Here is a 52,733-nt window from a genome sequence, read left to right as displayed (position 1 = left end):
CAACTCGAGAGGTGGATCGCTGGCCTTCCTAGTTATATCAAGGCTTATTTGCCGATCTCACTCTGCGAAAGTTGAGTTAATAAGAATTGATAAAACTAATCCGATAATCGGTAAAAAAATAGCTAATATTTGAATAGTGATATTGACAAAATCGTGTACCACCCAAGGACTAACATTCACTATCCCATTACTAAATAAAAAAATTGCTGATAAAATCCAAATTATTAAAGTAATAATTATATAAGCTAAATTTTTCACCTAATCTCCCCTTAAAAATTTAAATTCACTATAATTGAATCAATTTCATAAATCTCAGCCCAATAGTCACAAGGCTTTCAAGAACTAAAAAAAGGAGTACCTCCCCAAAATCTCGAATGTTTTAGTTACCACAACAAAAACCAGAGATTGGAGGATGACTCCCTATGTCTATTATACGACAAGAAAGTCTGTTTGACCTGCAAGATTTGTTTGATTTAGAACCTACCCAACGTTTTGAAGCTATTTTTTCAGCAATTAACATCGAGCCCATTTTGACTGTGGTTTCAAAAAAATCACGTTTTGGCCCACCTGTAAAATTGAATTATGCAGCAATGATCTACTCGTTGATTGCGAGAATTACAGAGCGGATTCCATATATTAACGATTTGGTTGATCGACTAAAATTTGACTTTATCTTTCGACTCGAATGTGGCTTTTTAGTATCTGATGATGTTCCGTCTGAAGCTTCTTATTCAAGAATGATTACTCAAATCAGCGAATCCAATGTACTAGAATGTGTTCAAGAAAATCTTCTTCTTCAAGCAATATCTGAAGGTTTTGTATCAGATGATACCGTTGCGATTGATGCCACACATATTGAAGCTCGTGATCAAGCTCCAGCAAAGAAAGAAAAGCCTGAGCCTGAACCGAAAAAGCGTGGCCGTAAATCAAAAGAAGAACGTGAAAAATGGCTTCAAGAAAAAGCTGAGAAAGAAGCAAACCTTCCTCTTTACGAAAAGTCTATCGAAGCACAATTAGATGTTTCTCTTGATGATCTTCGTACCCTAATCCCCATTGATCCAAAGTGGGGAATTAAGAAGAATAGTGAAGGAAAAAATGTGTATTGGTTCGGTTATAAAGGGCATTTAGCTGTAGGAACAAAAAGTCAGTATATTCTACAATCCTTGTTTTCTTCAGGCAATTTAAACGACGGGAAAGTTGCGATACCTCTTTTAAAGGGTATCCAAGAACGATTGCCATCACTCGCTATTCGGTTTGGAACATTAGACGCTGGCTATGATTATGTTCCGATTTATGAACAAATCTATCGGATGAATGCACAATCTGCGATTGCTTATAACAAAAAGAATGAGTCAGATCCTATTGGATATGATAAGCATTTCGCTCCGACTTGTGTACGGGAACATTCTTATCGATACGATAGTTTTGACGCAAAGTACGAAACATTAAAGTACACACGTCCGAAAGAATGTAGTTATTGCCCATTGGCAAAGGATTCCCTTTGTCAAAAGGTGTATAAAGTAAAAATCACTACTGACTTACGACGTTATACTGCACCAGCCCGTGGTTCGCAGAAATGGAAACACATCTATAAACAAAGGACTGCAGTTGAACGAGTCATAGCCTATTTAAAGGAGTATTTCCAATTGAACCAAGTACGTTATCGAACAGGGAAACGAGCAAAAGTACACTTTGATTTAGTTCATCTTGTTTATAATGCATCAAAGTTAGCGTGTGATCGACTATCAGTTCAGGAAAAATTACAATATCAAGCAGGATAAATATCAAAAAAATAGTAAGGCTAAAATTCTGTTGGTCTAACAATTTTTAAAAATTCACATTATGAAATTGATTCATTACTTATAAAAAATAGATTAGGTAACAATATTAATTTAAGAATCAACATTTCATATCAAACTCACAACGAACTGAACTATAAAAAAATTAAAGGAGGCATTACACCGGTAACTTTTTTATAGCTACGTGTAGTGCCACCTTCAATTAACAATCTAAATCTTCACCATTGCTTTTTATTACTTTTTTATACCAATCAAAGGATTTTTTCTTACTGCGTTTCAGGGTTCCGTTTCCATTATCATCTTTATCAACATAAATGAATCCATATCTTTTGCTCATTTCTCCAGTACTAGAACTAACTAAGTCAATACAACCCCAGGTAGTATAGCCAAGCAAGTCTACTCCATCCTCTTCAACAGCAGCTTTAAATGCTTTGATATGTTCACGAATGTATTCAATTCTATAATCATCTTCAATAAAACCATTTTCATCTGGTATATCTATAGCGCCCAATCCGTTTTCAACAATAACTAATGGCTTTTGATAGCGGTCATATAAAGCGTTCAATGTTATTCTCAGCCCAAGTGGATCAATTTGCCATCCCCATTCACTTCTTTTTAAATATGGATTTCGTAATGTTGGAAAAAGGTTTGCAGCTGTTTGGGTATTTACTTCTGGATCAGCACTTGTTAATCTTGAGCCATAATAACTAAATGAAACAAAGTCAACTGTATTTTTCTTTAAAAGTTCCTCGTCGCCTTCTTCCATTTTTAAGGATATATTCATTCTTTCCAACATTTTTTTTGCATAATTTGGATATTCTCCCCGGGATTGCACATCAACAAAAAAGTAATGTTCCCTATCCCTTGTCATTGCTTTCCATACATCTTCTGGAGCACATGTATAAGGATAAGTACTTGCGCCTGCCAGCATACAGCCAATCTTAAACTCAGGATTTATCTATGTGCAATTTCAGTAGCTTTTGCACTTGCAATTAACTGATGATGTGCTGCTTGATACTTTACAGCTTCTTCATTTTCACCCTCTTCAAATACTAAACCTGAGCTCCCAAATGGCAAATGTAACAACATATTAATTTCATTAAAAGTAAGCCAATACTTAACTTTATCTTTGTAACGTGTAAAAATGGTTTCACATAATCTTTCATAATAATCCACCATTTTACGGTTTCTCCAAGAACCGATTGTCTTAACCAAATGGATAGGTACATCAAAATGAGTGATGGTTACTAATGGTTCTATACCATGTTTTAAACATTCATCAAAAACATTTTCATAGAATTTTAAACCTTCTTCATTTGGTATTGCATCATCTCCATTAGGGAAGATTCTTGTCCATGCTATAGATAATCGGAAACATTTAAACCCCATTTCTGCTAATAAAGCTATGTTTTCCTTATAATGATGATAAAAGTCTATTGCTTCATGACTTGGGTAAAAGTGCTGATCATCACATTCTAACATTTTCATTTTGCCTTTCATTACAGCTACGCGATCCTTACCAGCCGGTATAACATCAACTGTAGTCAATCCCTTATTCCCTTCAAGATAACCACCTTCACACTGGTTTGCAGCAGTTGCGCCTCCCCATAGAAAGTCTTTTCTTAAGCCCATTTACATACACTCCTGAAATCTATTATTTTTTATTATTATGATTTTAGAACTAACAACTCATAATTGAAATCAATAATATTGTTACTGTTTTTTACTAACACATCAGAATAATTATGAGTATTCGTAACAATAATAGGGGTTTGTGTTACGTAACCTTCCTGTTTAATTTTCTCTAATTCAAACGTTAATAAGGTCTGTCCTTTGGTAACTCTTTGACCTTGCTCAACGTATGATTCAAAATACTTACCTTTCAGTTCAACTTCAAAACTAAAAAAGATTTAAAATCCTGTAAAGCCACCAAATATCCCTGTTAAGAAAATAATAATAGATGTCATTAAATCAAAGAAAAGTAAAATCCCCATTCCTATCATAAGAAAGCCGCCTATTTTCATAATTTTGATATTATGCTTCTTAATCCAGCCAAGTTTTCCTATAAAGAATGATAATACAATAAATGGAACAGCAAATCCCAAAATATAGGAAATCATATAGAGCATAGCTGAGCCAGGATTTGTAGCAGCCATCCAAATAACAGCTGACAGGATCGGTCCTGTACAAGGTGTCCACCCTGCTGCAAATGCTAACCCAATAAGTACAGATCCAAAATAACCAGCAGGACGATTCTTAAATTCAAATCGATGTTCTTTCATCAAAAACTCTGGTGTAAAAACCCCTACAATCATCAGTCCGAAGCACACTATTAGGATAGCTCCAATTTGCCGAATAAGATCCTGGTAATTTTGAAAAATCTCGCCGATAAAAGAAGTACCAAATCCTAAAGCAATAAAAATGGATGAAAATCCGATTAAAAAGCAAATCGTATGTAACAAACTTCGTTTTTGCAATAATGCATTTTCCGTTTTTAATTCACCAACAGAAACCCCTGTTATATAAGATAAAAAGGCTGGATAAAGTGGTAAACAGCATGGAGAGATAAACGATAAGAAACCAGCCCCAAATGCTAAAAAAATGTTTACATCCGTCATCGTACTCCTCCTAAAGAGAATGTCTTCTTTATTCTAGCAAAGATGCCCTTTCTTTATATCTATAATCATGTGACAGTTTTATGTCATTTCATTAACAAATTACATTTTCTTCTTTTCATTCTACACAGGATACCTTTATAATAGATTCAATGCTGTTTCTAGTATCTTCCTTTGAAGTTATTTCAAAAACAGGGTAAAATTTGCTAATAACAAACATGATTAGAAAGGACAGTTCTCGTGTCTAAACAAGAAATGCTTAAGTTAATTGAAAAGAAACGAGCCGAACTAATTGATATTGTCCTAAAAAACGGGATTAATTCAACGATTTCTATTCAATATAGTCAAGAGCTTGATATATTGTTGACTCAATATATAAAAGACGACCATGCACAAAAAAATAGAATTTATTATTCCTAAGCAGCAACTTCATTCAATTATTTCTATATACCTTTGAACTATGATAAAAAGCACGCTTTTGCCGCGTGCTATCGTTTATATTAAATTTGATATTATCTTCTATGTCATTTCCATTCTTACATTTTAGTTTTTGATAGCCCTCTTGTTGTAGCACTTTGGATTAATTAAATAATGAATGAACTATTCCCATCTGTTATCCCCGTTTTTCTTACCCGATTCGTAACAAATTCATTCGTCTGATTGCTTTGAACAAAAAACCACTTTTGCTGCTGAGATTTTCGACAGAAAAAGTGGTTAAATAGTTGGTATATGAAGGTTTACGCAATTTGCATTTAAAAATACAATGAAAGAATCACCAACCTCATTATGAGAAGGAGTTTTCATTGTATAAACTGCCTAAAACTTATATATCAACATTTTTATTATTTCATTTGACCTTGCATTGCTTTCATCATTTGATTGATTTTCTTTTGAGATGGTTTCATACCCATTTGCATCATCATCATTTTTAACATTTGTTCATTAATTGGTGGATTTTTCTTTAGGTAAGTCATCATGTATTTACGCGCAATGAAAAATCCTAGTGCAACTCCAGCAAGTAGTGCTAGAATGCCTACTAGAATAACAACCCATAAGTCCATTATATTTCCTCCTTCATGTTGTCTATCTTACAGTGTACTAAACCCTACGATATTATACAACATTTGAAATATAATTTCTTCATTTTTAGCCAAAATTTCTTTCTTTTATCGGATTTAACCAGCCATATCGTTCACCTTGTAAATCCATCGCTAAAAAACACGGGTCAAATTTTCTTAACACCTCGAAAAAAATCGTTTCTGCCTCAAAACTTCCATCAGAAGAAAGCTCAAGGTAACGGTCTTTTACGATTAAAGTGGCGTTACCTAGATTAGTCTTAAGTTCAATCTTATGTATATGACGAACATTTTGATAATCCGTACGATTCCCCAGATGTGTACGAAGTAGCTGATGTATAAATAAGGTTGGTATAGGCTTTGTAATATAATTTATTTGTTTTTCCAGTGTTACTACATGATTTGAACGGACCGTTGTCCAGTGAAAGTCCTGAAACAGGTGATAAATTTTGGACTCGCGACCGAAGTAATGACTTGCAAATTCCTCTTCTATTAAATAAATATAATAGTGTCTCACCTATTCACTCCTCCTCTTGCATCCCCATTTCTCTTATTATAAAAGAACAAATAAGCAAGAATTGTCTTAAGACGGAGAAAGAAGGCACTATTTTTGTCGAAGAATCATAAAATCAAGGTAAGTCCTACCAAATTTTTAACATGTTGTGATAAATTCTTGCTAGACTCCTTAGTACATTTTTAAAAAAATACTCCTTTTTACATATAAAAAGGAATACATCATCAGATCTATTCCTTTTAATGAAGATTAAATTTCTTCTTTTCATCTTTTAATCTTTGCGGAGTTACATCATTCCCATTTGGATCCACTACTGTAACACCTATTAACGTATTTTTCATTGAAGAACGAAAAGCTGATAAGTATTCTTGACGTAATGATTGTTGTTCCATTTTTTCTTTTTCCGTTAAACCCTCTACTTTAGACTTCTTAGATAATTCATTTATACGATCAATTTTTACTTTTGGTAGCATATCAATCTATTCTCCTTTAGTCTGTTAATCTTCAATAACCAACTTATATAAATAATATAACTGGAAAAATGGCTCTTGCTTAGTTGGCTATTCCTTCATATAAAAAAGATCATTAGTTAATATACATGTCATCATACTAAAAGGAGACCAAAATGACAACCGTTTGACCTTTCAAATTGTTTAAAACATAACTGAATTATTATTCCTTGTTGCTGTTTACACCTTCGATATATTCTTTATACCTTCTATGAACCGTAGCTTTACTTACATGATACCCAACCCCTCTTAGAGTTGCTGCAATCTCATGAAAAGTAAGGTTTTTACTGCGCAGTTTTATGATTTCCTCAATGGGAACATCGATTTTTTCTCTTCCCCCGCCTTGATCTAAATTTGATAAGTTATCCTGAGGTCGATATCCGTTTTCAATTGCCCGATTCATTCCTCTTTTAATTTTATAGTTAACAAGCTTTCGTTGAAATTCTTCCACCGCTGAAAGGATATTTAAAACCATTAAATCGGTTTCAGATAATTCAGGTTCTCCTTGCTCATTTAGGGTAAATACCTTTGCCCCTAATTTTCTTATTTCATGTAAAAGAGCTATTTTAGCATGCCCTCGACCTAGACGGGTATCATCTTGAACCAGAAGAACACTAGCTTGTTTATCCTTTATTAATGCAAGTGCTTCAATGATTCCATCCCGGTCTATGTCATATCCGCTCTGCCGTTCTTCAATAATTTTTACAACTTCTATTTTATGTAATGCTGCCAGTTGTTCCAACTCTTCTCTTTGCCTTTCGATAGAAGTATCCTGAGTTTCTTTGTCTGTACTTACTCTGCAGTATATAATTGCTTTCAATCCCTATCACCCTACTGTTTCCATTCTTTTTCACTTTAACAAATCATGTAATCAAATATTATTCGCTAGCAATCTGTTCAATTTGATAATATTCTTCTTTTTCTACTGGTACAACGACTAAATCCCCTGGCTTAATAGTGCTAGAATAAATATCATTTTTCTCCTGTACCCATTCAACAAATTCTTGTTTTGAAATATTAGCATTCTCATGGAATTGTTCAGCTAAACTCCACAAGCTATCTCCCTCTTCTATTTTAACTTGATGAAAGTTATCCAGTCGATTATTACTACCCGAAAATGATAGAGCTCCAGTAACAGCTATGAAAACAACGAAGAAAGCTAGAATATAAAAGATTGTTTCTTTTTTCATTTTTTCCACCTCATAAGAATATTTGTTCGTATTATTAACTTTAGTATAGTACGAACAATTGTTCCGGTCAACTATTTTTTTCGAACTTACGTTTGTATAAAAAGGTAAATGATGCTATAATAAACATATATTACAGGAATCCGAGGTGTAACAGAGGATGACGAAACTATCAAAAAGACAACAGGATATATTAAGCTTTATAAAAGATGAGGTTCAAAAGAAGGGCTATCCTCCTTCAGTTCGGGAAATAGGTGAAGCAGTCGGTCTTGCTTCAAGCTCAACTGTTCATGGTCACTTAGCTAGATTGGAATCAAAGGGCCTGATTCGCCGTGACCCGACAAAACCTAGGGCTATTGAAATATTGGAAGAGGAAGAAACAATTCATATTCCTAAAAGTAAGGTTGTAAATGTTCCGGTCATCGGTAAGGTAACAGCAGGTTTACCTATAACAGCTATTGAAAATGTTGAAGAATACTTTCCACTCCCTGACCGGTATATAAATGACGATGATTCTGTATTCATGCTTGAAATAATGGGAGAGAGTATGATAGAGGCCGGTATACTTGATGGGGATATGGTAATCGTTAGACAGCAGCAAACCGCTAACAATGGCGATATCGTTGTCGCCATGACCGAGGAAGATGAAGCAACCTGTAAACGATTCTTTAAAGAGAAGGATTACATCCGCTTACAACCCGAAAATTCCACTATGGAGCCTATTATATTACGAAATGTCAGCATATTAGGTAAGGTAATAGGTGTATACCGTACAATTCATTAATAAGCTTTCTGAAATGCTGAATAATGAAAAAAGCGCAAGGCGCCTGCCTATCGGCGACAAGCATAAGCGAACAGGAATAGAAGGTGTTCTTTACCTTCAATTCCTGTTTGACTAGACCCTAGACCCTAGAGCCGATGGCGCCTGGAGCTAGATTCAGAAACGCAAGCTATGTTAAGAAAATATATAAATTCTGATATAATTAAAAAGCGCAAGGCGCTAAGCATTCGGCTCGAGCTAGACACTAAAACTAAGTACAAAATTTTATTTCTTAAACATTAAAAAGATCCAAAAAATGACGTGTGGAAAATTCATACGTTTTTTTTGTCTTTTAAGGAGAACATCAAATCGATTGATCAAAAAATATCCTTGGGAACTTTACTAGATTTAAACTTCTGCTTCACCCCAGCAAAAAACCCTTGCCACAAAAAGTGACAAGGGTTTTTATCATATTAATACATTGACATGTATTGTTCTCTTTCCCATGGGTGAACTTGTGTTCTGAACATATCCCACTCGATTTCTTTTGCTTCGATGAAATGCTCAAATAAGTGCTCACCTAAAGCATGCTTCATCGTGCTGTCTGCTTTTAATAAATCTAATGCTTGAGCAAGAGTTGCTGGTAAATCAACGATTCCATTTTCAATACGCTCTTCTTTAGACATCACATAAATGTTGCGATCGATTGGTTTTGGTGCTTCAAGTTTATTTTTAATACCGTCAAGACCAGCAGCTAAAAGGACGCTCATTGCTAAGTAAGGATTTGCTGCAGGGTCAACACTGCGTACTTCAACACGAGTGCTTAAGCCGCGAGATGCTGGAATACGAATTAATGGACTTCTGTTTTGGGCAGACCATGCTACATAACATGGTGCTTCATAGCCTGGTACTAGACGTTTGTATGAGTTTACAGTTGGATTTGTTACTGCAGTAAATGCTGGTGCATGTTTGATAATACCTGCAATAAACTGTTTAGCTGTTTCACTTAATTGAAGATCTGCACTAGTATCTAAAAACGCATTTTCACCATTACGGAATAATGACAAGTTACAGTGCATACCAGATCCGTTAACACCAAATAATGGTTTTGGCATGAATGTAGCATGTAAACCATGTTTGCGAGCAATCGTTTTAACAACAAGTTTAAATGTTTGAATATCATCACATGCTTTGATTGCGCCAGCATATTTAAAGTCAATTTCATGTTGTCCTGGTGCAACCTCATGGTGAGATGCTTCAATTTCAAAGCCCATTTCTTCAAGCTCGAGCACGATATCACGACGACAGTTTTCACCTAGATCAGTTGGTGCTAAATCGAAGTAACCGCCATTATCGTTTAATTCTAAAGTTGGCTCGCCTTTTTCATCTAATTTAAATAAGAAGAATTCTGGTTCAGGCCCTAAGTTGAAATCAGTAAACCCAAGTTCTTCCATTTCAGAAAGAATGCGTCGTAAGTTATTACGCGGGTCACCAGCAAATGGAGTGCCATCAGGATTGTAAATATCACAAATAAAACGGGCAACCTTTCCTTTTTCCGCTGTCCAAGGAAAAATAACAAATGTATCGAGATCTGGATATAAATACATATCAGATTCTTCAATACGTACAAACCCTTCAATTGAAGAACCGTCAAACATCATTTTGTTGTCTAATGCTTTATCAAGCTGACTTACTGGGATTTCAACGTTTTTAATTGTTCCAAGAATATCAGTGAATTGTAAACGGATATACTTAACATTGTTTTCTTTAACTAAACTCAGAATATCTTCTCTTGAATATTTAGACATTGAAAATCTCCTCTCATACAGACAATATTTATTATAAATAAAAATTACTTATAATTAATGGAAAAATCTTGACATATCACCATGTCTTAACGTAGGTCGATTGAAGCGGCCTGCTTGCATTAGTTCTGACTTTAACAGTTTGCGCAATTCCGCGTCACTGAGGTCAGGCTTCTCAACCGTTTTAGGTTGCTCTTGCTGGACTTCATTATTCGTATTTTCTTTGCGGGAAAATATTTGTTTGATACCAGCTAAATTTACACCTTGTTCAATTAAGTTACGAATCTCTAATAACTTATCTACATCATTAAACGAAAAGAGTCGTCGATTGCTTTCCGTTCTCGCCGGAAAAATCAATTCATTCTCTTCATAGTATCGGATTTGTCTTGCAGATAGGTCTGTCAGCTGCATAACAATTCCAATAGGAAATAGGGGCATTGAGCGTCGTATATTATCACTCATGTTATTCGCTCCTTTTGTTTACTAATCTAATTATAAACCATGTCATATTATATGTCAATATATTGTAAGAAATTCTAACATTAGATACCATTTTGATCATTATTATTCATTTATCGTGATTAAGTCTTGTTCGATTAACGAATCAACGGCCGAGCAGATCGCTATTTTCACATGGGAATATGTAAGTCCGCCTTGAACATATGCAACATATGGTGCCCTTAGTGGTCCATCTGCTGACAATTCAATACTTGCACCTTGAATGAATGTCCCGGCAGCCATAATCACATCATCTTCATAACCAGGCATATAGCTTGGATATGGGGTGACATGCGAATTGATAGGTGATGCATATTGTATAGCTTGGCAGAAAGCAACCATCAGCTTTGGGTCACCGAATTGTACAGACTGAATTAAATCTGTTCGCGAAGTATTCCAGGATGGATTCGTCTTCATCCCAAGTTCTTCTAAAAAGGCAGCTGTGAAAATTGCCCCTTTCAAGGCTTGTCCCACTACATGAGGTGCTAAAAAGAAACCTTGGTACATTTCTTGTAAACTATATAGGGAAGCACCTGCTTCTGCTCCAATTCCCGGAGATGTCATCCTGTATGAGCATGCTTCAACTAATGCTTTTTTCCCGACAATATAACCACCTGTTTTTGCAATTCCTCCACCTGGATTTTTTATTAAGGATCCAGCTATTAAATCGGCACCAACATGACATGGCTCTAATTCTTCTACAAACTCACCATAGCAATTATCAACAAAAATGACAATATCTTCTTTTAAAGATTTAACAAAATCAATCATTTCTTTTATTTCAGCAACGGTAAAAGATGGACGAGTGGCATAACCTTTTGATCGCTGAATACCAATCATTTTCGTTTTATTTGTTATTGCATGTTTCACTGCCTCAAAATCGACACTACCATCCTCGCTCAAATCAACGGTTTGGTAACCAATTCCGAATTCTTTTAATGAACCGACTCCTTTTCCCCTTATCCCAACGATTTCCTCAAGGGTATCATAAGGCTTTCCAGTTATATAAATGAGTTCATCCCCTGGCCTTAGAACCCCAAATAAGGCTATTGATATCGCATGAGTACCGGAAATAATCTGTGGTCTAACAAGCGCTGCTTCCCCGCCAAAAACATCTGCATAAATTTCTTCTAAAGTATCCCTGCCGCTATCGTCATAGCCATAACCTGTAGTTGGAATAAAATGCGAATCACTTACACGGTACTTTTGAAAGCTTTGAAGGATTCTGAATTGATTTGCTTCACTCCTTCTTTCAATATCTTCATGCACGTGCTTAATCTTATTTTCTACAACTTCTACAAGCGGTGCAAGCACTGCTCCATGTTTTAAATAATTAAACATTATTCTTACCCTCTCCATTGTACTTCTCTAGCTGTCCATTAATGGAATGTGTTGGAAAAACATAACCTTCAATTTCGTATAATTCATCATGCTCATTAAAAATAAGCTTGTTAACTAATGACTCTGTTTTTAATTGTGAAATGAATCTGCCTTCACTCGCAGGAATTCTAACATTATAAAAATTCATTCCATCCTTAACAAATTTCTCAACATGTGTCATCAATTTATGTAAATCTTCCTTTAAAAATGCTGTAATTTGAATATAATCCTCTTTCGGTGATGGGACAAACGAATTCAATGAGATATCTTTCTTATTATAAACCGTTAAAACAGGAATATCTGTTATATCTAACTGCTCAAGGAGCTTATAAACCGTTTGCTCGTGATTGGCATAATCTTTATTTGAACTATCAACTACATGCAGGATTAAATTTGCTTCTTTTACTTCTTCAAGCGTTGAACGAAAAGCAGCAACCAATGTTGTAGGAAGGTCCTGAATAAAACCAACCGTATCTGTTAGCAATGCTTGATAATGAGATGGTAATAATACTTTTCGTGTCATGGGATCCAATGTTGCGAACAATAAATTTTCTTCAAAACTCTCAGCTGTTGTTAAGCGATTAAAAATTGTTGATTTCCCTGCATTCGTATAGCCTACAAGCGCAATTTGGAATGCTTGATTTTTTTTGCGGCGCTCACGATATCTGTTTCGATGCCGAACAACTGTAGCAAGCTGTTGTTTGATTTCATGAATCCGATTTCGAATATGCCGACGATCTGTTTCAAGCTGTGTTTCACCAGGTCCTCTTGTTCCGATCCCTCCGCCCTGGCGTGATAAGGCGATCCCTTGCCCCATAAGTCTAGGCAATAAATATTGAAGCTGCGCCAACTCAACTTGAAGCTTACCTTCTTTTGATTTTGCGCGTTGTGCAAATATATCTAAAATTAACTGTGTTCTATCAATGATTCTAACATCCAAAGTTGATGATAAATTTCTAAGTTGACTTGGGGAAAGCTCATCATTAAAAATAACAAGGTCTGGTTCAAGCTCCTTAACAAGATTTAAAAGCTCATCAACCTTTCCTTTTCCTATGTAAGTGGCCGGGTGTGGGCGTTCTCTTTTTTGTAGGATACTTGTAAGCACCTCACCGTTTGCAGTCTTCGTAAGTGAAGCAAGCTCTTCCATGGAATATTGAAAATGATCATCAAGCATTTCTTGAAGCTGACAACCAACTAAAATTACTTTTTCTTTTAAATGATCAACTGTACTATTCAATAATAAACCAGTCCTTTTTTTGCATTTTAGCAATCTAATCATATCAAACATTTGGATATTTCTCTAATCCTTTCTATATTATTATCATTTATCTTTAAGCCATTTCGTAAAACTTCAAGAATTTAAAGAGAAAAACCATTGACCTTTCCAATTTTGAGCTTTAAAATCAAGTTCGACATTAAGCTTGAACTAAACTTGGGGGATATTAAGTAATGACTTGGGAAGTTTTAAGTATTATTGGAACAATTGCGTTTGCAATAAGTGGAGCCATTATTGCGATGGAAGAAGAATATGATATTTTAGGAATTTATATATTAGGGATCGTTACAGCTTTTGGCGGCGGTGCCATTCGGAACTTATTAATAGGGGTTTCTGTCACAGAATTATGGGAACAAAGCACGCTTTTTCATATTGCACTTTTTGCGATGACGATCGTCTTTCTTTTTCCACAACGCTTATTAAAGCATTGGCATATATGGGGGAACCTAACGGATGCGATCGGGCTATCTGCATTTGCGATACAAGGTGCACTCTATGCAGATAACATGGGACATCCTACTAGTGCAGTCGTTGTGGCTGCTGTGTTAACGGGAAGTGGCGGCGGTATTGTCAGGGACTTGCTTGCTGGGAGAAAGCCGCTAGTGCTTCGCTCAGAAATTTATGCGTTTTGGGCAATCATTGCTGGTATTCTTATAGGCTTTGATGTTGTTGAACAACCTGCTGAATTATATGTTTTATTCATTGCTATTGTTATACTTAGAGTTTTATCCTATACGTTTAATTGGCATTTGCCTAATCGTAGCTTGAAGACTCCAGCAAAAGACAAAACATTTAAAGCTTAAAGAAAGAAACACGCATCCTCTATCGTGTTTCTTTCTTTAAGATTAACTAATTTTTCGCAATGAATATCGCGATTGATTTACTTTGCATTTAATATACGTTTGCGTTGTATCAAACAGTTCTGCGACGTACTTGGTAGCTCCATAGTACGTTTTTTCATTTGCCATTTCCTCACTGACAATATAATCATAAATTGTTGCTTCTATATCATTAAAAAATGGTAAGATTTTTTTGTTTTTTGCTAAAATTTGATAAAGCTGTGTGATTAAAAACGGATTTTTTTCAAATCTTTCTTCTAATTGATCAATTACATATTCATTAAGTGACAATTCATTTTCAACAAGATATTTAAGCTCTTCTAAAAATAATTTGTTATCACTCATCCTGATCACTCCTTCTTATACCTTGTATTTTAACATCGTTACGGCCGCATTGAAAGCGTTTTCAGTTTGATTTTCTATAGCTTTTTTCGAATGAAGTTAACAGTTTTCATGCTATTTATATATAACTCTACATCTTTATGCAATTTGATCAATAATCGGTTCACTGTTTTTAGTTATACAGAATATGATAAAGAAAACTCGCCGACTGGCGAGCATGAAAGGCGAAGCGTAATGGGTAGTTGCGCTTATACTTTATACTTTATACTTAAAATTGGCCACTACGTCGAATTCCCTTCTTCGCCGGCAATTTATACTTTCTTAAAGTGTAAAAAAAGATTGATCCTTTTTGAAAGGTGTGAAAGAATCAATGAAATGGAAAAATTACGGATTATGGGTGTCTATTTCATCTGTTTTATATATGGTTTTAGAGGATCTTGGCTATCAAATTGATTTAACTCGCTGGGAAACATATGTTACCGGGATTTTAGGAATATTAGCAGCATTGGGGATTATTTCTAACCCAGAAAATGGAAAAGGTTTCTTTAATGCAAAAACCCCCCCTTCTTCAAAGCTTGAAGATCCTCCTGAAGAAAAAGAAAATGGCGGTCATGTACAACAACAACCAGGTCAAATAACAGATCAAGCTTCAGATCAATCATTTGTGGATACACAACCATATCGCAGATATCCACCAAATGAAAAATAGCTAAGACTCTAATTAGATTGTATCTTTTTTCACATACTTGATTCAATTAAATGAGGCTGTCTTTAAAATTTGGGCCCAATCCCAAATTATTAAGACAGCCTCAATTTTATATTATTGTGAATTTGCCTTTTCATCTGTTAAAACTAAATCTTGACCTTTGATTGTTAAGAGATCGTCACGTTTATATTTGTCTGTAAGTAATAATCGCATCGCTTGCGAGCGGATAGATTTTTCTATAATATTTCGAACATACCGGCCATTACTAAATTTTGCTGGATGTGTGATTGCTTTCACACTCATGAGATGTTCTCTTAGTTTGACAGTTGCATCCTCATTAAATTGATATTCTCTCTCTGCTAGCATTCTTGAGGATATCTCCATTAAATCATCCACAGAATAATCCGGAAAATCAACTACAATTGGAAATCTTGACAGTAAGCCTGGGTTAAGAGATAAAAAGTTTTCCATTTCCCTAGGATATCCGGCAAGAATTAAGACAAAATCATGCTGTTTATCCTCCATATGTTTAACAAGTGTATCAATGGCTTCTTTTCCAAAATCCTTCTCACCGCCTCTGGCGAGTGAGTATGCTTCATCGATAAACAAAATTCCGCCAAGCGATTTTTTAATGAGATCACGCGTCTTTTGAGCAGTATGACCAATGTATTCCCCTACTAAATCTGCTCTTTCAGCCTCGATCAGGTGCCCCTTTGACAAAACGTTCATTTGAAAAAATAATTTTCCAATTAAACGAGCTACTGTTGTTTTTCCTGTGCCTGGATTACCTTTAAACATCATGTGGAGAGCTTGTTTTCCTGCTTTTAATCCCTGTTCTTCGCGCTTTTTATTGATAAAAATCCACGCATATATTTCCTTTATCATTCGTTTCATTTCATTCATACCAACAAGAGAACCCATTTCGTCCTCGATTTCTTTAAGAATCGTATGTTTGCTTTCAACTTTTGGAATTTTCAAATCATAGGAAGATGAGCTGGCTTTGTCAATCGCTTTTTCTTTTGTTTGATTATTTAGGATGATATTAATCTGTCCATTCGTTTTATAAGTGACTGCTCTATCTTGTTCCAAAGATGTTCACCTCACAATCGATAACATTTGACGAAAAACAAAAGAAAATGTTGATTCCTGCGCTTTCCCAAGAAATATTCATTCCTTTATTTATATTTCAATTATTTGTGATTTACCACAATTGAAAAAAGTTTTTTGAGAACATATTTTATATTGGAGATATTTTCAAACCAAAAACAGAGCTGATCTTTATTGATCAGCTCTGTTTTTGGTTTATTCAAGTTCTAATTGGATATTTTTTTGCGGCGAAAAAGTTGAAATAGCATGCTTATAAATAAGCTGTTGTTTCCCCTCTGTTTCTAAAAGAACTGTAAAATTGTCAAAGCCTTTGACAAGACCTCTTAATTGAAATCCATTAAGCAAAAATACAGTTACAAATACACCGTCCTTGCGTAATTGGTTTAGACATTGATCTTGAATGTTTATTGTTTGTTTCATGTTTCGTCCTCCTCTTTTCTCTATACCTTAATTAATTCGATTAAAATTGAAGCTTTCCTGCTATATATGTAAAAATTTCATTTTCCATTTCATCATACTTAATTGGCGGAGTCATATCAAACCACTCGACATCCATCTTGTTTCGAAACCATGTCAACTGACGTTTCGCATATCGTCTTGAGTTTTGCTTTAAGGAATCAATTGCTTGATCAAATGATATTTTACCATCAAAGTAGTCATAAAGCTCTTTATAACCAATTGCTTGAATCGCTTGGGTATCACGGATTCCTTTATCATAAAGACCCTTAACCTCTTCTACTAGCCCCTGTTTAACCATAAGATCAACTCTTTTATTGATACGGTTATACAATACTTCTCGATCCATTGTCAACCCAATTAATGCTGTATGATAGAGAAGCTCCTGTTTTTGGTTCCCGATATAGTCAGACATTTTTTTATTTGTACAGTGGTAAATTTCAAGAGCCCGAATCACTCTTCTGCTATTGTTTGGATGAATTTTACGAGCTGCTTCAGGATCAACCCTTTCAAGCATCTGATGAATAGCAAGTTCTCCCTTTTCTTGGAGCTCTGATTCAAGTTTCATCCTAAAAGCTGGATCTGATGGTGTTTCTGTAAACTGATAATCATATAAAACAGATTGTATGTATAAGCCTGTTCCACCAACAATCATTGGTGTTTTACCCTGATTTGCTATTTCATCAATTAAAGGTCGAACAGTTGCCTGAAATTCTGCTGCTGAATAATCTTCATCAGGATATTTAATATCAAGTAAATGGTGACGTATGCCATTCATTTCCTCTTCCTTTATTTTTGCTGTACCGATATCCATCCCCTTGTAGATTTGCATTGAATCTCCACTGATAATTTCCGCATTTAGCCGATGAGCTAAATCAATGCTTAATTTTGTTTTACCAACTGCTGTTGGACCAATGATGACGACGAGCTTCCTTTTTTCCAATAACAATCACTCTTTCACACCTGACTACATTCTACGTTCATCATCTTAACATGCGAACATCACGAACACCAGAATATTGTTCCCTTTTTAATCTAAATGTAAACATTTAGCATGTATGTATCTGTAGGAGACTTTCTCTATCTTGAAAAAAACGAAGTTCTCCTTAAGTTTACATAACATATTTATTGTTAATTTTATGTATTGCATATTAACATTAATAAGCCCTCTTCTTGAGGGCTTAGATTCTGGTATTATTTCTTTTTACCTTATCAACAAGCCTAATATAATTTAATAGTACATCCAGTGGCCAGAACAAACTTGTCAGGACGATCTCATAACGCTTTAACTCATTGATTTTATAAACAGAATAAAAAACACCAATGATCATATAAATCAGAAGTATAAGCATATTGATCTCCCTTTCGTTTTTTTCCATTGTATTCAACATTTCAAAATTGGTTCAAATGAATGATTTTAGTCAGCAATCATAAGAAAGAGACTGTTTAATCAATAGGAATAAGCCTATTGATAAAACAGTCTCTTATCATTAATTGAATAGTTTACATAACCCGTTTAAACATTTTTTCCATTTCATATGTTGAATAATGAACGATGATCGGCCGACCGTGCGGACAGGTAAAAGGATCTGTTGTCTTCCTTAAGCTTTCAAGAAGGGCAAAGATTTCATCGTTACGCAAATGATGGTTTGCCTTGATCGATGCTTTACAACTCATCATAATCGCAGCTTCTTCACGTAGCTTTTTTATATCGACTTTTTTCTCATCGAGGACTTGTTGAATCATTTCTTCTATCGTTGATGATTCTTCTCCCCTTGGAAACCATTGTGGATGCGATCTGACGATATAGCTGTTACGGCCAAAAGGCTCAAGAAAAATACCAACTTTAGCAAGAATATCAAGGTGTTCCTCAATAATCATCGCCTCATCATTTGAATACTCAAATGTCAAAGGTACTAACAGCTCTTGAACCTCTGATTGAATCTCCCCTACTTTTTCACGGTAAAATTCATATTTAATACGTTCTTGAGCCGCATGCTGATCAATAATATAAAGCCCACGATCGTTTTGCGCTAAAATATACGTTCCGTGCATTTGTCCTATAGGATATAACGGTGGTACACGTTCAGTAACAGAAACCGGCTCTTCCTGTAGATCATCATCCTCTACCTCGTTATTAACCTGTTCCTCTGAATCAATTGGTACTCCACATGTTTCTACTTGGTCAAGCTCTTCAAATGGATTCATCGCTTCAGCTACTTTCCATTCCTTTGTTGAAGGCTCCGGTATGGAAGGTGATTTTATAGGTTCTTCCGGTTTAATAGCCGGTTGGTAATTAGCATTTTCAACTGGTTGTACGTTTGGCTTCGAATCAAAAGAATGATCAAAAGCAAATTGCTGCTGTTCATCGATTGATTTCACTCTTTGTGTTTTAGGAATTTCTACTGATGGAATGAGCTGCTGTTGTCTAAAAACATCCCGAATCCCATTTGTTATAAGCTCATTTAATTCTGTTTCCTTACTTATTCTAACCTCGAGCTTTGATGGATGAACATTGACATCAACTAAAATGGGATCCATTTTTATTTCCAAAAACACGATCGGGAAGCGGCCGATCGGCAGCAAGGTATGATAACCATGTTGAATTGCTTTTACTAATGGGTAATTTTTAATAAAACGTCCATTGATAATAGTTGAGATATAATTTCGCGATGCCCTCGTAATTTCTGGAAGTGCGACATACCCGCTTACTTCAAAGTCTAACGATTCCAGCGAGAGTTTCTTCATTTTTTTAGCAATCCCTATCCCATAGATTGATGCAAGCACTTGGCGAACATCCCCATTCCCATTCGTATGTAATAGCTTTTTACCATTATGAACGAGTCGGATCGACACATTTGGGTGTGCAAGGGCTATGCGATTGACAATATCAGTAATATTCCCTAGCTCAGTATGAACGCTTTTCATATATTTCAAGCGGGCAGGAGTATTAAAAAAGAGATTCGTTACAGTAATATCTGTGCCTTTTCGACTTGATGTTGATTCGTGCTTTTCTATTTTCCCCCCGGTTAAAACAAGGTTTGTCCCTGCGTCTTTTCCTGTGCTGGTTTTCATATCAAGCATTGAAACAGAGGCGATACTAGGCAGTGCCTCACCTCTAAATCCTAATGTTCTGATGCGGAACAGATCATTTTCATCCTTGATTTTACTTGTTGCATGACGATGAAACGCATTTAAGCAGTCATCTTGCTCAATTCCGTCACCATTATCAAGTACACGTATTTTGCCTAAGCCGGCCTCCTCTATGTCAATTTCAACGACCGTGCTATTTGCATCAATCGCATTTTCTAGAAGCTCTTTTACAACAGATGCAGGGCGTTCCACAACCTCACCTGCAGCAATTTTATTTGATAGCTGATCATCTAGGCGAATTATCTTTCCCAAGTCTCTCACCGCCTTTTACAAGATAATAAAGGATAGTAAACACATTTTTTTAAATAAAGTTATTTTAATTTCTTCTGGAGTTTGTATAGTTCGTTCATTGCATCAAGCGGTGTCATTTCTAGTAGATTCATAGATTTTAAACCATCAATTACAGCTTGTTCCTTTTTAGGTACCGCTTGTCCTTTTTTAGGAGCAGGTTGTTCATCAGCAAATAAAGATAGCTGTGAATCAATAAAAACTTCTTCCTTTACGACTGAATTTGTTTCCTTATTGGCTTTTCCTGATTCCAGTTCAGAAAGGATTTCTTTTGCCCGCATTATTAATGACTTTGGAAGGTCTGCTAACTCAGCAACGTGAATACCGTAACTTTTATCTGCTGCACCTTCTTCTATTTTGTGTAAAAATACCACTTTTCCTTTTTCTTCAATAGCCTTTACATGGATATTTTTTAATGAGTTTAATTGCTCCTCTAGTACGGTTAACTCATGATAATGTGTTGAAAATAATGTTTTTGCGCCAATTTGCTCATGGATATGCTCAATGATTGCTTGTGCTAAAGCCATACCATCATAGGTTGAAGTTCCTCTTCCTATTTCATCAAACAGGATTAAGCTTTGTGATGTTGCATGAGCAATTGCGTTTTTTGCCTCAAGCATCTCCACCATAAAGGTACTTTGACCGGAAATCAAATCATCTGCTGCACCAATTCTTGTGAAAATTTGATCAAAAATTGGCAATACCGCTTCTGTTGCAGGGACATAGCAGCCAATTTGCGCTAATATCGTTGTTAAGGCAACTTGGCGCATATAGGTACTCTTACCAGACATATTTGGCCCTGTAATTAGAAGCATTTTGCGTTCATCACTAAAATAACAATCATTTGGTACATATTCTTGTGAGTCCATAACTTTTTCAACGACAGGATGACGTCCATCTTTAATAAAAAGCTCACCAGTTAAAGAAAACTGCGGTTTACAATAATGACGGTGTTCGCTAACTGTTGCAAAGCATTGCAGGACATCCAGCTCGCTAAGTCGCTTCGCCAACTTCTGTAATCTAGGAATATATTGTTTAACTTGTTCTCTTATATCGACAAACAGCTGATATTCAAGCTCAACACTCTTTTCTTCTGCTTCTAGGATGAGCGTTTCTTTTTCCTTTAATTCAGGCGTAATAAATCTTTCCGCATTTGTTAATGTTTGCTTCCGCTCATACATCCCTTCCTGTAATAAATGAAGGTTCGCTCTTGTCACTTCAATATAATAGCCGAACACACGATTATAGCCAATTTTTAACGACTTTATCCCCGTTCTTTGCCGTTCCTGCTGCTCAAGCTGCGCAATCCAAGTTTTCCCGTTACGACTTGCATCACGATATTGATCAAGAACATCATGATATCCATCGTTGATAATATTTCCTTCCTTTACAGAGAGCGGCGGATTTTCAACAATTGCTCTCTCTAAAAGCTTCGTTAAATCTTCACATGGATCAAGACGCTCAGATAAGTAATTCTCATTATTTAACGATTGACATAGCTCATCGATAGCCGGGACTTGCTGCAGTGATTTTTTTAATTGAATTAAATCCCTCGCATTTACATTTCCGAATGCCACTCTGCCCGCGAGTCTTTCTAAGTCGTAAACTTCTTTTAAAAGATTGCGTAAATCCTCTCGTTCAAAGTAATTGACGATAAATGTCTCAACCATAGCCAGACGAGCTTCGATTTTTTGGCGATCAACGAGCGGTTTATCTACCCACTGCTTTAACAACCTTCCTCCCATTGCCGTCTTCGTTTCATCTAATAACCATAGCAGAGAGCCTTTTCTGCCTTTCGAACGAATTGTTTCTGTTAGCTCCAAATTCCGCTTTGAATAAAGATCAATTTTCATCGCGTCTTGCAAGCAATACACTTTTACTGGTTGCAGATGATCAAGACTGCGTTTTTGCGTCCGTTGGAGATAGTTTACTAATCTTCCAAAGGCTTTTGTAAGACGTTCGTCATGTAATTGTTCAATAATAACTTGCAACTCATCAGAAATTGAGTGTTCTTCTTCATATGACAATGTAGCCTGACAACGGTCAATAAGTTGTTTTTTCCATTCATTTGGAAAATCATTTGCGATGACCGCTTCTTTTGCCCCAACTGAATAAAGTTCATTTACTACCTCATCAAAGCTTGAACAGATTGCTACGAGGTTTTCTCCTGTCGTTAAATCACTTAATGCAAGTCCGATTTGTGAATCAAAAATGGTCATTGAAGCGATATAATTATTTTCTTTATCGTGAATGCCTTTCCCATCCATAACTGTTCCTGGTGTAATAAGTTGAACAACCTCACGCCTTACAACACCCTTTGCTTGCTTCGGATCCTCAGTTTGCTCGCAAATTGCCACCTTATACCCTTTTGAAATAAGTTGTTCGATATAGGTTGGAGCAGAATGATAAGGAACCCCGCACATTGGGATTCGTTCCTCACTGCCGCCATCACGACTGGTTAAAGTGATTTCAAGCTCTTGTGACGCTTGTATTGCATCTTGAAAAAACATTTCATAAAAATCACCTAATCGAAAAAATAAAAAGGCATCTTGATAATCTGCCTTAATTTTTAAATATTGCTGTATCATCGGCGTGTATGTAGCCATATTTTTCCTCCAATACCACCTTAACGTTCTTAAAAATCACATTTCATTATATCATAATTCGACAAAATCATGTGATAATTGGGTTAGGTAAAGAAAGGAATCTAATAATATAATTTTAAAAAAAGAAAACTAGGAAGACACGTCCTCCTAGTTACTCTTCTACATCTCCTATTAAAAATTCTGGATTTAAATCCTCAAATTCCTCGTCTAATTCATCTTCCCACTCATCGTCATTTTCACAGCCTTGCGGATTAACTTTTACACATACTTTTGTTTCACCAATAACCTCTGCTAAAAGCTCGCGTTCTGCTTGAACAATTATTTTGTTTCCGTTTGGTGAGATTGTCACTTCTAAACAATTAGGTTGTTGTAATACTTTACAGATAACCTCATGCTCATCATCAATGATATTGTCGTCTTTATATCTTAATTTGATAATATCACAATATTCTATTCTCTCTGTTACAACCTCTGTTTTTGTGTTTTCATTATAAGAATACCAAACGTTGATATCATAAGTACCTTCGACCTCAACTGTTTTCCCTTTCTTTTGAGCATCATAATTATGGTTAATGATCCATCCACCTAAAATGCTCGCAGGTTTTTGCGATGGTGATATCGTATGTGTGCATTGGGAAAACTTACGTCCTTTCGCAACAACTGCTTTAGTAATTATTTCTCTGTATTCAGACATTCGAGCATACCCTCCTCAATGAATCTTCTTTTAATCCTATGCTAGGCTAGTAACGATTGTGCCTAAATAATTTACTGAAATGATGACATGTTACCCCAATTCATGAAACCTATAGTTCATTCTATGCTAATGGTTATAAATATGTGCCTAAAAAAGAAAAAAGGTGCCTGGTTCTCTAAAATTATTTGATAATTTTTTTATTCACAAAATAAAAAGAGGTCTGCCTTTTACAGCAAACCTCTGTTTCGAATCATTATGAACAGCTTCCGCCAGTTGAATGTCGAACCTTTGAACCTGTTTCCCCTGCTAAGAGATCTCCTCCTGTTGAGGTAATAATTTCATTTGTAACCTTGTTAGAAATTGTGTGTGACACGAGTTGCAGCAAATCATTGACTTCAACTTGGGACTCTTGAAATTCTTGAATAATTGGAATTTCATCCAATTCATTTTGAATTTTTTCAATTTTAGCCTCAACCTGTTTTAACGCTTCATGCTTTCCATAATGTTGAAAGTTGACGGCCTGCTTTTGAAGACTTTTAATACTAGCAATCTTTTCACGCACTTTTTGATTTTCATTTAGTTGAGCTTCTGCCCGCTTAAAGAAATCAACTTCCTTAGATTCGGCAATCATTTGAGCAAGTTCACGCGCTTTTGCTACAATTTCGTCTTTCGTATAAATCGTCATCTTATTTCACCTCAATCGCTTCTTCAACCATTTCTCCATCTAGCGTCCATGTTTTTGCTTTTGTAATTTTCACCTTCACGATTTTTCCAATCGCTGTTTTTGGTGCTTTAAAGTTTACAAGTTTGCTTTTCTCTGTATATCCTGCAAGAACTTCTGGATTGTTTTTGCTTTCCCCTTCAACAAGAACATTTACAACCTTGCCTTCGTATTCTTTTAATTTCTTTGCAGAAATTTCATTTACGACAGCGTTTAATCGTTGGAGACGTTCTTTTTTCACTTCCATTGGGACATTGTCTTTCATTTTCGCTGCAGGTGTACCTTCACGAGGTGAATAAATAAACGTATATGCGCTATCAAACTCTACTTCACGATACAGTGAAAGAGTTTCTTCGAATTGTTCTTCTGTTTCATTTGGAAAACCAACGATGATATCTGTTGTTAATGATACATTCGGCATTGCTTCCTTAATTTTGCGGACCAAATCTAAATATTGTTCGCGAGTATATTTACGTGCCATAATTTTTAGAATTTCCGTACTTCCTGATTGAACAGGTAGATGGATATGATCTAAAAGGTTGCCGCCTTTTGCTAACACTTCAATTAAATGATCGTCGAAATCACGAGGATGGCTTGTTGTAAAGCGGATTCTTGGGATATCAATTTTGTGAATCTCATCCATTAAATCACCTAAGCCATAGTCTATGTCTTCAAAATCCTTCCCATAGGCATTTACGTTTTGCCCTAGGAGAGTAATCTCTTTATAGCCTTGAGCTGCTAAGTGACGAACCTCTTGGATAATTTCCTCTGGACGACGGCTGCGTTCTTTACCGCGAGTATAAGGAACAATACAATACGTACAAAATTTATCACAGCCATACATAATATTAACCCAAGCCTTAATATTTCCTTTACGAACCTTAGGAAGATTTTCGATGACATCGCCTTCTTTAGACCATACTTCGATCACCATTTCCTTAGAAAGATAAGCTTCATTTAAAATATAAGGCAGGCGGTGTATATTATGGGTACCAAAGATCATATCAACAAAAGGATGAACCTTTAAAATCCTGTTTACAACTGATTCTTCCTGTGACATACAACCACAGACACCTAATAATAAGTCCGGTCTTTCTTTCTTTAATGCCTTTAGGTGACCAAGCTCACCAAATACCTTATTTTCTGCATTTTCCCGAATCGCACATGTATTTAGCAAAATGACATTGGCATCTTCAACACCATCAGTCGGCTCATAGCCTAACGCCATAAAAATACCTGCCATAACTTCTGTGTCATGCTCATTCATTTGGCAGCCATACGTGCGAATGTAAAACTTCCGGCCTTGTCCCATGCCTTTAAATTCTTCAGGAATGGCAAAGCCTTCATATTTTACTTCTTCTTTTCCTCGCTTTTTAGCATCCTTTAGTGAAGGAGGCATATACACTGCTTGGAAATACTTACTGTAATCCTTATCGGATTTTTTGTCCGAAGGATTTACTTGAGTACTTTCCTTACGTTGCTGTTCATTCATTATGTGATTCTCCTTTCAACCTACCCTTTTAATAGTTGCACGTTATTACTTTTACGATAAATCGGTCATTGTTATAAAGAAAACTTGGCTGGCGCCAAGCCTTTAGGCGCAGTGCGACTGCCTAGTTGCACTTAAACTTCATTCTTATAATTTGCCACTACGTCGAATTCTCTCCTGCGCTGCAAATTTATACTTTCTTAACGTGCAAGAAAAAATGTTGTATGAACTTCCATTTTATAATAAAAACATACAACATAATAGTATATCGATATTTTTGATAGAAAACAATCCTAAAACGTATTTATATGTTGTAAGATAAAGTGAAAGGTGTATACCCGTAATCTCTACACAACAAAATTAAAAGCCTGCAAGTGATATTGCATACTCAAGTGGTGTTGCATCTAATTTATTAATCACTTCATTATCTTCCAGAATCTTCAGGCTCTTTTTCCCATAAAGATGATTCACTTCAAGAATCCACGGCTTGAAATTATGATCGATAATAACGTCTAATGCAACATCCCCAAAATGCCCCAGCTTTTGGTCTAAAACCTCACAAATTTGCCTGCTAACCTCAATTGTACGGTTCATGATTTCCTTTGCTTCCTCGTCCCCGAGTTTAAAAATAATTTTAAGCATTTTTTGACCGTCTGTAAGGTGGGCAACATGTTTTAAGTTTGTTATAATGCTATTCTCTTGTGCAACCCTGCCAATGACTCCTTGACAAATCCATTCCTTTTGTCTGTTTTTCTGCAGGTACAAACGAAAATCAAATTTTTTATTATTATAAATCGTTGAAACACCTTGTTGAATGATATAATCTACTTTTATTATGCGGTGTAAATACTTATCGGCCTCATTTACTGTTCTATAAAATCTTTTTTCTTTACTTCTATTAATAATTAAGAACCCGTTTCCTTCCTTTTTCACAACAAAGATCCCTTTTCCCTGCTGCCCCTTAACAGGCTTCATATATACTGTATCAAATTTTTTTAGCATTTCTTCTAGGTCATTAGATGTTTTATAAAGTTTTGTTTCTGGAAGGAACATTTTAACCTTTTCATCTGCTGAGCAAGCCTCCCATAACTGAAACTTATTAAAAGGATTTGTATTAAAAAGTTTACCGCCAATTACATTCTCCAATGATAATTCAATTTCCTCAGGAATTCTTAATTTTTTAAAAATCGAGTCTGGAAATGGAAAGTCTTCTTTCCTCCATTTCCCCGTTTTTGGCTGATAATAATACCCCGTTATTGTTTTTTTTGTAGGATTAATGCTCTCACTGGAACAAATAATTAAAAAGGGAACTTTTGCATTATCCAATTTAAAACGGTTTTTGCATTTTTCCAGCAAATTCGGCGTTAATTGTTTAAATTTGTTTTTTGCTATATAGGCAATAAACGGACCAATATGAATAACATTTCCATCAACCTTAATATCATAAACAAGCTCGTCAGGTATAGTAAAAGGTATTGTACCTCTTGTAAGCCCAATTTCATTTTCTGATAAATCATTTGATTTTTTTACAGAAAATGCTTGTGACCAATGACCAAACTTAATAATGACTTCTCTTGATCTAATTAGGTAATGCTTAAGAAATGACCTTGATAATAGTATTTTTGGCAGCCTGCTTTGAAGCTCAATAGATCCCAAACGCGTATTATTTTTTTTATCCGTTAGATAGATGATCTTTATCATTTAGTTGCACTCCAATATTTAGAAATAGATGCTCATTTATTCTATGAAGTTGGGATAGGTTGTGATATTTATCCTGTCATAAATGGGTGAATGTAGCATATAAAAAAAACATTACCGTCATTGGACAGTAATGTTTTAATTAAGCATTAAAAAACAAGCAACTATTTAGTTAACAGCTGAATATCTTTAATGATCCTTTCTTTTTCAATTGATTTATTTTGATTAGCCATATCATAAAGAGCCCTTATTTGGTTCTGCTTGTCAATTAAGAACATCGTTGTTGAATGGGCAAAAAAATCCCCTTCTAATTTTTGGTACTGCATTTGCAAATTAGCAGCAATTTCCTTCGTTTTCTTTGGGTTTCCCCTTAGCCATTTCCATCCAGCAGGATCCGCACCAAATGAATCAGCATAATTTTTAATGATTTGCGCTGTATCATGTTCAGGATCTATTGTAATAGCGATAAGCTCAACTTTTTTTCCGAATAAACCCTGACTTTTTAACTGTTCCTGCAGCACTTTAAAATCTGCCATAGTTAATGGACAAATATCCGGGCAATTGGTATAAAAAAAGGCGACAAGTTTGATCTTTTCAGTAGACAATTCATATCCTTGCCCATAAACATCATCCAATTGAAAGGCTTCAACCTTATCTAAAACAGGCAATTTTTCACCATGGGGCCAAAACCAATAAATGATGGCAAAGCCAGCCAAACTAACAAGAAGAATGATTAACCATCTTTGCTTCTTCATCGTTTACTCCACATCAGGTTCTTTCATATCTTTTAACGGTGCCAGACAGACTTGCTTATTTTTGTGAACGCGGAGAATGCCCCACATTCCTTGCTCAATATCCCAGCGTATATTTCCAGAGCGATACATATAGTCTCCCGGAAAATTAAAGAAGCTTCCCGCTCCATAATGCAGCTTAAGATCCCTTGCAAACCCCAACACAATGTGCGGATCAATTGATTTAACCTGAGAGAATAGGTCCCTGTCATCCGTATTCCAATAATGGCCATGCAAATGGAAGCCATGTGCCCGCCTGCGCTCTGATGGATTCACCAGTCTGATTGTAACCGGATCACCAGCATAAGCTTCAAAAACAGGTGTTGAAGGATCTCCATGAACTTTGGAACTAAACAAATCTTTAAACACCGGAAATTGTCTAAGGCGATTGATCAACCGCTCTGTACAATAATTAAAGCCTCTTGAACCGTTGTCGTACGTATCAACCAAATCTCCAAGTTCATCCGGATCAACACCTGTTAAAATACCATCAACCGGATCAATGATGACACAGCCCTCGCTATCAACTAATCTTGCTCCGTCATACATTGTTAGAACAAATTCTCTTATATCAGGTGCAAATGGATGACTCAAAATCACATTGCTGCTTGTTAGTAAAGCTGGCGTTCTGTCAACAGGATTGAGGATTTTCGTTCCTCTTCCCTCAGCGATAAACGTTCCAAACGTACCAAGTGATCGATGATTTCGGATGTCTGCCATATCCCACATCCCGCAGGCACCAACAGCAACATCTACATACCAGCGATAGACAACCGTTTCACCTGGACCTGCCGTTTGGTCTGGATTAAAGCCAACCGTTTCACCTGCGGATGATTTTACATCATATTGAATCAGCTGCGGATGAAGTGATATTCGCACCGATGGTGGATAAAATGCTTGCTGCTTAACAGGCGGATATGGCCAAATTCCGTCTGGGAAAGGAAAACGATCAAACTGTAAAAGGCTTGTTAAATGAACCTCGACAACATCTCCTTGATTTGCTCTGAGAACGAGAGGTTCAGGATTCTTTCGTCCGCATAAGATGTCATCCATATCTTCTCTTAACGCAAATACGATGCCAAATGGATCGGTCTCCCCCCATTTGCTATAGACGATCGGTACCTGGAAAGCGACAATATCAAAGAATACTACACGTGCGTTTGGCGGAGCATCCACCTCTACACATTCTGCCGGAGGAGGCGGCTCTCCCGTACAGACCGGCAACGGTTTTGTTCGTTCAGGCGGATTTGGCCGATCTGGAAGCGGAATAAGAAAATCTACCTCTTCGTCATAGGCACGGATTAATCCCCAGCATCCATTCCACAGATCTTCTTCTGTCTCAAATGTCCAGAGGTAATCACCTGATCTCGGAACCTCCATATCAAATGTAAATGATTCGGAAATGCCGATATGCTCCTGTGCTTGAAACTCAGTTTCTATATCTGGACGTTCCTTCTTCCATCTTAGCCCGTGCATGTTGAAGCTGTGAGACTCTTCCTGTGCACCCTGCAATAATCGGACACGAATTGGATCCCCTTCATAACAATGTAAAATGGGAGTAATTGGATCCCCATTGACAAACGAACTGAATGAATAGGCGGGATCAAAATCTTTCCCTAGTCTGAACTGCAGCGGTTCATTTTTATAATTCACAGCGAATAAACCAGGGTCATCCTGGGATCCTGGAAACTCAGGAGGGTTTAATGGACAGCCATTTTCATCAAACAGCAAGGCAAAGTCTTGAACCATTAAGACAAAATCCCGGTAATCCGGTATTAAAGGATGGGTGACGGTAACTTGCTGACCTTCCCTCACCTCTTCACCTGTTCTTGAGTCAAGAACATCTGAAAAACGTGCATGAACAACGGTTGAACCAAACACACCGTGCTGCTGGTGATAACTGGCAAATAAATGGTCATGGAAAAACCATGCCTTAAGCTCAACATCGGCAAAATATTCATAGCGAATCGTCTCGCCGGGCAGGACGCTTGAATCATAATTCCACCCAACATTTGCCCCATCACTGACCATAACATCGAATTTAACGAAATGAACGTGAAAAGCTGTTTCGAATGTTCTTGTGACAAGCTGAAACGCATCACCGCTCGCAACTTCCTGCAGCCGGTTGGTAAAATTAACCGAAATGCACGCTCCGGCGTTAACATGCAAAATAAGCGGCTCTGGTTGTTTTCTCCCTGCTAATACATCTTCCAAATCTTCATCCAGTACATATAATCTTCCTTTAGGATCATACCAGCCCTGGCGGTTATAGACGATAGGCATCTCAATGAGTGATACGTTAAATACCTGGACCTCAGGATTTTCTAAGATGATGCATGGGTCGGTAAAAACAGCACCTGGTCTTGCTGTAGGAACTGCAGCGTTTCGTTCAAGCTCCGTCATATCCCTGCCGCCGACAATGCCAAGCGGAGGACGAGGCGCCTTACAGCCGAGCTTGCCAGGTATAAAATTAGGAAAGCCAGGTCGTTCCTTCGTAGGCTTAGGCGGAATCGGACGATCCGGCAACGGCTGTAATGGTTGAATAGGCACGCCATTCGGATAGCACTGGCTGCCATCCTGAAGCGTATCAAATATCCTGTTAATCGCCCACATACCCACTCCAAAATGAGGGTATAAATGACAATGCATAATTACATCACCATATGTTCCAACTAAAGAACCCAATCCATATAACGTGTCAATCGTATGCCACGTTTGCGGGCTGATTGCGATCGCATCAAATGCGTCCGATTCTGTATTAAGCGGATCTCTAAAAAAGGTATGGGCATGATAATGAAATACGTGCGTTTCCTTTACTCCGGCATGAACGAGTCTAAATCTGGCTGGATCCCCCCGATAACCTCGAAAAATCGGCGTTGCCGGATCGCCAAATACCCATGAATCATGATGGACTTCTTCCCCTTCACAATCTGGGCAGACAACCCCCTCTTCAATCAGCCTCACCCGATTTTCAACAGGTTCATAGCGGTAATTAATCGCATGTGTTGATTCACGATCCTGATTTGTAACAGGATCAAGCGGGCGGTTGCCTGTTATATCATCTGTAGACATTTCATCATGAAAAATAAAGGCATACTCGCGAAAGGATGGGGCAAATGGATGATGGATATCTGCAAACACCCCGCTTTTTATTGGACCGCCTGTAACAGGATCTGTCCACCAGGATCCGCGTCTTTGGACAAAAAGGCAGCCAAATAATCCATTTATACTCGTTCCTTCATCACTGCTGTCTGGATTACCTAAGTCTGTAAAGTAGTAAGTACCTTCATGGTTTACACTAATCCGGTAAAGAATCTTTTCTCCTGGATCTGCTAATGTATTTGGATTAAAGCCGACATTTGCACCATCAGAATCTAGTACATCATAATCTGCTTCCTGAAAATGCATTCCTGTGGCAAAATGGATTTTATTTTCAAATAAGATTTCAACTATATCCCCATTATTCGCACGAATGCAAAGCGGCTGAACTAAATCAACCGGCGTAAACGGATTTTTTTTAACCAGTTCCTTTACCTTTTCCTCATTTTCTTTTAATACATACATCATGCTTGAATCACCATGATCACCAAAATTATTCAGAACTATTCGAATTGGGATCGCAACAACGTGAAAAAATCGTTTCATCTCGCCCTCACCCTTTTCCTATAAATCATCCCTTAATTCAGGGATTCGCGGCATCCCTCTTTGTTCAATATAAAAGACTTCGATATTATGAACATGGATCGACCATACTCTGTTTTCTAATTCTCCAATGGTTGTTACTTGGACATCAACAGCCACATTATCCCCTATAACATCAACAATTCTTCCAATAAAAACAAATGGATAAGAAGGGGTCAAAATGAATACATTTCTTCCGATTCCTGCTTCAAACTCATTAATTAAGGCTTCATCATGGATATCATTTATCGAAGGTATTGTAATTTCAGTAAACAAATCATTTTGTCTCATGATTTAAGTGTGCCTCCTTTTTTCTCTGTTCAAAGATGGATTACGTTAGTGGTATGCGTTGGTTACAATCAAAGTTAGGCGTAAAATGAGCAATTTTTTCTAATGGAATTGTTAAAGGGGTTGGAAATTGGAAAAATGGAGCATTAATCATTTTTATATTGACTGGGAATAATGTAATAGCACTTTGTGTAACGTTAATGATCGTACCGCAAAAGATCGGCCGAAAGGTTTGGCCAAATAAATTCAGCTGATCTGATTCTGTTACGATTAAAATACTTGTGTCGATCAATCCTAATAACTGGTCAAACAATTCATCCACTACATCTTCAATGTTGATACGAATCGGTTTATCAAATACAATTTCGCACTCTTTACGTTTCTTCACTTTAACCTCACAATCTTCTAAATCTTCTTTTATTTTTTGATGCTTTTCCTTTTCTTCAACTTGTTTTTTCTTTTCTGCATCATGATCTTTTTTGTTACTTGCCATATCCCTACCTCCTCACATTTAAAAACATTGTGCAAGTTTCAAAAGATTTATCTATGGAAATTTTTCAAAACATGAGTGAACAGGCTTAAAAACCGTATGGTCTCAACGTATTTAATCTCATTTAGATTTACATGTTCATCTTTTTTGAAAGCATGCAGTGTAAGTTGATGATTAGTTGAATATGAGATTTTTCCGATTCTCTTTGTCTCTTCATCTAAATAAACAGCCACCCATGTCTCCTTCCAGGTTTGTAAATTTGTTTGAAGGGTTTCTTCAAAAAATTGCTGTTTTAAAATATCCCGCTTTGAGACAGTTTCACCAAATTGAAGGACAAGCTTATTACGTAAATTATTATCAAAGATAAAATGCTGATGTGTATTGGAATAGTTAGGAATGCCATATGGAATATTTGCAGATTCAATTACAGAATAAGGAATCCACGTTCTATCCTTTAAATTTGTTATCATGACAAAATCTCTGCCGATTGTACTAACCTTTCCTTCTTTATAAAGAGATTTTGACCCGCATTTTAAATAGATCTCTACTTGCTGATTTCGTTTTGACTTAAAAAACTTCCTCAGCTTTAAGTTCTTTCCTCGCTTCTCATCCTTCTCAGAGATATTGAACATATTAGCCCTGTCGATATATTCCATTAATAACCTAGTCTCTTCAGTTGACTTACTGCTAGTTGGTGAAGTGAGACCGTAACCGTTTTGGTTATTAAAATGATTTATGATATCTTCTTTTCTTGGTTCCAGCTTACGTCTTTCTAACAAGTCTTTTCGATATTCATTTAAATAAAGCTTTTTATTTTTCTTTTTTTTATTGATATGTTCCATATACCCTCCCCCCCTTTTCAACTGACCCATGCAAGGCATTACACTCTTAACGAGTAGTTGACTAAGCTGATCGTCATAAAAACAAGCAGGGTACCAAACAGGCTAAATGCAACCATATTTTCTTCCAAGCTGATTAAATAAGAAGCAGGTAAGCTGCATAAAGCGGGATCCTTAACTACTGCTGCAAGCATGTTCCCCATAAGGCTCCCAATAATTCCATTCAGAAAACCAGCTAAGAGAGATTGGAATTTTACTAGTGATCCAAATAATATACCTATTCCCCCTCCAATTAGGACTGTTAGCGCCATCATCATATACATTTGGTCGGCATACAAAAATTGCAAAATCATCGCAATCGTTAAACTTAAAATTCCAGAAATGCTCATAGACATAATCATTCCAAAACGGTCATTAAACAGCCTTCTTTTTTTAAACAGAATACGGTACATGATAATAGCAATGACACTATTCACGATCAGCAAACATGCTAAATAAAGGGTCATCCATACATCATCCCCTCAAGACTATGTATGCCTGGCAGAAAGGACGAATAAGAGAAGCGAAGCAAGAAAAATTCCTTCAAGGAAGCTTAAGAAGATGAAATTTGCCTTGGCTGCTGCCCCGATCATTGGCGCCATAAGTCCCATCATCAAACCATTCGCATAACCCGTTAATAAGGTTTGATAATCAAATAACCCTCCAAATAGCGCACCTGCCAACATACCTATAAAGGTAGAACAGATTGTTACATAAACAAATTGAAGCGGGAATTGATAAATTAAGATCACACCAGTAATGATTGCGAGAAAACCTCCAGCCATATTGGAAATGTTCATTCCCAATTGAAATCCAATCAGCTTACGGATTTTTAAAAGGTACATGTAGGTTAAAGCAAGCAACAATACGTTTCCATATAGCAAATAACCTAAAAACCCGCTTACCATATAAAACCACCTCATAATCTGATCGTCCTATGCTTCATTTTTATGAGGGATAGGCTTGTCGTTATTCTTTTCTTGTTTTAGATGTTTGGATAATTTTGTATCGAGACTGTAAAGGATACCCTGGGACAAACAAACTCTTATGCTAATATCTTAAAACACCTAACGACCGTCAGAGCATATACTGGGTATATATCCATGAAAGGAGTGTGCCTTCGATTAAACATTTAAAAGATCAAAGACATTTTCTAACACATGAAAATGAATTTCGTTGTCCTGAATGTGTGGATCCAGAACAAAATGATGATTTTTTTTGTTCACCTAATCATTGTCCCGAACAAATACCGCAGCCTAAATTCCCTTCTGCAAACAGCTCCTTTTCCCCTGAGGAATTGGCGGAGATTACCGAATGTATTGAACAGGCAAATGAAATCTTACTAACATTAGGTGTAGAAAGAGATCCAAATAATTTACGATCGTTACAGCAAAGTTTAAGGCTGCTAAGAAATCAACTAGTTATTGTAAAAATAAATTGTGGTGAGGAGCAGCTAAAGCTTTCAGGACTTTTTGTAGATGCAGGTTTGGATTTCATCATATTAGAAACCAATGTGGGAAACATATTAATTATTCCTACAGAACGTATTATTTTACTCGAACATCCAAATCCAACAGGATCAATGACAGGGAGAGCTGAAGAACTTATTGATATTAATTCCTGCCTCAGAAGGAATCTCACGTTCCACTTTGGTGCGGTTGTGTCTAAAAGCCCGTTTTTACTCAATCTTTTTTTTGGTTTAAAATTATCGCTATTTCTCGAAAGCTTTGTCGGCTGTTTTGTTTATGCAAAAGCCGAGAACGAAAAGATGGAGAAAGATGGTCGTTTAGTGAACGTAAATGATAGAAGGATTGAAGTGAAAGTAGACAGAGAGCAGCAGGGTATCGACTTTGATGAGTTATGCTTTTTAGAAATCGAACAAGAAAAATTGGCAAAGAGCCTTTTCCTTTTTAACGAGACTCCGATTATTACGTAAACGTTTCGTTAGGTAATAAGGAAGGTGCATTCATACAAAAGGGTCTGACTTACCAACACAACATAAAAGTTTGTTGGTTGAGTCAGACCCTTTTATTTCACTCTTATTAATATATTTAAGATAAATCAAATCTGACTTTGCAGCCCTTATGCTTCAATAATTGAAAATTTAGATCATCTGTTAAACCTGCTAAGCGCAATTCAAATCGATCATCACAAAATGGAATGGGATGATCGAAAAAACATGTAAATTTTGGCTGACATAATTCATTTTGATTTTGCTCAAGATTAAATGCAATGAACCTGTTTCGATTTTCATTTTGGCAGTGCGGACAGTGTTCTCTCTGCTGTTTCTTGTCTTGGCAATGTGGGCATTGCTCTTCTCGCTGTTTCTTGTTTTGGCATTTTGGACAGTGTTCTCTTTGATCTTTTCTGTTTTGGCAGTGCGGACATAGTTCAATACAGCCTTGGCGCTTGTCTTTACAATGCGGACATTCTAGATGTCTCATGATCTGTGTAAAACGCTGAAATTCAATACATCTGCAATTTGTAGCTTTAAGGTGTTCTTCGAATTTTGGTTGACAGTTTTTATCCAGCCATTCAACTTTTGAAATTCGGTCTGTTAAAACCGTAATAATCCTGCCATCTTTATGAACTAAATCAACAAAGTTTAGTCCTACATGACAAATTGTACCTTCAACTTCTAGGATGAGAGATTCATCTTCATCAATTTCTTTTATTTGCTTAAATCTAATAGCTTCAGGACCGATCTGCCGGTTATTTAAAGGATTGATTATTTCCTTTTTTATATACATAACACCCCTCCTAACTGGACTAATGTAGCATATGAAAATTCCATGAAGGGGGTTCAATATTAGGGTGTTTGCCTACAAATCATTTTTTTCTATCAAGAATCCTATCTTCCCGTTCTTCCATTCCAACTTTGCATCAAACGTTTTCTCACCTTTTTTAAACCCTTTAATAAGATTTGTACTGCCTTCTTTTAGCAACTTTTGAACATTCGTCTTAGTTATTTTCTTTCCAAGGATCAGCTTTGAAATCGTGAAATGACAATTAACAGTCTTGTAATTTGAACAACCATAAAATTGACCTTTATCAACAACATTGCCATCACACAGTTTACATTTTCCGACCTTCTTCCCCAATGTGTAACGAGACGAGGAACGTTGAATCGTATCAATTTGAAATCCCTCAAAATTCCAGTTTGGGGCAATGGCTATTGCATCATTTACAATTTTTGTTGACAGCTTTTTCGTTTGTTCCATGAAAACAGATGGTGATGCTTGTCCCTCACCAATTTCTGAGAGCCGCTGTTCCCATTTAGCCGTCATTTCTGGAGAAGCCAATATTTGATCTCCAATGGCTTCAATAAGAACCTTCCCTTTATCAGTTGCGAACACGTGATTCTTTTTTATTTCGATGTATTTTCGTTCCTTTAACATCGTGATAATTCCGGCTCTTGTCGCTTCTGTTCCTAATCCTTCGACCTTACTTAATACCTTTTCTAATTCATCATTGTCTAAATATTTTCCTGCTGTTTTCATTAATGTGATTAATTGACCTTCTGTAAAGCGTTTTGGTGGCTGTGTTTGACTTTCCTTTGTTTCAACTTTTTCAACATGTCCTGAATCTCCCTGCTTAACATTTGGGAGGATTTGATCCTTTTCTTTTTTATCCTGGTAGATAACCTTTCGCCAGCCTTCTTGAATTTGCTGTTTGCCCTTTGTGATAAATTCAGCGCGACCGTCTACTACTGTGGTTAATGTAGAGTAATCAAATATCGCTTTATCGTAGTGGACGGCTATAAGTCTTTTAATAATCATGTCATACATTTTCTGTTCATCTGTTGACAATTTTTTTGGATCTTTTACTTGCTCTGTTGGAATAATGGCATAATGATCGGTTACCTTTTTTTCATTAACATAACGAGGATTGTTTACAATTGATGACATTGGTAATGGAAAAAACTTTTTATAATCATCAAAGGCACTTAATTTAGCAAGAATTTCCGGAAAAAGCTCTGCCTCCCCTTTTGTTACAAAGGTAGAGTCACTGCGGGGATAAGATACAATCCCTTTTTGATACAATGTCTGTACAATATCCAGCGTTTTTTTCGGCGAAAATTTATAGATTTTATTAGCCTCTGCTTGCAATGATGATAAATTGAAAAGAAAAGGTGGTTGGTATTCCTTACGCTCGGTTTTCAGTTCTTTGATTTCAGCAGGTTTTCCCTTGCAAAATGCAGCAATCTTCTCCGCCAAATCTTTATTCATTACTCTGCTTTGTTGGTCTTTTTGCCATTTCCCTTTATATTTTTTACCACCAATTGCAAATGTCGCGACAACTTCCCAAAATGGCTCAGGCTTAAATTTCTCAATCTCCTTTTCCCTTTTCACGATTAATGCAAGTGTTGGCGTCTGAACTCTGCCTGCGGAAAAAACATCGTTCATTCCCTTTTCTTTTAGTAAAAGTGAATATACCCTTGATGCATTCATTCCGACAAGCCAATCTGCACATGCACGAGAATATGCTTCATAATAAAGGTTCCTCGTATTTTCCTCATCAAGTAATTGGCGAAATCCCTGAAGTATCGATGCCGGAGTAAGTGATGAAATCCATAATCTTTTGAGCGGTTTTTTAACTCCGGAAAGCTGAATGATATTTCTTATGATCAGTTCTCCTTCACGCCCAGCATCACCTGCGTGAATAATTTCCTTTACCACAGGATTTTTTAACAGCTGACTAACAATATAATATTGTTTTGCTTTAGACTTCATTACTTCATATTTAAATTTTTCAGGAATAATCGGTAACGTTGATAATGTCCATTTTTTCCATTCTGGATGGTAATCTTCAGGAGCCACAAGCTGCGTTAAGTGGCCTATTGCCCATGTACAATAAGCACCATTTGGAAAAAATTCATTTGGTTTTATTTCATAATATCCATCTTTTTTAACTCTCTCAAATTGTGAACATAGAGTTGAAGCCTGATCCGGCTTTTCTGCAATTATAACCTTCATTTATTTATCACCTTACATTTTGTTAAGAAACTACCATTTTTTAAAACTCTTTTTTATATGTAGTAAAACCTCTCCACTGTTGGAAGTTACACTTTATTTTACTTTATTTTCATTCGTTAGGAAAATGAGAGAAATGAAATTATTTTGTAGATGTTTTGTGCAATTCAGTAAGGAAAGAGCATACTTTCTTCATCCTATACATACAAATATGTCAGGAAAGCAAATGGGACAGGGGTTGGTTACAATGAATATATCAGCAGGGGAATTATCACTAGTCATTCTTATTATAGTAGGATTAATTGGCCGCTCTCCGATTATTGCAACAGCTGCAAGCATCTTGTTGGTTTTAAAATTATCATCCCTTGAGCGGTTTTTTCCAATGCTAGAACGGCGCGGTTTGGAATTAGGACTTATGTTTTTAACGATTTCGGTTTTGGTTCCTTTTGCTAGCGGAAAAATAACAGGAAAGGATATTTTACTCCTCCTAACAACACTTTCTGGGGCTGTGGCCCTTGCAGGAGGAGCACTTGCTACATATATGAATGGAAAAGGATTGGAAATGCTTCGTGTTGAACCCCACATGATTGTCGGTCTTGTAGTGGGTTCGATTGTCGGAATCGTTTTTTTGCGTGGGATTCCAGTTGGTCCCCTTATGGCTGCCGCGATCACTGCGTTATTAATGAAAATTATCTACTTACTGGCTAAAATTTTCTAAGTTTATGAAGTAGGTATCTTCTCCCGTTGTTTAAACAGGGTAGCCAATTGCTTTGTCTTGTCTTGTTCACCTTCATTACTATTACTTGGCTTTATTAAGAAAAAGGCTAATATCAAGGTCAACAAACTTAAACCAGCCATACTGAAAAAAACCGTTTGATGTGAAATTTTCATTAACCAGCTAAATAATGGCGGACCGAACGCTACTCCGAGGAAACGTACACTGCCATATAATGAGGTAATCATACCTCGTTCAGCTTTATTAACAGCCCCAGTAATTAACGTATTCAAACAAGGCAGCAGAAGACCTGTTCCGATACTGCCTAATGTTAATAGACCTACCATAGGTACAATCTGTTCAAGAAAAGATACAGCGACCATTGAGCTAGTTAACAAAATCAATCCTATAACCATAACTCTTCGTATGAGAGGTTTATTTTGCTTTATTTTTGCCCCTGTTATATAGGCTGTGAGCACCATTCCAAATAGGGGAATTGCCAAAATACATCCTTTTATGATTCCATCAACTTTAAATGTTTCTTCAAGAATATCTGATAAATAAAATAAAACACCAAAAAGGATGAACAAACCGACTGAACCGACAAAAAATGAAGGAATCAGCCATTTCCCCTTTTGTTTAAAAATTTGTTTTAAATCACCAAGATACTTTGGCAGCGGTTTGCCCTCCATTTTTTTCTTTTCCTTTACACCAATCCAAACAAAGAGTGCAGTTGCAAAGCATAAAAGTGGGAATGTAAAAAACACTGCAAACCAAACAATCAATGCAATCAAAGATCCGATAATGGGAGAAAATATCTTCCCTAACCCGTTTGTTGATTCAATAATGCCAAGTGCTTTACTTTCTTGTGCACCTGAATAAACATCTCCGATTAAGGCCATCGCAATCGGTGAAGTACCAGCAGCACCAATTCCTTGAATAATTCTTCCTACTAATATCCATGTATAGGAATTATCGAGTAACCATGCGGCAAGACCTGAAACAATTCCTCCGATACCATAGATCACTAAAGATAAAACAATAATCCACTTTCGTCCGAATCGATCTGATAAATAACCGACAAACGGAATGATTAATCCCGCAGCAAGAGAAAACACTGTGATAGTTAGACTAACTTGAAATTCTGATAAACCCAATTTTGATTTCATTGTCGGTAGTACAGGGACTAACATAGAATTTCCCAAAACCATGACTAATGGAATGAGAGCGATCGCAACTATGTTTGCTTTTCCTTGTTTTGCTTCCATTTCCCTTTCCTCCAAATAAAATATCTCTTCTTTGTTTACATTTCCCTTAACTATATTTTTGATACAATCCAATGCATGGATGCACCTCATTTTCACTTTTTTCAAATGCTACATTTTATATTAAACAATATTTGTATTTAAGTAAGAGGTAAAACAAAAGGGACAGTCACTCTCTAAACAAATGTTAGAAAGAACAGTCCCTTTCACTTTACGTTATTCAATCTGTAAAATCGTATGAGAGCGATTCAGCGGAAAAGTATCAAATCTTAAACCCCTTCTTAAGCATTCAAGATTAAAAGCATCCTCGCATTGGATATTTCCTAAATTAACATTTCTTCCCCAAAATTGTATTAATTCAATCTGCTGTTTTTTTTGCGGAGCTTCCCAGATAAGGTATTTTCTTACATCGTTCGTAATCGTTTTATCGATATTAATAAGAAATTCCTTATCAATCAGACCTTGCTCATTATAAATGCCTACGTTTTTCCCCGACTCCCGTCCTTCAACAATCACATAAGAAGCACCGCATTCCAGATCAGAATAAAGGGTTCGTTCCAATTCTTTTACTTCCAAATAGCTGCCCTCAGCTTTTTTTCCACATTCTGTGATGACTGTGAATCCTTTTCCTACGGCTTCCTGAATAACTTTTCTCCGCTTTCGATAAGTTAATTCGATTGTTCCATCTGAAATTTCTAGATGATCAAATCCTATTCTCTCTATATACTCAAAATACTCCCCTAAAACACCTTTATGGGCTGCTATTTCAAACAATGTTCCACCTGGATAGACTGCAATATTTTCTTTCTTAGCTAAAAGCAATTTTTTTTTCAAAAGCTCTGGAGGATACAACATTGTTGTTCCAAAACCGAGTTTTATATAATCAACATATTGACCTGCAAGTTGTAACATTTCTTCAAATAAAGCTAATCCTATTCCTTTATCAATTAGCATTGTTAAACCAAGTTCTTCTGACTCACTTACCCTTTCTCCTGACGGATCAATAAGTTTCGGCTGACAGAAATTTTGCGGATATTTCACAGAACGGTCCCTCCTAGTGGGTAAAATGTCTATGAAGCATCCTATGCATGACACTTTAAAGAAGTTCTTCCTGACATCTTATTCACTCTGTTCTTGAGTATCTTTATCGATATCAATCAATTCTCCACCAAAATGAATAAACATATTTGGTTCCTTTTCTCCTTCTCCAAGAATCGATTTTTTTAGGCCATCGATGTACTTAGCAGTAATATCGATAAAGTTTTGCTTTTCACCAGGGTTATCCAATTGCCCCATTATATAAAGGTCTTTGTCATCTTTATACAAATAGGCTATGTATCCAATCGCTTTGCCTTTTGTATCTACTACATTTATGATTTCACCTTGTTCATTGCGAAACTCTGGCTGAAAAAATATCATCGTCCATGCTCCTTTCCGTGATTTCATCTTTATTTGCCTTATTAAAAGAGTATGACCCATATTTTAGAGTGGCTAATAAGGTTATAAAAAATACGTATCGGAAATAGGTAAAGGCTGTCTATCTAGTCATAATTATGACTATTAGACAGCCTTATCTTAGCTTTTTTCCACATTGTTAATTAGAAAGATCGATAAGATTCCTTGACAGAAAAGAAACCTTTAGCTTATAAACGAGCACTAAAAAGTTATAATTAAGTACTCTCTTTAAAATGTACTATAAACATCCGGACAAGCTGTGTTCGTTGGCTTGTAAAAGCAATGCGATTTAAATCTTCCTGCATTCCATTGATTGTACCATTGTGCTGGACAAGTTCCCGATCTGGTTGCCTGGATTTTAAGGATATATCGACCATTAGAGAAATGGTTTTCCAACATCCAGGCGGGTTTGAGGCTACGATAAAGGGATATTTTTACCTAGCTGCAAGAGATATGGATATTCCACTTGCCCGTAGAGTCATTAATGGAGAGCGCTTCCATCCTGCAAGTTTTTCATTATGTTTTTTTAGACCACCGTGTTCTGTTCACTCCAACATTTCCGACCATTAACATACCCAGCTTCCCATCACCTTCTGCCTTTGCCCTCATTAAACGAGCTAACAATTTCACATCAGCTTCAGTTGCTTTTACTACTGCCAACGGAATCACTCCCATAAATGTATTATTGCCATGTATATGAAGAGAGAGATCGTCTTAGTGTTGTAATTGTATAAACTTATATAATTTGATAACGAATGAAAGCTTAAATAATCTGTAGTTCTCTGCCAGCCTTCTCAAAAATATCCAGTGCTTCCTGAAGCTGATCCTCCGTATGTTCTGCTGTAACAATTGTCCTCACCCGTGCAAGCCCTTTTGCTACTGTTGGGAATGCGATACCTTGGGCAAAAACTCCATATTCTAATAGCTTATCGGAAAATTGATGTGAAAGTGCTTCATCACCAAGAATCACTGGTGTAATCGGTGTATTGCTTTTCCCGATATTAAAACCTAAATGGTTAAGGCCATCCTTAAAGAATGTTGTATTTTCCCATAAACGCTCAATTAGATGAGGCTCTTCTAAAAGTACACGGATTGCTTCGCTGCATGCAGCTGTAACAGCAGGGGGATGAGATGTGCTGAACAAAAACGGGCGCCCACGATGTATTAAATAGTCTATTAGCGTTCTTGAGCTTGCTACATATCCTCCTAATACACCTATGGCCTTGCTTAGTGTTCCCACTTGAATGTGCACTCTGCCATCTAAACCAAAATGATTCACGGTTCCGCGGCCATTTTCACCTAAAACACCTGAAGCGTGTGCATCATCGACCATCACTAATGCATCATACTTCTCCGCTAGATCAACAATTTCAGGAAGTGGTGCAATGTTTCCATCCATTGAAAACACACCATCTGTTACGATGATTCGAACTCTAAAATCCTTTGATTCTTGCAATGCTCTTTCAAGATCTGCCATATCAACATGGTTATATACTTTTCTTGCTGCTTTTGTTAAGCGAATTCCATCAATAATTGATGCATGGTTGAGTGCATCAGAAATAACAACGTCTTCTTTTGTTAAGATCGAAGAAAGAACCCCTTGGTTTGTTGTAAAACCCGACTGGAATACTAATGCCGCTTCGGTATGTTTAAATTCCGCAAGCTTTTCTTCAAGCTCTTTATGCATGGTGAACGTACCTGCAATGGTTCGAACTGACCCAGTACCTGCACCAAAATTCTCAACAGCTTCCAGGGCTGCCTTTCGCAGTCTTGGATGTGAGGTTAAGCCTAAATAATTATTGGAAGAAAGCTGGATCACCTCTTTTCCATTAATAATTACCTTTGCACCTTGATCACTTTCCAACGGAATTAATGTCCGAAAAGTACCTTGTTTTTTCATTTCATCTAGCTCAGATTGTAAATATTCAAAGCCTTTCACTTTCCATTCCTCCTCTTCATTTATTTAGCAAAAACTAAAATTGCCGTTACGGTTGTAAGACAACCTTGCCACAGTTCCCCTCTATCATTAAATCAAAGCCCTTTTCAAATTCTTCAAGTGAAAAGTGGTGGGTTATGATCGGGCGTGTATTAATCTGCCCTGAATGTATAAGAGCGGAAACCTGCTGCCAGGTCTCAAACATTTTTCTGCCGGTTATACCTTGCACGGTTATCCCCTTGAATACAATATCATTGGTCACATCAACTTCAACCGGACGTAACGGTAAACTTAAAATGGATACCCTTCCGCCGTTTGTTACCATTTTAAACCCATGATTCATCGCAACCGGATGTCCTGACATTTCACATACAACATCAACTCCATTTCCCCCTGTTAAAAATTCGACAACCTCAAGAGGATTTTCCTTGTTTGAGTTAATAATTCTAGTTGCCCCCATCTCTTTTGCTAAATTTAAACGGTAATCGTTTAAATCAAGCGCGATCACTTGTGCAGCACCAGCAGCTTTAGCAACACCAACTGCCATCATGCCAATTGGACCGCAGCCGATAATGGCTACTGTTTTTCCGATGACTTCTCCTGATAAAACAGTATGGACAGCATTTCCCATCGGTTCTTGAATGGAGGCAATATCAAATGGCATTTCCTTTGGATTTTTCCAAAGATTAGCTGAAGGTAGTGCAACATATTCTGCAAAACAGCCCTGTGTATCGACGCCAATTATTTTTGTATGTTTACAAATATGCGCTCTGCCTGTTAAACATTGCTGACATTTTCCACAAACAATATGAGTTTCTGCTGATACAGAATCTCCTATTTCAATATTTGTAACCTTATTCCCTTTTTGAACAACTTCTCCAGAAAATTCATGTCCGAAAATATAAGGTGGTTTAACGCGACTCTGTGACCACTCATCCCATTTATAAATATGAACATCTGTACCGCAAATTGATGTCGCTTTTACTTTGATAAGGACTTCATCCTCGTTTATTTGTGGTATCTCCACCATTTGAAGCTGAGCTCCATACCCCTGGTGATGCTTAACAACCGCTTTCATTTTTCCGCCCATGATGTACACCCCTCTTATTGTAAACCCTTACATATTAATATTTTATCACCTCGTACAAAAATGTAAATAAGATTGTCCATCTCACATAAACACATGATTGCTGTCAATATAAATTTTTTTATTTTAGATAGAAACATGCAAAAAAAGCTGTCTAAAAACAAAAGGGTCAGTCCCACAAACACATTTCATTGATGTTTGTTTGGGGACAAACCCTTTTAAGACAGTCTTACATAAATTCTGCAACTAATTTATTAAATTCCTCTTCATCAATCGCTAATTCAGCTTTTGATAATGGTGTTTCACTATATCCATTCAGGAGTTCTTGATATGATTTTTGTTCCGTATTTTGATAAATCAAACCTGTAACTAATCCATTATGTCTCATTAGTGTTTGCATGGCCATTTCTTTATTGTGAGGATCATAGCCTTCAACATTCGCAAGCTTAGTTAAGTTTTCTTTAAACCAATCATATGTGTTCACCTTATTGTAAGTAACACAAGGACTAAACACGTTAATAAGCGAGAAGCCTTTATGATTAATACCAGCTTCAATAAGGGCTGTTAAATCCTTTAGATCAGTTGAAAAGCTTTGTGCAACAAATGTAGCCCCTGCTGTTAACGCCATTTCCATTACCGATAGGGATGACTCAATTGAGCCTTGAGGTGTACTCTTTGTCACAAAACCTGCATCACTTCGAGGTGATGTTTGACCTTTTGTTAAACCGTAAATTTGGTTATCCATGACAATATACGTCATGTCAATGTTTCGTCGAATCGCATGAATAGTATGACCCATCCCGATTGCAAATCCGTCACCATCTCCACCTGAAGCAATAACTGTTAAATCTTTATTCGCCATTTTAACACCTTGTGCAATCGGTAAAGAACGTCCATGTATGCCATGAAAACCATACGAATTAATGTATCCGGAAATCCTCCCTGAACACCCGATACCAGAAACAACAGCAAGCTGATCTGGTGTTAATCCTACATTCGCTGCAGCACGCTGAATAGCAGCCTGTACAGAGAAATCACCACACCCAGGGCACCAGTTCGGTTTTACGTTATTACGGAAATCTTTAAACGTTGTTGCCATGTTAGATCAGCTCCTTGCTTCTCGTATGAATTTCATGAGGTAAGAATGGGTTGCCATCATATTTTAATAATGAAGAAATCTTATTCGCATACCCTACATTCATTTTTAACAGGCTTGCCAGCTGGCCTGTTGCATTGTTTTCAACAACAATAACCTTTTTAGCAGCTTCAATTAATGGAAGCATTTCTTCAGTTGGGAACGGATGAATAAGGCGAATTTGTGCATGGTTTACTTTAATACCATCAGCTTCTAGACGTGTCATCGCTTCTTCAATTGTTCCTCTCGTCGAAATATACCCTACAAGTAAAATATCTGGGTTTTCGTGTTGAATATGTTTATGAACAGGGTTTTTAAATTGAATGTTGGCAAGTTTTCTTAATCGCTTGTCCATCTGTTCCTTACGATTACCCGCAGACTCTGACGGCTTGCCTGTTTCATCATGCTCTACACCTGTGACATGGTGAATACCATTTTTCATACCTGGAATTACCCGAGGTGAAATTCCGTCTTCTGTTACCTCATAGCGTTTGAAATAACCTTTATTTTCAATTTCAGGCAGCTCTTCCGTTTGAAGCTTGCCACGACGAATTTCAATTTGGCTATAATCTAGCGGTTCAACTGTTTGTTTACCTAATGAAAGCTGTAAATCTGTTAACAAAATGACAGGAACCTGGTATTCTTCAGCAATATTAAATGCCTCAATTGTATCATAGAAAGCTTCTTGTACAGTGCTTGGTGCCATAACCACTTTAGGAATTTCACCATGAGTACCGTAAATCATCGCCATTAAGTCTGATTGCTCTTGTTTTGTCGGTAATCCAGTACTTGGACCGCCACGTTGCGTGTCAACGATCACTAATGGCTGTTCTGTCATACCTGATAAACCGATTGCTTCCATCATTAATGATAAGCCTGGCCCAGCTGAAGCAGTAAACGTACGGGCACCTGCATAGTTAGCCCCAATTGCCATCGTACAAGCAGCAATTTCATCCTCTGTTTGTATAACTGCTCCGCCAAATTTAGGAAGCTTTTTAATTAAGTACTCCATTATTTCTGATGCTGGAGTAATTGGATATGCAGCCATAAAACGTGAGCCGCCTGCAATCGCACCTAAAGCAATGGCGTCATTTCCGATCATGAACATCCGTTTTTTTCCATCAGCTTTTTCAAGAAACATGTCCTGTCGGATATATCCAAGCTCATTTTTTAAATAATCGGCACCTTTTTCAATAGCCTGCATATTTTTCTCAACGATCTTTTCACCTTTACGGCCATATGTGTCATGAACAACTTCATGATATCCGCGCGGATCTAAATTAAGAATCGCACTTGTTGCTCCGATTGCAACCATGTTTTTCATAAGGGAAGTACCTAATTCCGTTGCGATTTCTGTAAACGGCACTGAATAGAGTGTAACATCCGCTCCTTCAGGTATCGTTGGATTAAATTTTGCATCAGCAAGTACAATCCCTCCAGTACGCAGCTCATGGAAGTTGACATCAATTGTTTCTTGATCAAAAGCTACCAATATATCAAGATCGTCTGAGATTGAACGAACTTGTGTCGTACTAACACGAATTTTATTGTTTGTATGGCCGCCTTTAATTCGTGATGAAAAGTGGCGGTATCCGTATAAATAATAGCCTAGTCGGTTTAATGCAATTGAGAAGACTTCACCAGTACTTTCAATACCTTCTCCTTGCTGTCCTCCAACTTTCCAGGAAAGTTGACTAATCATGTGTATTTACACCCCTCTAAAAAATGCAAAATAAAGTTATACATATAACTTATAGTTTATCATAATTCCGTCCAATTTTTTTATAATTCTTAATCCATTGAGAAAACTGAGTTTTTTAATTGGAATTTACTAAACGTTAACAATTTTAGACCCTTAACTTAAAAAATACAAGAGGTTAGCTTAAAATAATCTGTTAAACTTGCCAGTTAATGCCTTCTTTATGTACTAGCTATTTAGCGGGATGTGCAGGAGCCCTTATAGAGTTTATGTTGTATACTTTGAAGTCCACCCTAGTTTATTGCTTCCTCTGAGATTTTCGCTCAAACATATTTATTTTAATAAGAAATGTGATCGATAAAGTTATGATAAACAAGTTTATTGACCAATCTTTGCGGATAATAGTTCAACAAATGATTGATGAAACCGTAGTAACATGCATAATTTTCTAGTCCCTTTATCATAACTTCGATTCCATCGAAGTCTGAGCCAAATCCTATATTGTTCTCTCCACCTAGGGAACAAAGATAATCGATATGATGAAGAACATCTGACATGATGGGCTGTGGAGTATTCGCTATAAAGTACGGGACAAAAGTCACACCAATCATGCCGTTCTTTTTAAACAATGCGATGATTTGTTCGTTCTTTAAATTACGAACATGCGGGCAAAGCTTATATACATTAGAATGTGAAGCAATTGGGTACTTCGCTAATTCAAGAGCCTCCCAAAAGCTTCGTTCACAAGTATGGGATAAATCCGTCCAAAGGTTCTGACTATTCAAATAGGAAATGACCCTTCTTCCGAAGTTTGTCAGGCCGCCATTCCGTTTTTCAAGGGCACCGTCCGCAACTAGATTGGCATAATTCCAGGTTAAACCAACAGAGCGAACCCCTAATTGATATAGAATTTCCAACTGATCAAGCTGATCCCCGATGGCATCACAGCCTTCTAATGTTAAAATGGCTCCAATTTCATTTTCAGTAAGGTGGTCGATATCTGATTTTGTTTTAATTAATTTTATTTCCGGATATTTTTTTAACACTTTTTGATAAAAGATGTTAATTTGTGAATGGGCAACTGCTAGACGGTTTACAAATGGCACATCCTCTGGAACATAGATGGCAAAGCATTGAATGGGTTTATCCATTATTTTCAATTTTGAAATCGAGACGTGCAAGCTTTCATCATCATAAACATTAATGTTTTTGTCTCGCCATAGCTTAAATAGCATATCACAATGGGCATCAAAGACTCTCATTCGCCAATTTCCCCCTTCAACCTTTGTTCCGTATACAAAGCAAGGGTTTGACTCTATATCAAGAGTCAAACCCTTTAAATGACATATGTCTTTGTTCTCTTACGATTCTTATCTCGGCTCGACAATTAGTTTAATTGCCGTCCGCTCTTCGCCATCTATTTGAATATCGGTGAATGCTGGAATACAAATTAAATCAACACCGCTTGGAGCTACAAAACCCCTTGCGATGGCTACTGCTTTAACTGCCTGATTAAGTGCACCGGCACCAATTGCTTGAATTTCAGCGGCTCCCCGCTCTCTCAAAACGCCGGCTAATGCACCAGCGACAGAATTAGGATTAGATTTTGCTGATACCTTTAATATTTCCATTTCTAGCTCCCCCTTATTTTCAATGAATCCTTGAGTGTTCATTAGAACATCATTGGTATAATTTGTTTAAAAAGGGCTCCCCTCATTTACCCTTTTAAACAGTGTTAGTTCATCATCCATTGATACTATATTCACTAGAAAAGGAAAGTATTCCTGCTTGTTCGCACATAATTTCGAAAATTAATTGTAGAATTTAAAAGCGACAAACATTCATTACTCAAAAAATAGATGATCGTCATTTATTAAAATACGATCTATTTTTTTGGCTTGACCTGTATTTTTGTCTATATCAATTACCACAGCGCTTAATTGCGTACGCCCTTTTGCTACATCATGGCGTACAGGTAAATTCGTAAGGAATCTTTTTAAAATCATATGCCGATCTACTCCAAGTATCCCATCATAAGGTCCTGTCATACCAACATCCGAGATATAAGCTGTGCCTTTATCCAAAATACGATTATCTGCTGTTTGTACATGTGTATGGGTACCGACAACTGCTGAAACTCTTCCGTCTAAATACCATCCTATCGCCTGTTTTTCACTTGTTGCTTCGCCATGAAAATCAACAAAAATAATTGGAGTACGCTTTCTCGCTTCTGCAACAAGCTCGTCAGCCTTTTTAAAAGGACAATCAGATGGAGGCAAAAATGCACGGCCCTGCAGATTAATCACAGCAACCTCTTTTCCAGCAACAGTAACAAAAACCATCCCTTTGCCAGGATTTTCTTCGGGAAAATTAGCAGGGCGGATCATCTTCTGTGCACGATCAATAAATTCAAAAATTTCCCGATTATCCCACGTGTGATTTCCCATTGTTATAACATGTGCACCTAATTCGAGAAATTGCTGATAAATCTTTTCGGTTATTCCTTTCCCATGGGCGGCATTTTCGCCGTTAATAATGACAACATGGGGATTGTATTTCGTTTTTAACTTTGGTAAATACTCCTTCACCATGTCGCGTCCTGGAGAACCAAATACATCTCCTACAAACAAAATTCTCATCTTCAAAGCCCTCTCTAGTTATCATTGAATTTCTTTTATTAAAAAATACTCTCTATGTATTTAAACTTATTTTTGCATAAACAATATAAAAAATAAAGTGGTGCATTTCTGCACCACTCTATTTTGCATATTCAACTGCTCTTGTTTCACGAATTACAGTTACTTTAATATGTCCTGGATAGTCGAGTTCATCTTCTATTCGCTTTCGAATATCTCTTGCTAAACGATGTGCTTGAAGATCGTCAATACTATCAGGCTTAACCATAATACGAACTTCTCTACCAGCCTGGATAGCAAATGACTTTTCAACACCCTCATACGATTCAGAGATTTCCTCAAGCTTCTCTAGGCGACGAATGTAATTTTCCAGCGTTTCACTACGTGCACCCGGCCTTGCAGCTGATAACGCATCTGCTGCTGCAACAAGCACCGCAATGATTGATGTCGGTTCCTTATCACCATGATGGGAAGCAATACTGTTGATAACGACAGGATGTTCTTTATACTTCGTAGCGAGCTCAACACCGATCTCAACATGGCTTCCTTCTACTTCATGGTCAATCGCCTTACCGATATCATGCAGGAGACCTGCTCGTTTCGCTAATAACACATCTTCTCCAAGTTCGGCAGCCATCAATCCTGCTAAGAATGAAACCTCCATCGAGTGTTTCAATACGTTTTGACCATAGCTTGTTCTAAATTTCAAACGACCTAAGATTTTAATCAAATCAGGATGCAGGCCATGTACACCTACCTCAAATGTTGTTTGTTCTCCAATTTCCCGGATGTATTCATCAACTTCACGACGAGACTTCTCAACCATCTCTTCAATACGCGCAGGGTGAATACGTCCATCTTGAACCAGCTTGTCTAGCGCAATTCTTGCAGTTTCCCGGCGAATTGGATCAAACCCTGATAAAATAACGGCTTCAGGTGTATCATCAATGATCAGATCTATACCCGTTAATGTTTCTAATGTACGAATATTTCGTCCTTCACGTCCAATAATACGGCCCTTCATTTCATCATTTGGAAGATTGACAACAGATACAGTAGTTTCTGCTACATGATCTGCTGCACATCGTTGAATAGCAAGCGACAGGATTTCTTTAGCCTTCTTGTCAGCCTCTTCCTTCGCACGATTTTCGCTATCTTTAATCATCATAGCGATATCATGAGTAAGTTCATTTTCAACCTTTTCAAGAATGATCGACTTTGCTTCATCTCGTGTAAGGCTAGATATGCGCTCAAGCTCCGATTGCTGCTTACGCACCATCTCCTCCACTTTGCTTTCCATCTCTTCAATATGCTGTTGTCTTTCATTCAGAGAATCTTCTTTCTTCTCTAGCATAACTTCTCGTTTATCTAAAGACTCATCCTTACGGTCAAGATTCTCTTCCTTTTGTAATAAGCGATTTTCTTGTTTCTGAAGCTCATTTCGTCTCTCACGAACTTCCTGCTCTGCTTCTGTTCGCAACTTGTGGATTTCATCCTTTGCTTCTAGAAGTGCTTCCTTTTTCGTTGCTTCTGCATCACGCTTTGCGTCCTCAAGAATCTGCTCTGCTGCATGATTAGCACCAGCAATTTTCGCTTCGGCAATGGATTTACGAACAAAATAGCCAACAACTGCACCGACGATTAGGCCAAGCAAAATGGAGATGATTATTGAAACGATGTCCATCATTACACCTCCTCTTGCTATGAACTTGTTTTTCTAGATTAAAGTGTCGGCATGTACATTGTTCAATTTTAAGTTGTCAACATACAGCACAAAGCTTAATTATCATGTTGAACTTTGCGTCTTAATCATTTTTAGGAAGACTAATTCAAGTACCAACATTTTTGCTTTCAAAATGCTTCAATCATCATTCTACAAAATTGTAAAATATACATACTAATTGTAAATGTGTGAAATTTTCTTGTCAAGCCTGTCATTATAACGATTGCAGCCTCTCTTGTGTATAGTTCGAGTGAAAACCCTATTAAAAATCGCGAAGACAAGAGTGAATTTTGTAGAATTGTGTCATATTATTTTAGTGCGGTTAAATAATAATTATCATGATTATATCCAAATATGAACCTTTTCTATACTCATTCTCTACATTTAACCTGAATTATTCACAGATTTTCTAATATAGGCTAATATCGCCTATCTAATCAGCTTTCTTGTTACTATTTAATGC

General features: G+C 36.8%; 49 protein-coding genes and 2 pseudogenes. 7 read left to right on the top strand and 44 right to left on the bottom strand.

Going from position 1 to position 52,733, the window contains the following annotated elements; all coding sequences use genetic code 11:
* Positions 1–57: 57 nt before the first annotated feature.
* Positions 58–258 carry a hypothetical protein gene (locus Q1B07_RS17000; protein WP_299092237.1) on the bottom strand — a complete coding sequence of 67 codons (201 nt, stop codon included), beginning with the start codon at positions 256–258 and terminating at the stop codon, positions 58–60.
* Between the two features lie 164 nt (positions 259–422).
* Between Q1B07_RS17000 and Q1B07_RS16995 the strand changes: the two genes are divergently transcribed.
* On the top strand, positions 423–1,781 hold the full coding sequence (locus tag Q1B07_RS16995; protein WP_299092235.1) for an IS1182 family transposase: 1,359 nt from the start codon (positions 423–425) through the stop codon (positions 1,779–1,781).
* 220 nt (positions 1,782–2,001) lie between these two features.
* Here the strand turns inward: Q1B07_RS16995 and Q1B07_RS16990 are convergent.
* The 3 genes and pseudogenes from Q1B07_RS16990 to Q1B07_RS16980 form a co-directional block, all read right to left on the bottom strand.
* Positions 2,002–3,431: pseudogene (locus tag Q1B07_RS16990) on the bottom strand (6-phospho-beta-glucosidase).
* A gap of 35 nt (positions 3,432–3,466) precedes the next feature.
* Positions 3,467–3,685, bottom strand: a complete 219-nt coding sequence (locus tag Q1B07_RS16985) for a PTS glucose transporter subunit IIA (protein WP_299092243.1) — start codon at positions 3,683–3,685, stop codon at positions 3,467–3,469.
* A gap of 24 nt (positions 3,686–3,709) precedes the next feature.
* On the bottom strand, positions 3,710–4,417 hold the full coding sequence (locus tag Q1B07_RS16980) for a cytochrome c biogenesis protein CcdA (RefSeq protein WP_299092234.1): 708 nt from the start codon (positions 4,415–4,417) through the stop codon (positions 3,710–3,712).
* A gap of 237 nt (positions 4,418–4,654) precedes the next feature.
* Here Q1B07_RS16980 and Q1B07_RS16975 point away from each other — a divergent pair, with 237 nt between their 5' ends.
* Entirely contained in the window at positions 4,655–4,834 is a 180-nt protein-coding gene (locus Q1B07_RS16975) for an aspartyl-phosphate phosphatase Spo0E family protein (RefSeq protein WP_299092232.1), read from the top strand.
* A gap of 422 nt (positions 4,835–5,256) precedes the next feature.
* Here the strand turns inward: Q1B07_RS16975 and Q1B07_RS16970 are convergent, their stop codons facing one another.
* The 5 genes from Q1B07_RS16970 to Q1B07_RS16950 all read right to left on the bottom strand — a co-directional run bounded on the left by Q1B07_RS16970 (position 5,257) and on the right by Q1B07_RS16950 (position 7,703).
* Positions 5,257–5,475 (bottom strand): YneF family protein, encoded by a 219-nt coding sequence (locus Q1B07_RS16970; RefSeq protein ID WP_046516671.1) that lies wholly within the window; start codon positions 5,473–5,475, stop codon positions 5,257–5,259.
* A gap of 85 nt (positions 5,476–5,560) precedes the next feature.
* On the bottom strand, positions 5,561–6,007 hold the full coding sequence (sirA, locus tag Q1B07_RS16965) for a sporulation inhibitor of replication protein SirA (protein ID WP_299092229.1): 447 nt from the start codon (positions 6,005–6,007) through the stop codon (positions 5,561–5,563).
* 236 nt (positions 6,008–6,243) lie between these two features.
* Entirely contained in the window at positions 6,244–6,477 is a 234-nt protein-coding gene (locus Q1B07_RS16960) for a DUF896 domain-containing protein (protein ID WP_299092228.1), read from the bottom strand.
* A 199-nt stretch (positions 6,478–6,676) separates the two neighbouring features.
* Complete coding sequence (locus tag Q1B07_RS16955; RefSeq protein ID WP_299092226.1) at positions 6,677–7,333, bottom strand: recombinase family protein; 657 nt, start codon at positions 7,331–7,333, stop codon at positions 6,677–6,679.
* Between the two features lie 58 nt (positions 7,334–7,391).
* Positions 7,392–7,703 carry a LysM peptidoglycan-binding domain-containing protein gene (locus Q1B07_RS16950; protein WP_299092225.1) on the bottom strand — a complete coding sequence of 104 codons (312 nt, stop codon included), beginning with the start codon at positions 7,701–7,703 and terminating at the stop codon, positions 7,392–7,394.
* 157 nt (positions 7,704–7,860) lie between these two features.
* Between Q1B07_RS16950 and lexA the strand changes: the two genes are divergently transcribed.
* Positions 7,861–8,484, top strand: coding sequence for a transcriptional repressor LexA (lexA, locus tag Q1B07_RS16945; protein WP_299092224.1), 624 nt, complete (start codon positions 7,861–7,863; stop codon positions 8,482–8,484).
* 449 nt (positions 8,485–8,933) lie between these two features.
* Here the strand turns inward: lexA and glnA are convergent, their stop codons facing one another.
* The 4 genes from glnA to hflX form a co-directional block, all read right to left on the bottom strand.
* Complete coding sequence (gene glnA, locus Q1B07_RS16940) at positions 8,934–10,268, bottom strand: type I glutamate--ammonia ligase (protein WP_299092223.1); 1,335 nt, start codon at positions 10,266–10,268, stop codon at positions 8,934–8,936.
* Between the two features lie 54 nt (positions 10,269–10,322).
* The gene (locus Q1B07_RS16935) at positions 10,323–10,727 is read right to left on the bottom strand and encodes a MerR family transcriptional regulator (protein WP_299092222.1); all 405 of its coding nucleotides are present in this window, start codon (positions 10,725–10,727) and stop codon (positions 10,323–10,325) included.
* A gap of 102 nt (positions 10,728–10,829) precedes the next feature.
* Complete coding sequence (locus Q1B07_RS16930; protein ID WP_299092221.1) at positions 10,830–12,104, bottom strand: methionine gamma-lyase family protein; 1,275 nt, start codon at positions 12,102–12,104, stop codon at positions 10,830–10,832.
* Positions 12,097–13,422, bottom strand: a complete 1,326-nt coding sequence (gene hflX / locus Q1B07_RS16925) for a GTPase HflX (RefSeq protein WP_299092241.1) — start codon at positions 13,420–13,422, stop codon at positions 12,097–12,099. The genes Q1B07_RS16930 and hflX overlap by 8 nt, the downstream gene beginning before the upstream one ends.
* A 170-nt stretch (positions 13,423–13,592) precedes the next feature.
* On the opposite strand from hflX, the gene Q1B07_RS16920 reads away from it, so the two are divergent.
* Positions 13,593–14,222: a trimeric intracellular cation channel family protein gene (locus Q1B07_RS16920; protein WP_299092220.1), complete on the top strand. Its 630-nt coding sequence runs from the start codon at positions 13,593–13,595 to the stop codon at positions 14,220–14,222.
* A 42-nt stretch (positions 14,223–14,264) separates the two neighbouring features.
* On the opposite strand, the gene Q1B07_RS16915 is transcribed toward Q1B07_RS16920, so the two are convergent.
* Positions 14,265–14,603 (bottom strand): hypothetical protein, encoded by a 339-nt coding sequence (locus Q1B07_RS16915; RefSeq protein ID WP_299092219.1) that lies wholly within the window; start codon positions 14,601–14,603, stop codon positions 14,265–14,267.
* Positions 14,604–14,970: 367 nt separating this feature from the next.
* Between Q1B07_RS16915 and Q1B07_RS16910 the strand changes: the two genes are divergently transcribed.
* A complete protein-coding gene (locus tag Q1B07_RS16910) occupies positions 14,971–15,309 on the top strand; it encodes a hypothetical protein (protein WP_299092218.1) in 339 nt (112 codons plus the stop codon).
* Between the two features lie 111 nt (positions 15,310–15,420).
* On the opposite strand, the gene spoVK is transcribed toward Q1B07_RS16910, so the two are convergent.
* The 16 genes from spoVK to Q1B07_RS16830 all read right to left on the bottom strand — a co-directional run bounded on the left by spoVK (position 15,421) and on the right by Q1B07_RS16830 (position 34,569).
* The gene (gene spoVK, locus Q1B07_RS16905; protein ID WP_299092217.1) at positions 15,421–16,395 is read right to left on the bottom strand and encodes a stage V sporulation protein K; all 975 of its coding nucleotides are present in this window, start codon (positions 16,393–16,395) and stop codon (positions 15,421–15,423) included.
* A 213-nt stretch (positions 16,396–16,608) separates the two neighbouring features.
* Complete coding sequence (hfq, locus tag Q1B07_RS16900) at positions 16,609–16,833, bottom strand: RNA chaperone Hfq (protein ID WP_299092216.1); 225 nt, start codon at positions 16,831–16,833, stop codon at positions 16,609–16,611.
* Between the two features lie 40 nt (positions 16,834–16,873).
* Entirely contained in the window at positions 16,874–17,818 is a 945-nt protein-coding gene (gene miaA, locus Q1B07_RS16895; RefSeq protein ID WP_299092215.1) for a tRNA (adenosine(37)-N6)-dimethylallyltransferase MiaA, read from the bottom strand.
* A 554-nt stretch (positions 17,819–18,372) separates the two neighbouring features.
* Positions 18,373–20,274 (bottom strand): DNA mismatch repair endonuclease MutL, encoded by a 1,902-nt coding sequence (gene mutL / locus Q1B07_RS16890; RefSeq protein WP_299092214.1) that lies wholly within the window; start codon positions 20,272–20,274, stop codon positions 18,373–18,375.
* 59 nt (positions 20,275–20,333) lie between these two features.
* Complete coding sequence (mutS, locus tag Q1B07_RS16885) at positions 20,334–22,916, bottom strand: DNA mismatch repair protein MutS (RefSeq protein WP_299092213.1); 2,583 nt, start codon at positions 22,914–22,916, stop codon at positions 20,334–20,336.
* A 151-nt stretch (positions 22,917–23,067) separates the two neighbouring features.
* Positions 23,068–23,610 carry an outer spore coat protein CotE gene (cotE, locus tag Q1B07_RS16880; protein ID WP_299092212.1) on the bottom strand — a complete coding sequence of 181 codons (543 nt, stop codon included), beginning with the start codon at positions 23,608–23,610 and terminating at the stop codon, positions 23,068–23,070.
* A 253-nt stretch (positions 23,611–23,863) separates the two neighbouring features.
* A complete protein-coding gene (locus Q1B07_RS16875) occupies positions 23,864–24,295 on the bottom strand; it encodes a RicAFT regulatory complex protein RicA family protein (protein WP_299092211.1) in 432 nt (143 codons plus the stop codon).
* Between the two features lies 1 nt (position 24,296).
* Complete coding sequence (gene miaB, locus Q1B07_RS16870; RefSeq protein ID WP_299092210.1) at positions 24,297–25,823, bottom strand: tRNA (N6-isopentenyl adenosine(37)-C2)-methylthiotransferase MiaB; 1,527 nt, start codon at positions 25,821–25,823, stop codon at positions 24,297–24,299.
* 357 nt (positions 25,824–26,180) lie between these two features.
* On the bottom strand, positions 26,181–27,521 hold the full coding sequence (locus Q1B07_RS16865) for a YheC/YheD family protein (protein WP_299092209.1): 1,341 nt from the start codon (positions 27,519–27,521) through the stop codon (positions 26,181–26,183).
* Between the two features lie 161 nt (positions 27,522–27,682).
* Positions 27,683–28,273: an SCO family protein gene (locus Q1B07_RS16860; RefSeq protein WP_299092208.1), complete on the bottom strand. Its 591-nt coding sequence runs from the start codon at positions 28,271–28,273 to the stop codon at positions 27,683–27,685.
* A 3-nt stretch (positions 28,274–28,276) separates the two neighbouring features.
* The gene (locus Q1B07_RS16855; protein ID WP_299092207.1) at positions 28,277–31,954 is read right to left on the bottom strand and encodes a multicopper oxidase domain-containing protein; all 3,678 of its coding nucleotides are present in this window, start codon (positions 31,952–31,954) and stop codon (positions 28,277–28,279) included.
* A gap of 18 nt (positions 31,955–31,972) precedes the next feature.
* Positions 31,973–32,281: a hypothetical protein gene (locus Q1B07_RS16850; protein ID WP_299092206.1), complete on the bottom strand. Its 309-nt coding sequence runs from the start codon at positions 32,279–32,281 to the stop codon at positions 31,973–31,975.
* 40 nt (positions 32,282–32,321) lie between these two features.
* Entirely contained in the window at positions 32,322–32,771 is a 450-nt protein-coding gene (locus tag Q1B07_RS16845; RefSeq protein WP_299092205.1) for a hypothetical protein, read from the bottom strand.
* Positions 32,772–32,818: 47 nt separating this feature from the next.
* Positions 32,819–33,610: a hypothetical protein gene (locus Q1B07_RS16840; protein WP_299092204.1), complete on the bottom strand. Its 792-nt coding sequence runs from the start codon at positions 33,608–33,610 to the stop codon at positions 32,819–32,821.
* A 38-nt stretch (positions 33,611–33,648) separates the two neighbouring features.
* On the bottom strand, positions 33,649–34,113 hold the full coding sequence (locus tag Q1B07_RS16835; protein ID WP_299092203.1) for a hypothetical protein: 465 nt from the start codon (positions 34,111–34,113) through the stop codon (positions 33,649–33,651).
* 21 nt (positions 34,114–34,134) lie between these two features.
* A complete protein-coding gene (locus Q1B07_RS16830; protein WP_299092202.1) occupies positions 34,135–34,569 on the bottom strand; it encodes a hypothetical protein in 435 nt (144 codons plus the stop codon).
* 191 nt (positions 34,570–34,760) lie between these two features.
* Between Q1B07_RS16830 and Q1B07_RS16825 the strand changes: the two genes are divergently transcribed.
* Positions 34,761–35,582: a hypothetical protein gene (locus Q1B07_RS16825; RefSeq protein WP_299092201.1), complete on the top strand. Its 822-nt coding sequence runs from the start codon at positions 34,761–34,763 to the stop codon at positions 35,580–35,582.
* Positions 35,583–35,697: 115 nt separating this feature from the next.
* Here the strand turns inward: Q1B07_RS16825 and Q1B07_RS16820 are convergent, their stop codons facing one another.
* Together Q1B07_RS16820 and Q1B07_RS16815 are read right to left on the bottom strand one after the other, a co-directional pair.
* Positions 35,698–36,396, bottom strand: a complete 699-nt coding sequence (locus Q1B07_RS16820; RefSeq protein ID WP_299092200.1) for a hypothetical protein — start codon at positions 36,394–36,396, stop codon at positions 35,698–35,700.
* Between the two features lie 72 nt (positions 36,397–36,468).
* Positions 36,469–38,622 (bottom strand): DNA topoisomerase III, encoded by a 2,154-nt coding sequence (locus Q1B07_RS16815; RefSeq protein ID WP_299092199.1) that lies wholly within the window; start codon positions 38,620–38,622, stop codon positions 36,469–36,471.
* A 250-nt stretch (positions 38,623–38,872) separates the two neighbouring features.
* On the opposite strand from Q1B07_RS16815, the gene Q1B07_RS16810 reads away from it, so the two are divergent.
* Positions 38,873–39,337 (top strand): DUF441 domain-containing protein, encoded by a 465-nt coding sequence (locus Q1B07_RS16810; RefSeq protein ID WP_299092239.1) that lies wholly within the window; start codon positions 38,873–38,875, stop codon positions 39,335–39,337.
* Positions 39,338–39,339: 2 nt separating this feature from the next.
* On the opposite strand, the gene Q1B07_RS16805 is transcribed toward Q1B07_RS16810, so the two are convergent.
* The 12 genes and pseudogenes from Q1B07_RS16805 to rny form a co-directional block, all read right to left on the bottom strand.
* Positions 39,340–40,602, bottom strand: coding sequence for an MFS transporter (locus tag Q1B07_RS16805; RefSeq protein WP_299092198.1), 1,263 nt, complete (start codon positions 40,600–40,602; stop codon positions 39,340–39,342).
* A 213-nt stretch (positions 40,603–40,815) separates the two neighbouring features.
* Positions 40,816–41,640: a phosphosulfolactate synthase gene (locus tag Q1B07_RS16800; protein WP_299092197.1), complete on the bottom strand. Its 825-nt coding sequence runs from the start codon at positions 41,638–41,640 to the stop codon at positions 40,816–40,818.
* A gap of 78 nt (positions 41,641–41,718) precedes the next feature.
* Complete coding sequence (locus tag Q1B07_RS16795; protein ID WP_299092196.1) at positions 41,719–42,018, bottom strand: hypothetical protein; 300 nt, start codon at positions 42,016–42,018, stop codon at positions 41,719–41,721.
* Between the two features lie 264 nt (positions 42,019–42,282).
* A pseudogene (locus tag Q1B07_RS16790) lies at positions 42,283–42,714 on the bottom strand (cell wall hydrolase).
* A 103-nt stretch (positions 42,715–42,817) separates the two neighbouring features.
* A complete protein-coding gene (locus tag Q1B07_RS16785) occupies positions 42,818–43,993 on the bottom strand; it encodes a glycine C-acetyltransferase (protein ID WP_299092195.1) in 1,176 nt (391 codons plus the stop codon).
* A 46-nt stretch (positions 43,994–44,039) separates the two neighbouring features.
* Positions 44,040–45,080 (bottom strand): L-threonine 3-dehydrogenase, encoded by a 1,041-nt coding sequence (gene tdh, locus Q1B07_RS16780; RefSeq protein ID WP_299092194.1) that lies wholly within the window; start codon positions 45,078–45,080, stop codon positions 44,040–44,042.
* 226 nt (positions 45,081–45,306) lie between these two features.
* Positions 45,307–46,176, bottom strand: a complete 870-nt coding sequence (locus tag Q1B07_RS16775) for a 2-oxoacid:ferredoxin oxidoreductase subunit beta (RefSeq protein ID WP_299092193.1) — start codon at positions 46,174–46,176, stop codon at positions 45,307–45,309.
* A gap of 1 nt (position 46,177) precedes the next feature.
* On the bottom strand, positions 46,178–47,914 hold the full coding sequence (locus tag Q1B07_RS16770; protein ID WP_299092192.1) for a 2-oxoacid:acceptor oxidoreductase subunit alpha: 1,737 nt from the start codon (positions 47,912–47,914) through the stop codon (positions 46,178–46,180).
* Positions 47,915–48,249: 335 nt separating this feature from the next.
* Positions 48,250–49,173 (bottom strand): dipeptidase, encoded by a 924-nt coding sequence (locus Q1B07_RS16765; RefSeq protein ID WP_299092191.1) that lies wholly within the window; start codon positions 49,171–49,173, stop codon positions 48,250–48,252.
* 108 nt (positions 49,174–49,281) lie between these two features.
* Positions 49,282–49,542: a stage V sporulation protein SpoVS gene (spoVS, locus tag Q1B07_RS16760; RefSeq protein ID WP_003181955.1), complete on the bottom strand. Its 261-nt coding sequence runs from the start codon at positions 49,540–49,542 to the stop codon at positions 49,282–49,284.
* Between the two features lie 213 nt (positions 49,543–49,755).
* Positions 49,756–50,550, bottom strand: coding sequence for a TIGR00282 family metallophosphoesterase (locus tag Q1B07_RS16755; RefSeq protein WP_299092183.1), 795 nt, complete (start codon positions 50,548–50,550; stop codon positions 49,756–49,758).
* A gap of 118 nt (positions 50,551–50,668) precedes the next feature.
* Positions 50,669–52,234 (bottom strand): ribonuclease Y, encoded by a 1,566-nt coding sequence (gene rny, locus Q1B07_RS16750; RefSeq protein WP_299092182.1) that lies wholly within the window; start codon positions 52,232–52,234, stop codon positions 50,669–50,671.
* Positions 52,235–52,733 lie beyond the last annotated feature (499 nt).

The organism is uncultured Metabacillus sp., assembly GCF_947503125.1.
GTDB lineage: Bacteria > Bacillota > Bacilli > Bacillales > Bacillaceae > Metabacillus.
The sequence above is the reverse complement of the archived record's forward strand: the minus strand, read 5'-3'. Positions and strand labels throughout refer to the sequence as shown.

Excerpts from the sequence above, each read along its gene's own strand:
- Q1B07_RS16910 (WP_299092218.1), top strand. The coding sequence starts at position 14,971 with ATGAAATGGAAAAATTACGGATTATGGGTGTCTATTTCATCTGTTTTA.
- Q1B07_RS16805 (WP_299092198.1), bottom strand. The coding sequence starts at position 40,602 with ATGGAAGCAAAACAAGGAAAAGCAAACATAGTTGCGATCGCTCTCATT.
- Q1B07_RS16765 (WP_299092191.1), bottom strand. The coding sequence starts at position 49,173 with ATGAGAGTCTTTGATGCCCATTGTGATATGCTATTTAAGCTATGGCGA.
- Q1B07_RS16835 (WP_299092203.1), bottom strand. The coding sequence starts at position 34,113 with ATGACCCTTTATTTAGCATGTTTGCTGATCGTGAATAGTGTCATTGCT.
- Q1B07_RS16875 (WP_299092211.1), bottom strand. The coding sequence starts at position 24,295 with ATGACGATTTATACGAAAGACGAAATTGTAGCAAAAGCGCGTGAACTT.
- Q1B07_RS16795 (WP_299092196.1), bottom strand. The coding sequence starts at position 42,018 with ATGATATTTTTTCAGCCAGAGTTTCGCAATGAACAAGGTGAAATCATA.
- glnA (WP_299092223.1), bottom strand. The coding sequence starts at position 10,268 with ATGTCTAAATATTCAAGAGAAGATATTCTGAGTTTAGTTAAAGAAAAC.
- lexA (WP_299092224.1), top strand. The coding sequence starts at position 7,861 with ATGACGAAACTATCAAAAAGACAACAGGATATATTAAGCTTTATAAAA.
- Q1B07_RS16865 (WP_299092209.1), bottom strand. The coding sequence starts at position 27,521 with ATGATAAAGATCATCTATCTAACGGATAAAAAAAATAATACGCGTTTG.
- Q1B07_RS16960 (WP_299092228.1), bottom strand. The coding sequence starts at position 6,477 with ATGCTACCAAAAGTAAAAATTGATCGTATAAATGAATTATCTAAGAAG.
- Q1B07_RS16830 (WP_299092202.1), bottom strand. The coding sequence starts at position 34,569 with ATGAGGTGGTTTTATATGGTAAGCGGGTTTTTAGGTTATTTGCTATAT.
- hfq (WP_299092216.1), bottom strand. The coding sequence starts at position 16,833 with ATGAAACAAACAATAAACATTCAAGATCAATGTCTAAACCAATTACGC.
- Q1B07_RS16970 (WP_046516671.1), bottom strand. The coding sequence starts at position 5,475 with ATGGACTTATGGGTTGTTATTCTAGTAGGCATTCTAGCACTACTTGCT.
- Q1B07_RS16855 (WP_299092207.1), bottom strand. The coding sequence starts at position 31,954 with ATGAAACGATTTTTTCACGTTGTTGCGATCCCAATTCGAATAGTTCTG.
- Q1B07_RS16820 (WP_299092200.1), bottom strand. The coding sequence starts at position 36,396 with ATGTATATAAAAAAGGAAATAATCAATCCTTTAAATAACCGGCAGATC.
- Q1B07_RS16775 (WP_299092193.1), bottom strand. The coding sequence starts at position 46,176 with ATGGCAACAACGTTTAAAGATTTCCGTAATAACGTAAAACCGAACTGG.
- hflX (WP_299092241.1), bottom strand. The coding sequence starts at position 13,422 with ATGATTAGATTGCTAAAATGCAAAAAAAGGACTGGTTTATTATTGAAT.
- Q1B07_RS16980 (WP_299092234.1), bottom strand. The coding sequence starts at position 4,417 with ATGACGGATGTAAACATTTTTTTAGCATTTGGGGCTGGTTTCTTATCG.
- spoVS (WP_003181955.1), bottom strand. The coding sequence starts at position 49,542 with ATGGAAATATTAAAGGTATCAGCAAAATCTAATCCTAATTCTGTCGCT.
- cotE (WP_299092212.1), bottom strand. The coding sequence starts at position 23,610 with ATGTCTGAATACAGAGAAATAATTACTAAAGCAGTTGTTGCGAAAGGA.
- Q1B07_RS16860 (WP_299092208.1), bottom strand. The coding sequence starts at position 28,273 with ATGAAGAAGCAAAGATGGTTAATCATTCTTCTTGTTAGTTTGGCTGGC.
- rny (WP_299092182.1), bottom strand. The coding sequence starts at position 52,234 with ATGATGGACATCGTTTCAATAATCATCTCCATTTTGCTTGGCCTAATC.
- Q1B07_RS16920 (WP_299092220.1), top strand. The coding sequence starts at position 13,593 with ATGACTTGGGAAGTTTTAAGTATTATTGGAACAATTGCGTTTGCAATA.
- miaB (WP_299092210.1), bottom strand. The coding sequence starts at position 25,823 with ATGAATGAACAGCAACGTAAGGAAAGTACTCAAGTAAATCCTTCGGAC.
- Q1B07_RS16935 (WP_299092222.1), bottom strand. The coding sequence starts at position 10,727 with ATGAGTGATAATATACGACGCTCAATGCCCCTATTTCCTATTGGAATT.
- Q1B07_RS16840 (WP_299092204.1), bottom strand. The coding sequence starts at position 33,610 with ATGGAACATATCAATAAAAAAAAGAAAAATAAAAAGCTTTATTTAAAT.
- Q1B07_RS16755 (WP_299092183.1), bottom strand. The coding sequence starts at position 50,550 with ATGAGAATTTTGTTTGTAGGAGATGTATTTGGTTCTCCAGGACGCGAC.
- Q1B07_RS16995 (WP_299092235.1), top strand. The coding sequence starts at position 423 with ATGTCTATTATACGACAAGAAAGTCTGTTTGACCTGCAAGATTTGTTT.
- Q1B07_RS16915 (WP_299092219.1), bottom strand. The coding sequence starts at position 14,603 with ATGAGTGATAACAAATTATTTTTAGAAGAGCTTAAATATCTTGTTGAA.
- mutS (WP_299092213.1), bottom strand. The coding sequence starts at position 22,916 with ATGGCTACATACACGCCGATGATACAGCAATATTTAAAAATTAAGGCA.
- Q1B07_RS16815 (WP_299092199.1), bottom strand. The coding sequence starts at position 38,622 with ATGAAGGTTATAATTGCAGAAAAGCCGGATCAGGCTTCAACTCTATGT.
- Q1B07_RS16850 (WP_299092206.1), bottom strand. The coding sequence starts at position 32,281 with ATGAGACAAAATGATTTGTTTACTGAAATTACAATACCTTCGATAAAT.
- tdh (WP_299092194.1), bottom strand. The coding sequence starts at position 45,080 with ATGGGCGGAAAAATGAAAGCGGTTGTTAAGCATCACCAGGGGTATGGA.
- Q1B07_RS16930 (WP_299092221.1), bottom strand. The coding sequence starts at position 12,104 with ATGTTTAATTATTTAAAACATGGAGCAGTGCTTGCACCGCTTGTAGAA.
- Q1B07_RS16845 (WP_299092205.1), bottom strand. The coding sequence starts at position 32,771 with ATGGCAAGTAACAAAAAAGATCATGATGCAGAAAAGAAAAAACAAGTT.
- Q1B07_RS16770 (WP_299092192.1), bottom strand. The coding sequence starts at position 47,914 with ATGATTAGTCAACTTTCCTGGAAAGTTGGAGGACAGCAAGGAGAAGGT.
- Q1B07_RS16950 (WP_299092225.1), bottom strand. The coding sequence starts at position 7,703 with ATGAAAAAAGAAACAATCTTTTATATTCTAGCTTTCTTCGTTGTTTTC.